At 62.9% G+C, this 57462-nt stretch carries 55 protein-coding genes (2 of these 55 cut by a window edge); 28 read left to right on the top strand and 27 right to left on the bottom strand.

The features are described from left to right. From C7441_RS13200 to C7441_RS13155, 10 genes are all read right to left on the bottom strand, one after another. Positions 1–66, bottom strand: partial view of an NfeD family protein gene (locus C7441_RS13200; protein WP_109613248.1) — the beginning only. Its footprint begins 393 nt before the window's first position; 66 of the gene's 459 nt are visible here — the first part of the coding sequence; the start codon lies at positions 64–66; the stop codon falls past the left edge of the window. A 17-nt stretch (positions 67–83) separates the two neighbouring features. Then, positions 84–1037: an SPFH domain-containing protein gene (locus C7441_RS13195; RefSeq protein WP_019171006.1), complete on the bottom strand. Its 954-nt coding sequence runs from the start codon at positions 1035–1037 to the stop codon at positions 84–86. A 173-nt stretch (positions 1038–1210) separates the two neighbouring features. Next, entirely contained in the window at positions 1211–2248 is a 1038-nt protein-coding gene (gene hemH / locus C7441_RS13190) for a ferrochelatase (RefSeq protein WP_109613247.1), read from the bottom strand. Between the two features lie 152 nt (positions 2249–2400). Further along, complete coding sequence (locus tag C7441_RS13185; protein WP_109613246.1) at positions 2401–4416, bottom strand: 5'-nucleotidase C-terminal domain-containing protein; 2016 nt, start codon at positions 4414–4416, stop codon at positions 2401–2403. Positions 4417–4675: 259 nt separating this feature from the next. After that, complete coding sequence (gene omp10 / locus C7441_RS13180; RefSeq protein ID WP_019171003.1) at positions 4676–5059, bottom strand: outer membrane lipoprotein Omp10; 384 nt, start codon at positions 5057–5059, stop codon at positions 4676–4678. A gap of 101 nt (positions 5060–5160) precedes the next feature. Further along, entirely contained in the window at positions 5161–6606 is a 1446-nt protein-coding gene (locus tag C7441_RS13175) for a homospermidine synthase (protein ID WP_109613245.1), read from the bottom strand. Between the two features lie 107 nt (positions 6607–6713). Next, the gene (locus C7441_RS13170) at positions 6714–7634 is read right to left on the bottom strand and encodes a heme-dependent oxidative N-demethylase family protein (protein WP_170125120.1); all 921 of its coding nucleotides are present in this window, start codon (positions 7632–7634) and stop codon (positions 6714–6716) included. An 84-nt stretch (positions 7635–7718) separates the two neighbouring features. Then, positions 7719–8378: an aminotransferase class IV family protein gene (locus C7441_RS13165; protein ID WP_109613267.1), complete on the bottom strand. Its 660-nt coding sequence runs from the start codon at positions 8376–8378 to the stop codon at positions 7719–7721. Continuing rightward, positions 8327–9472 carry an aminodeoxychorismate synthase component I gene (locus tag C7441_RS13160; protein WP_109613243.1) on the bottom strand — a complete coding sequence of 382 codons (1146 nt, stop codon included), beginning with the start codon at positions 9470–9472 and terminating at the stop codon, positions 8327–8329. Before C7441_RS13160 ends, C7441_RS13165 begins: the two co-directional genes overlap by 52 nt. A gap of 74 nt (positions 9473–9546) precedes the next feature. Beyond that, positions 9547–11382: a M3 family oligoendopeptidase gene (locus tag C7441_RS13155; RefSeq protein WP_109613242.1), complete on the bottom strand. Its 1836-nt coding sequence runs from the start codon at positions 11380–11382 to the stop codon at positions 9547–9549. 149 nt (positions 11383–11531) lie between these two features. Here C7441_RS13155 and C7441_RS13150 point away from each other — a divergent pair, with 149 nt between their 5' ends. Both C7441_RS13150 and C7441_RS13145 read left to right on the top strand, forming a co-directional pair. Continuing rightward, positions 11532–13049, top strand: coding sequence for a sigma-54-dependent transcriptional regulator (locus C7441_RS13150; protein ID WP_109613241.1), 1518 nt, complete (start codon positions 11532–11534; stop codon positions 13047–13049). Positions 13050–13253: 204 nt separating this feature from the next. Beyond that, positions 13254–15095, top strand: a complete 1842-nt coding sequence (locus tag C7441_RS13145) for a peptidoglycan L,D-endopeptidase MepK (protein ID WP_109613240.1) — start codon at positions 13254–13256, stop codon at positions 15093–15095. Positions 15096–15296: 201 nt separating this feature from the next. On the opposite strand, the gene C7441_RS13140 is transcribed toward C7441_RS13145, so the two are convergent. Both C7441_RS13140 and C7441_RS13135 read right to left on the bottom strand, forming a co-directional pair. Continuing rightward, positions 15297–15932: a 2-dehydro-3-deoxy-phosphogluconate aldolase gene (locus C7441_RS13140; protein WP_109613239.1), complete on the bottom strand. Its 636-nt coding sequence runs from the start codon at positions 15930–15932 to the stop codon at positions 15297–15299. Positions 15933–16005: 73 nt separating this feature from the next. Further along, positions 16006–16758, bottom strand: coding sequence for an N-acetylmuramidase family protein (locus C7441_RS13135; protein ID WP_109613238.1), 753 nt, complete (start codon positions 16756–16758; stop codon positions 16006–16008). Positions 16759–16933: 175 nt separating this feature from the next. On the opposite strand from C7441_RS13135, the gene trhO reads away from it, so the two are divergent. The 10 genes from trhO (at position 16934) to C7441_RS13085 (ending at position 25821) form a co-directional block, all read left to right on the top strand. Next, a complete protein-coding gene (gene trhO, locus C7441_RS13130; protein WP_109613237.1) occupies positions 16934–17854 on the top strand; it encodes an oxygen-dependent tRNA uridine(34) hydroxylase TrhO in 921 nt (306 codons plus the stop codon). A gap of 150 nt (positions 17855–18004) precedes the next feature. After that, positions 18005–18736, top strand: coding sequence for a tellurite resistance TerB family protein (locus tag C7441_RS13125; protein WP_109613236.1), 732 nt, complete (start codon positions 18005–18007; stop codon positions 18734–18736). 187 nt (positions 18737–18923) lie between these two features. Then, positions 18924–19679 carry an SDR family oxidoreductase gene (locus C7441_RS13120; protein ID WP_109613235.1) on the top strand — a complete coding sequence of 252 codons (756 nt, stop codon included), beginning with the start codon at positions 18924–18926 and terminating at the stop codon, positions 19677–19679. A gap of 128 nt (positions 19680–19807) precedes the next feature. Next, entirely contained in the window at positions 19808–20641 is an 834-nt protein-coding gene (gene kynA, locus C7441_RS13115) for a tryptophan 2,3-dioxygenase (RefSeq protein WP_026060149.1), read from the top strand. Between the two features lie 57 nt (positions 20642–20698). Beyond that, positions 20699–21841, top strand: coding sequence for an ABC transporter substrate-binding protein (locus tag C7441_RS13110; protein ID WP_109613234.1), 1143 nt, complete (start codon positions 20699–20701; stop codon positions 21839–21841). A gap of 201 nt (positions 21842–22042) precedes the next feature. Continuing rightward, positions 22043–22963, top strand: coding sequence for a branched-chain amino acid ABC transporter permease (locus tag C7441_RS13105; protein ID WP_109613233.1), 921 nt, complete (start codon positions 22043–22045; stop codon positions 22961–22963). A 10-nt stretch (positions 22964–22973) separates the two neighbouring features. Then, positions 22974–23954 (top strand): branched-chain amino acid ABC transporter permease, encoded by a 981-nt coding sequence (locus tag C7441_RS13100; protein ID WP_109613266.1) that lies wholly within the window; start codon positions 22974–22976, stop codon positions 23952–23954. After that, positions 23947–24696 carry an ABC transporter ATP-binding protein gene (locus tag C7441_RS13095; protein ID WP_019170987.1) on the top strand — a complete coding sequence of 250 codons (750 nt, stop codon included), beginning with the start codon at positions 23947–23949 and terminating at the stop codon, positions 24694–24696. The genes C7441_RS13100 and C7441_RS13095 overlap by 8 nt, the downstream gene beginning before the upstream one ends. After that, complete coding sequence (locus C7441_RS13090) at positions 24693–25379, top strand: ABC transporter ATP-binding protein (RefSeq protein ID WP_109613232.1); 687 nt, start codon at positions 24693–24695, stop codon at positions 25377–25379. Before C7441_RS13095 ends, C7441_RS13090 begins: the two co-directional genes overlap by 4 nt. Positions 25380–25410: 31 nt before the next feature. After that, on the top strand, positions 25411–25821 hold the full coding sequence (locus C7441_RS13085) for a RidA family protein (RefSeq protein ID WP_019170985.1): 411 nt from the start codon (positions 25411–25413) through the stop codon (positions 25819–25821). A gap of 59 nt (positions 25822–25880) precedes the next feature. On the opposite strand, the gene C7441_RS13080 is transcribed toward C7441_RS13085, so the two are convergent. Together C7441_RS13080 and C7441_RS13075 are read right to left on the bottom strand one after the other, a co-directional pair. Continuing rightward, on the bottom strand, positions 25881–26897 hold the full coding sequence (locus C7441_RS13080) for a DmpA family aminopeptidase (protein WP_425326586.1): 1017 nt from the start codon (positions 26895–26897) through the stop codon (positions 25881–25883). A 70-nt stretch (positions 26898–26967) separates the two neighbouring features. Then, positions 26968–27813, bottom strand: a complete 846-nt coding sequence (locus C7441_RS13075; protein ID WP_109613230.1) for a D-amino-acid transaminase — start codon at positions 27811–27813, stop codon at positions 26968–26970. 162 nt (positions 27814–27975) lie between these two features. Between C7441_RS13075 and C7441_RS13070 the strand changes: the two genes are divergently transcribed. Further along, positions 27976–28896, top strand: a complete 921-nt coding sequence (locus C7441_RS13070) for a LysR family transcriptional regulator (protein WP_244916140.1) — start codon at positions 27976–27978, stop codon at positions 28894–28896. A 71-nt stretch (positions 28897–28967) separates the two neighbouring features. On the opposite strand, the gene C7441_RS13065 is transcribed toward C7441_RS13070, so the two are convergent. Beyond that, positions 28968–29234 carry a hypothetical protein gene (locus C7441_RS13065; protein ID WP_019170981.1) on the bottom strand — a complete coding sequence of 89 codons (267 nt, stop codon included), beginning with the start codon at positions 29232–29234 and terminating at the stop codon, positions 28968–28970. Between the two features lie 237 nt (positions 29235–29471). Between C7441_RS13065 and C7441_RS13060 the strand changes: the two genes are divergently transcribed. Together C7441_RS13060 and C7441_RS13055 are read left to right on the top strand one after the other, a co-directional pair. Beyond that, on the top strand, positions 29472–30500 hold the full coding sequence (locus C7441_RS13060) for a 2-dehydropantoate 2-reductase (protein ID WP_109613228.1): 1029 nt from the start codon (positions 29472–29474) through the stop codon (positions 30498–30500). A 23-nt stretch (positions 30501–30523) separates the two neighbouring features. Further along, positions 30524–31297: a fumarylacetoacetate hydrolase family protein gene (locus tag C7441_RS13055; RefSeq protein WP_109613227.1), complete on the top strand. Its 774-nt coding sequence runs from the start codon at positions 30524–30526 to the stop codon at positions 31295–31297. Positions 31298–31635: 338 nt separating this feature from the next. Here C7441_RS13055 and sucD (C7441_RS13050) read toward each other — a convergent pair whose 3' ends face one another. From sucD (C7441_RS13050) to C7441_RS23760, 5 genes are all read right to left on the bottom strand, one after another. Continuing rightward, positions 31636–32517, bottom strand: coding sequence for a succinate--CoA ligase subunit alpha (sucD, locus tag C7441_RS13050; RefSeq protein WP_109613265.1), 882 nt, complete (start codon positions 32515–32517; stop codon positions 31636–31638). A gap of 11 nt (positions 32518–32528) precedes the next feature. Further along, entirely contained in the window at positions 32529–33692 is a 1164-nt protein-coding gene (gene sucC / locus C7441_RS13045; RefSeq protein WP_109613264.1) for an ADP-forming succinate--CoA ligase subunit beta, read from the bottom strand. Between the two features lie 110 nt (positions 33693–33802). Beyond that, a complete protein-coding gene (gene frc, locus C7441_RS13040; protein WP_109613226.1) occupies positions 33803–35077 on the bottom strand; it encodes a formyl-CoA transferase in 1275 nt (424 codons plus the stop codon). An 11-nt stretch (positions 35078–35088) separates the two neighbouring features. Next, entirely contained in the window at positions 35089–36834 is a 1746-nt protein-coding gene (oxc, locus tag C7441_RS13035; protein ID WP_109613263.1) for an oxalyl-CoA decarboxylase, read from the bottom strand. Between the two features lie 32 nt (positions 36835–36866). Then, positions 36867–37190: a hypothetical protein gene (locus C7441_RS23760; RefSeq protein ID WP_146201461.1), complete on the bottom strand. Its 324-nt coding sequence runs from the start codon at positions 37188–37190 to the stop codon at positions 36867–36869. A gap of 84 nt (positions 37191–37274) precedes the next feature. On the opposite strand from C7441_RS23760, the gene C7441_RS24490 reads away from it, so the two are divergent. The 13 genes from C7441_RS24490 to C7441_RS12975 all read left to right on the top strand — a co-directional run bounded on the left by C7441_RS24490 (position 37275) and on the right by C7441_RS12975 (position 54238). Continuing rightward, positions 37275–37409: a hypothetical protein gene (locus C7441_RS24490; RefSeq protein WP_019170974.1), complete on the top strand. Its 135-nt coding sequence runs from the start codon at positions 37275–37277 to the stop codon at positions 37407–37409. Positions 37410–37607: 198 nt separating this feature from the next. Further along, the gene (oxlT, locus tag C7441_RS13030; protein ID WP_170125116.1) at positions 37608–38897 is read left to right on the top strand and encodes an oxalate/formate MFS antiporter; all 1290 of its coding nucleotides are present in this window, start codon (positions 37608–37610) and stop codon (positions 38895–38897) included. Positions 38898–39224: 327 nt separating this feature from the next. After that, positions 39225–41351: an acetate--CoA ligase family protein gene (locus C7441_RS13025; RefSeq protein ID WP_109613224.1), complete on the top strand. Its 2127-nt coding sequence runs from the start codon at positions 39225–39227 to the stop codon at positions 41349–41351. A gap of 103 nt (positions 41352–41454) precedes the next feature. Continuing rightward, positions 41455–42654, top strand: coding sequence for an ADP-forming succinate--CoA ligase subunit beta (sucC, locus tag C7441_RS13020; RefSeq protein ID WP_109613223.1), 1200 nt, complete (start codon positions 41455–41457; stop codon positions 42652–42654). Continuing rightward, complete coding sequence (gene sucD / locus C7441_RS13015; protein WP_109613222.1) at positions 42654–43571, top strand: succinate--CoA ligase subunit alpha; 918 nt, start codon at positions 42654–42656, stop codon at positions 43569–43571. The genes sucC (C7441_RS13020) and sucD (C7441_RS13015) overlap by 1 nt, the downstream gene beginning before the upstream one ends. Positions 43572–43837: 266 nt before the next feature. Further along, entirely contained in the window at positions 43838–44572 is a 735-nt protein-coding gene (locus C7441_RS13010) for a GntR family transcriptional regulator (RefSeq protein WP_019170969.1), read from the top strand. A gap of 320 nt (positions 44573–44892) precedes the next feature. After that, complete coding sequence (locus C7441_RS13005) at positions 44893–46176, top strand: MFS transporter (RefSeq protein WP_170125115.1); 1284 nt, start codon at positions 44893–44895, stop codon at positions 46174–46176. After that, a complete protein-coding gene (locus C7441_RS13000; protein ID WP_109613220.1) occupies positions 46173–49949 on the top strand; it encodes a nitrate reductase subunit alpha in 3777 nt (1258 codons plus the stop codon). Before C7441_RS13005 ends, C7441_RS13000 begins: the two co-directional genes overlap by 4 nt. Further along, positions 49949–51481 (top strand): nitrate reductase subunit beta, encoded by a 1533-nt coding sequence (narH, locus tag C7441_RS12995; RefSeq protein WP_109613219.1) that lies wholly within the window; start codon positions 49949–49951, stop codon positions 51479–51481. The genes C7441_RS13000 and narH overlap by 1 nt, the downstream gene beginning before the upstream one ends. Before the next feature lie 11 nt (positions 51482–51492). Further along, on the top strand, positions 51493–52116 hold the full coding sequence (gene narJ / locus C7441_RS12990) for a nitrate reductase molybdenum cofactor assembly chaperone (RefSeq protein ID WP_109613218.1): 624 nt from the start codon (positions 51493–51495) through the stop codon (positions 52114–52116). Positions 52117–52133: 17 nt separating this feature from the next. Beyond that, positions 52134–52850 carry a respiratory nitrate reductase subunit gamma gene (gene narI, locus C7441_RS12985; protein ID WP_109613217.1) on the top strand — a complete coding sequence of 239 codons (717 nt, stop codon included), beginning with the start codon at positions 52134–52136 and terminating at the stop codon, positions 52848–52850. Continuing rightward, positions 52847–53563, top strand: coding sequence for a peptidylprolyl isomerase (locus tag C7441_RS12980; protein WP_109613216.1), 717 nt, complete (start codon positions 52847–52849; stop codon positions 53561–53563). The genes narI and C7441_RS12980 overlap by 4 nt, the downstream gene beginning before the upstream one ends. A gap of 201 nt (positions 53564–53764) precedes the next feature. Then, positions 53765–54238 carry an RrF2 family transcriptional regulator gene (locus tag C7441_RS12975; protein ID WP_109613215.1) on the top strand — a complete coding sequence of 158 codons (474 nt, stop codon included), beginning with the start codon at positions 53765–53767 and terminating at the stop codon, positions 54236–54238. 33 nt (positions 54239–54271) lie between these two features. Here the strand turns inward: C7441_RS12975 and ccoS are convergent, their stop codons facing one another. From ccoS to ccoN, 7 genes are all read right to left on the bottom strand, one after another. Further along, a complete protein-coding gene (gene ccoS / locus C7441_RS12970) occupies positions 54272–54424 on the bottom strand; it encodes a cbb3-type cytochrome oxidase assembly protein CcoS (protein ID WP_019170960.1) in 153 nt (50 codons plus the stop codon). A 91-nt stretch (positions 54425–54515) separates the two neighbouring features. Further along, complete coding sequence (locus C7441_RS12965) at positions 54516–55385, bottom strand: DUF2189 domain-containing protein (RefSeq protein WP_109613214.1); 870 nt, start codon at positions 55383–55385, stop codon at positions 54516–54518. 16 nt (positions 55386–55401) lie between these two features. Further along, entirely contained in the window at positions 55402–55584 is a 183-nt protein-coding gene (locus C7441_RS12960) for a hypothetical protein (RefSeq protein ID WP_086002568.1), read from the bottom strand. After that, a complete protein-coding gene (gene ccoP / locus C7441_RS12955; RefSeq protein WP_109613213.1) occupies positions 55581–56462 on the bottom strand; it encodes a cytochrome-c oxidase, cbb3-type subunit III in 882 nt (293 codons plus the stop codon). The genes C7441_RS12960 and ccoP overlap by 4 nt, the downstream gene beginning before the upstream one ends. After that, entirely contained in the window at positions 56453–56626 is a 174-nt protein-coding gene (locus C7441_RS12950) for a cbb3-type cytochrome c oxidase subunit 3 (RefSeq protein WP_019170957.1), read from the bottom strand. The genes ccoP and C7441_RS12950 overlap by 10 nt, the downstream gene beginning before the upstream one ends. Further along, on the bottom strand, positions 56623–57360 hold the full coding sequence (gene ccoO, locus C7441_RS12945; RefSeq protein ID WP_019170956.1) for a cytochrome-c oxidase, cbb3-type subunit II: 738 nt from the start codon (positions 57358–57360) through the stop codon (positions 56623–56625). The genes C7441_RS12950 and ccoO overlap by 4 nt, the downstream gene beginning before the upstream one ends. Positions 57361–57365: 5 nt before the next feature. Next, positions 57366–57462, bottom strand: partial view of a cytochrome-c oxidase, cbb3-type subunit I gene (gene ccoN / locus C7441_RS12940; protein ID WP_109613212.1) — the end only. Its footprint extends 1559 nt past the window's final position; 97 of the gene's 1656 nt are visible here — the last part of the coding sequence; its start codon lies beyond the right edge, outside the window — the gene reads right to left on this strand; it ends in the stop codon at positions 57366–57368.

Here is a 57462-nt window from a genome sequence, read left to right as displayed (position 1 = left end):
CAGCAGCGCAAAGCCCAGCGCCATCCAGTTCCATGGGCCGAGTTCCTGAATGATGCTCCCGATCATGGCAACCTTTCTTGCCGTCAGCTCTGGTCGGTGCCGCGCGTGATCGGTGGCCGGGCGGAAGAGCGCGGGTGCACTGCGCCGGTCTGCTCGCCGAACACTTCCCTGGCGATGGAGCCGATGCCGCCCAGCGAGCCGATCAGCGAAGAGGCTTCAAGCGGCATCAGCACGATCTTGCTGTTCGTGCCCGAGCCGATCTTCGTCAACGCCTCGGTGTATTTTTGCGCGACGAAATAGTTGATGGCCTGCACGTCGCCCTTGGCAATGGCTTCGGACACGACCTGCGTGGCGCGGGCTTCGGCCTCGGCGGCGCGTTCGCGCGCTTCGGCATCGCGGAAGGCGGCTTCGCGCCGGCCCTCGGCCTCGAGAACCTGCGCCTGCTTGAGCCCCTCCGCTTCAAGGATCTGGGCGCGCTTGTTGCGCTCGGCCATCATCTGGCGAGCCATGGAATCGACCAGATTGGCCGGCGGATTGATGTCCTTGATCTCGACGCGCGTGACCTTGATGCCCCATGGATGGGCGGCCTCGTCCACCACGCGCAGCAGGCGTTCGTTGATGGCATCGCGATTGGAAAGAAGTTCGTCGAGATCCATCGAACCCATGACCGTGCGGATATTGGTCATGGTGAGGTTCAGGATGGCGTTCTGGAGCCCTGCAACCTGATAGGCGGCCTGCGCTGCGTTCAACACCTGATAGAAGGCCACGCCGTCCACGCCGACAATGGCATTGTCGCGGGTAATGACCTCCTGCGTCGGCACGTCGAGCACCTGCTCCATCATGTTCATGCGCGCGCCGATGCGGTCGATGAAGGGGATGATGAGGTTGAGGCCTGGCGTCAGCGACCTCGTGTAGCGGCCGAAGCGCTCCACCGTGTAGTTGAAACCTTGTGGCACGGTCTTGATGCCCGCGAACAGGAACAACAGGACGAGAACGACAAGGATCGGAATAAGCGCGTCGGAACCGGTGAACGGCATTCGGTTTTCCCCTCGAAGACAGGCGTGGCAGCAAGCACGGATGCTTCACATATCCGGTCAATACTTAAGAGGGTTTCACGGCGGTTACAATTGCAACCGCCGCGTCACGCGGTGCCGTCCCCGGAAGTATCGCTTGCCTCTTGCGGCAAGCCTGCGCGGCTTGCGTCTCGCGCTCAGACCCATCCCGCCAATTCACGGCGCGTGATTTCCTCGATCACCGCCATGCCGTCGGCGCTGTCGTTCAGGCAGGGGATATGCGAGAAATTCTTGCCGCCGGCATTGTGGAAGATTTCCGCATTTTCGTCCGCGATCTCCTCCAGCGTCTCCAGGCAGTCCACCGAAAAGCCGGGATTGAAGGCGGCGACCGATTTCACGCCCTCGCGCGCAAGCTTTTCGACGGTCTTGTCGGTGTAGGGCTGCAGCCATTCCTCGCGGCCGAAGCGCGACTGGAAAGTGCTGATCAGCTTCTTGTCGTCCCAGCCAAGGCGCTCGCGCAGCAGGCGCGTGGTTTCCAGGCACTGCTCCGGGTAGGGGTCGCCCTTCTCGGCATAGCTCTTCGGAATGCCGTGATAGGAGGCGATCACCACCTCCGGCTCGAAATCGAGCGTTGCCAGATGGCTGGTGATCGAGTTGGCGAGCGCGTCGATAAAGCTCGGCTCGTTGTAGTAAGCCGGCACCGTGCGCACCGCCGGCATGGCGCGCAGTTTCATCAGCGCCTGGAAAAATGCGTCGCTGGCGGTGGCGGTCGTCGTGGCGGAATATTGCGGATAGAGCGGGAACATCACGATGCGCTCGCACCCCTGGTCCAGCAATTCCCGCAGGGCCTGTTCGGTGGAAGGATTGCCGTAGCGCATGCCCCAGTTCACCACCACGTTGGGAAGGTCAGCAAGCTGCGCGGCAAGCTTCCCGGCCTGCGAGCGCGTAAAGGTGCGCAGCGGCGACTCGTTGCGCTCCATGTTCCAGATCTTGCGGTAGTTTGCGCCGGATTTGGACGGCCGGGTGTTGAGCACGATGCCGTAAAGGATCGGATACCAGATCGGACGCGGCGTCTCGATGACGCGGCGGTCCGACAGGAATTCGCGCAGGTAGCGCCGCATGGGCGCGTATTCGGTGCCATCCGGCGTGCCGAGATTGACCAGAAGAACCCCGACCTTCGGCGTTTTCGCACCCGTGACGGCATTGGCTTCGGCGTTTTCGGCAGTCGGGTTCATTCCAGTATCTCCAAACATGGCCGGAACCTAGTGGCTGACCGGCATAATTCCAATGCAACCTCTGGCCGCAGGTGAAACGGACTTGCCCGACCGGAAAGGAAAGGCCCGCCCGGTGGGTTCCGGACGGGCCCAGAGTCGCGAGTACCGGACGCTCAGTTCGCGGCCGGAATCTTCAGCGTTGTGCCGACCAGCAGGCGGCGCGCCGAATGACGAGGGTTGGCCCTGGCGATCCGGCGCCATTGGCTGCCGTCGCCATAGGCTTTCTCGGCAATGTCCCAGAAGGTGTCGCCGGTTGCGATAACATGGCTTTCGCCGGGCTTCGGGGCAGAGGCGTCCGCTGCAGCTTCGGCAGGCTTGGCTTCGCCGGCATTGGTTTCAGGCGCGGCTTCGGTCGCCGTTGCCGGTGCGCCGGCCTCTCCCTCGACCTTGGGCGCCTGATTGGCGATGTCGCCGGAGGCCTTGGGCATTTCCGGCAGCTTCACGTCCGGTTCCGTGGTGGCCGCGGGGGCAGTCTCGGCCGGCTTGGCTTCCTCCGTGGCGGGAGCTTCGGCCTGCCCTGCCTGCGCCACTTCGGTGATGCGGCCTTCGATCTTGGGCGTATAGGGTCGATGCGCGGAAAGATAGTCAGCCACCGTCTGCTCCAGGCCCGGCCCGTAATCATAGGCGTTCTTGGCCTTCTCGGCGAAGATCTTGTAGCCGTCGCCGCCCTGACGCACATAGTTGTTGGCCGCCACGATGTAGTCCTTGTCGGGATCGATCGGCGCCCAGCTGCCGTTTTCTTCCACCTCGACGGACTTGATGCGGCTCTGCGGCGGGGCAGACTTGTCGAAGGAATATTTCAGGCCGGCGACCTGCGCGAAGCGGCCGGCGGCTTCCTCGAGCTGGCTGACGCCATTCTCAAGCGCGGCGACGAGATCCTTGCCGGAAATCTGGAAGGTGGCGATGGTGTTCTGGAACGGCAGAACGGTCAGCACCTCGCCCATGGTCACCGTGCCGCCGTCGATGGAAGCGCGCACACCACCGCCATTGGTGATGGCGATGGTGACACCCTGGCCTTTGACGCGGTCGAGCACGGCGTCGGAAATGAGGTTGCCCATCTCGCATTCGCGCGCGCGGCAGCTTTCGCGGCTGCCATCGATGGCGGCGGTCGTCTCGCCAACTTCCTTGGCCTTCAGCTCTTCGATGGGCGCGCCCAGCTCCTTGATACGGGCCAGAACGCCTTCGTCTGGCTTGATCTTGGCGTCGAGATAAATCGGGTCGCCGCTGGCTTCCTTGACGACGCCGTTGTCGTCGAACACCACCTTGAACTCGCCGAGATATTTCGAATAGGAGGCCGCCTGCGTCACCGGCACCTTATAGCCGTCCGGATTGTCGATCATCGTCGGATAAGGGCCTTCGGCCTTGGGATCGGTGTTCGACAGCAGCGAATGGGTGTGGCCACCGACCACCACGTCAACGCCTGGAATTTTGGCGATCATCTCCTTGTCGCGCGGATAGCCGACATGGGTGAGCGCGATGATCTTGTTGACGCCTTCGGCCTTCAGTTTCTCGACCTCGGCGGTGATGGTCTTGATGTCGTCCTCGATGGTGATGTTGGGGCCGGGCGAGGCGATCTCCGGCGTCTCGGTGGTCACCGCACCGATGATGCCGATCTTCTGGCCGCCGACCTCGATCACGACGGAAGGCTTGATGCGGTCGCCCACCTTGGCGGCGGCGCTTGCCTGTACATTGGCGCTCAGCACCGGGAACTTGATGACGTCCAGGAAGGGCGCCAGCGCGTCTTCGCCATCGTCGAACTCGTGGTTGCCCACGGTCATGGCGTCGAACTTCATCTGGTTCAGGAACTCGGCTTCGGCCTGGCCCTTATAGGTGGTGTAGAACAGGGAGCCTTGGAAATTGTCGCCGCCATTCAGCAGCAGCACGTTCTCGCCCTCCAGCTTCTTGCGCTCCTGGGCGATGGCGGTGACGAGCCGCGCCGCGCCGCCGATGCATTCGTCCTTGGCCTCTTCTTCGGCGGAGCAGGTCGATTCGTATTTGTTGTTGGATTCGATGCGGCTGTGCCAGTCGTTGATATGCAGGATATGCAGCGTGTAGTCGGCGAAGGAAGCGCCGGTCGAAAGGGCGAATGCCGACGCGGACATTGCAGCGATGGCTGCGAATCTCTTCATGATCTGTCTCCCCGATTGATGCTGGCGATGTAAGGCCCGTCCATGACCGTTTTCTCACGGTTCGGCGGCATGTTCACATCGTGGTATCGGCGATGCAAGCGGATTTGCGCGGGGATGCCCGGGCAGGCACGGGGACGGCCGGGTACGCCGACAAGGCTGGGGAACTGAAAAGGACGAGTGGGCGGGGCCGGAGGCCGTCACCCGCTTTCCTGCAAGCCGGGCGGCCAATTCGCAGGGGCCGCCCGTAAGGGATAATATGTCAGATGCGGCGGGTGAGCACGAATTGCTGGCCGCCGGAGCTGGTGCAGTTGAGCTGGTTGGGGGCCACCAGCGCGCAGTTCACATTGCTGGTGGTCTGGCGGATCAGCGAGCGCATGGTGATCTCGACATTGCGGGCATCAGCCATGCGGTAGCTGCCTTCGGCCAGCTTGTTGCCGGTGTCGAGCGCGTTGGTTGCGAAAATGCCGCCGGAGAACCGCGAGACGGCAACACCGTCGGTGCTCATCCATTCGCCTTCGACGCCTCTCGGGGCCATGTTGACCGGGCCGCCACCGACCATCGGCCCTGCACCCACGCAGCCGGCCAGCGCTGCCGCTGCCGCTGCAACAGCGGCGATCGAAATCAGATTGCGCGCAATCGTCATGGTCTGAAAATCCTCTCCTCAGTCCGCATTCATGTTCATGCAATCGCCCGCTTTTCCGGCGATTGCAAGCAATTGATAAATATGCCTCGGCGCCAAACGGCTCAACGGACCAATATGTTACGGAACTGCCACGGGTCCTGCGGATCTATATCTTCCGGGAACAGGCCGGGGCGTCCCTCCAACGGGGTCCAGTCGGTGTAGAACCCGCTTACCGGACCCAGATAGGGCCGCTGCACCTCAAGGCAACGGCGGTAATCCATGGCATCGGTGTCGACGATGCCGGCCTGTGGATTTTCCAGCGCCCAGACCATGCCGGCAAGCACCGCCGCGGTGACCTGCAGGCCGGTGGCGTTCTGGTAGGGCGCGAGCTTGCGCGCCTCTTCCAGCGAAAGTTGCGAGCCGTACCAGTAGGCGTTCCTGGCGTGGCCGTAGAGCAGCACGCCGAGCTCGTCCTTCCCCTCGACCAGCTCGTCCTCGTCGAGCACATGCTGCACGGGCTGCGCCTTGCCGCCGGCGCCGAACATCTCGTGCATGGAAAGCACCGCGTCGTTGCAGGGATGGTAGGCGTAGTGGCAGGTCGGGCGATAGGCGACGGAGCCGTCGGCTTCGCGCACGGTGAAGAAATCGGCGATCGAGATCGCCTCGTTATGGGTGACGAGGAAGCCGTATTGCGCGCCCGGCGTCGGGCACCAGCTGCGCACGCGCGTATTGGCGCCCGGCTGCTCCAGGAAGATCGCGGCCCTGGAACCGGTCTGCTGCTCGCGGGCGTTCGCGGGCTTCCATTTCTCATGCGTGCCCCAGCCAAGCTCGGCCGGTTGCAGCCCCTCCGCTATGAAGCCCTCCACCGACCAGGTGTTCCAGAACACATTGAGCGGCTTGGGGTTTTTGGTGAGCTGGGTGTCGCGCTCGGCAATATGGATGCCTTTCACACCGGTCTTCCGCATGAGGCGCGCCCAGCCGTCGCGGTCGCTCGCCGCCGGCTCGGTGAATTCGAGGCCGAGATCCCTCGCGAGATTGACCAGCGCCTGCTTGACGAACCACGACACCATGCCCGGATTGGCGCCGCAGCAGGAAACGGCGGTGGTGCCGCCCGGCTGCTCGCGTATCTCGCGCACGACGGTTTCGCGCAGCGCATAATTGGTGCGCGAGGCATTGTCTGCCTGCGTGTCGAAATAGAAGCCGAGCCACGGCTCTACCACCGTGTCGATGTAAAGAACGCCGAGTTCGCGGCACAGGCGCATCAGGTCGAGCGACGAGGTGTCGACCGAGAGGTTGACGCAAAAACCCTGACCGCTGCCCTGCGTGAGAAGCGGGGTCAGCAGTTCGCGGTAGTTTTCCTGCGTCACCGCCTCTTGCAGGAAGGCGATGCCGCGCTCGTCAAGAAGGTGACAATTGTCGTCGCGCGGGTCGATAACGGTCATGCGCGACTTGTCGAACTTGAAATGGCGCTCGATGAGGGGAAGCGTTCCGCGTCCAATCGATCCGAAACCGATCATCACGACAGGGCCGGTTATCTCACCGTGTACGGGCCATTCGCCATTCGCCATTCTTTATCCACTCCATGGGGTCGCGCGGCGGCATGTCATTCGGGCCGGCCGTAAAAACTGCCAGAACACAGTTTGGCGTTACAATAAAGAGGAAATCTGGAGGCGCTTCAGGTGGTCGTCGCCATTTTTCCGAGCACCGCAACCAGCCGGTCACGGTCGGCGGTCAGCCCCTTGTAGTCGAGCTGGGCCAGATCGAGCGCGGCGAGCTGGCTGGCGAAAGAGGCAGCGATGCTCGCGCGGTCGGGATGACGGGACAGCACCGCCAGCGGATCGAGATAGATGCGGATGGTGAAGAGAATGTCGCGCGAATTCGGCAGCCTGCGCAACGTCTGTCGCTCGACGCGGATGAAGGCCTGCGCGGCAAGCTCGTCATCGCTGAATTTCGATGGGCGGTTGGTGGCGCGGTCGATACGCTGTTGCTGAGAGAAGGGCAGGAAGAGGACATTCCCCGCCTGCAGCGACCAGTTGAAGCGTTGCACGGGCTGATCGACCAGCAGGTTGTCGAATATGCGCTGAATCATGCCGGCCGTGCGTGTGCCGGGCCCGAAGGCGGGGACCGGCTCATGAATGTCCTGCAGCGTGTGGCCGAATTTCTCGCCGAGCGACCAGGAGGAGGGAAAGCAGAGCGACCCCGCCACCAGCCGCCAGCCGTCCTTGCTGCCGCGCATCAGGATCAGGTCTTCCGGCACCAGTAGGGAGGCGGTGCGCAACGGCGGCAGCTCGGTTGAATCAGTCGCGACATGGCGGCCCGTGCCCAGAATTTCGATGCCTGTATCGCTGCGCCTGTAGGTTCCGGGAAAACGCCCGGCGAGATAGGGCACCAGCATGTCCAGCACTTCCTGCTGCGCGGCGCGGGTCCCAGCTTCCTCGACGAATACCTTGTCCGGCACTGCCGCATAAAGCCGGTCTTTTTCAGCCAGACAGGTCTCAAGATCGGCGCCGAGTTCTATCCACTCGTTCGGATCGAGTGTTTTCAGCGCGATGGTGAAAGGCTTGGTCGAACCGTCATAGGGCGTATGTCTGGGCATGTCGTTCAAGGCTGCTTGTTCCCCATTTTCCTGGCCTTGGGGTGGAGATAAGCAGCCCCCGACCGGGCGTGCAAGCATGGTTTGCTAGACCAGTCGGGCAGGAATGAGCCCGCGCAGCGAATTGCCGACATGGAGCGCGCGGGCGCTGCGCAGGTCATCCAGGGTCAGCACGGCTTCGGTTGCCTTGCCTGTGTCGAGCAGTTCGGCGCGCAGTACCCCGGCGAGAAGGCCGCAGGCCAGCCTCGGGGTCAGGAACGGATCGCTGCCCATGTCCGCGAAGACGGTGGTGATGGTTCCTTCGCAGACATGACCGGTTTCGTTGAGCAACAGAACCTCGTCCGCGGCCTCGCGTGAAAATTCGGCCCGCGCGGTGTCGTAAACATCTCGTCGTGTCGTCTTGTGGCACAGCAGCGGATCGGCGGAATCGAGCCGTGTGTCCGCGACGGCAAGGGTCCAGACCGTGTCCGGCGGCAAGGGCACGAAAGGCTGGATGGTGACGTTGGCGCGGCCTTCACGGTCGAGCGCCAGCCGCACGCGCAGTGGTGCGTCACCGCCCACGCTGCGCACCATGGCCTGCTCGATGGCGGGGCGCTCAAAAGCAAAGCCAAGCGCGCGCGCCGATGCTTCCAGACGCGCCATATGCCGGACGATGCGCACGAAGCCTTCGGCCGGCTCCCAGCGCAGCGTTTCGATCAGCTCGAAGCCGGCGGTGTTCCCGTCGCAAAGCGGGCTTTCAGGAGACATTCCGCATATTCCTCCTCAGCCGTGGAATCGAAGACGACGCCGCCACCGACATTGTAGACGGCGCTGCCGTCCGGAAAGAGAGAGATAGTGCGGATGGCGACGGAAAACCGCATCGTGCCATTCGGTGCGATCCAGCCGATGGCGCCGCAATAGGCATCGCGTGGCATGCCTTCCAGCTCGCGCAGGATTTCCATCGCGCGAATTTTGGGCGCGCCGGTGATCGAGCCGCAGGGGAAGAGCGCGGCGAAGATGCGCGCGATCGGCAGATCGGGCAGAAGCTTCGCGCGCACGCGGCTCACCATGGTGTGCAGCGTGGGATAGGTTTCGACCTTGAAAAGCTCCGGCACATCCAGCGATCCGACCTCGCTGACGAGCGAGATGTCGTTGCGCAGGAGATCGACGATCATGCGGTTTTCGGCCTGGTTCTTCGGGTCGTTGCGCAGGAATTCGCGCTGCGCCTCGTCTTCCTCAGGCGTGTTGCCGCGCGGGGTGGTGCCTTTCATCGGGTGCGTCTCGATCCAGCCGTCCGCATCGACCTGAAAGAACAGTTCCGGCGAGCGCGACAGCACCACCGGATCGCCAAGCGAAACCAGCGCGCCGTATTTCACCGGCTGGCGTTCGGTCAGCGCGTTGAAGGCGGCAAGCGGGTCGCCCGACCATTGGGCATGGATCGGGAAGGTGAGGTTGCCCTGATAGCAGTCGCCCTGCCGCAGATGCTGGTGCAGGCGTGCGAAACGGCTGGCGTAGTCGGCCTGCGACCATGTCGCACGCGCGTCGAAGATCGGGCCGTTTGTCGGGGTGTCGGCGGGTGCGGGTGCGACGTTGTCGGACGGCGCATCGAATACGCCAAGACAGACCAGCGGCGCGCGCCGCCCGTCAGGCAGGATCGGCCGCAGCTTGGGTTCCAGCAGGTAGCCGGCCTCGTAGGAAAAATAGCCGGCAAGCCATTTCCCCTCCTCATGGGCTGTCTGGATGGCGTCCAGCGCCGGAAAGAAACCTTCCGGCGTATCAGCGGTGATGATCTCGCGCGGCCGGTCGAACAGGAGTTCGTGGCCGGCGCGGTCGTCGCGGAAAAGAACGAAGGGGCTAGGCATGCTGGTCAGTGCCGCTGCGATGGGATTGGCGCTTCACAGTGCAATTGCATCGATTGCCGACCCTCGGGCGTCCCTCAATCCAAGGCTTCCAGTTCATCGATCAGATTGCCGATGACGGCAAGCCCGATCTGCCAGAAGGCGGGATCGGAAGCATCCAGCCCGAATGGCTTCAGCAGTTCGGAATGATGCTTGGTGCCGCCGGCGCGAAGCATGTCGAAATACTTCTCCTGGAAGCCGCGTTCCGCGTTCTGGTAGACCGCGTAGAGCGAGTTCACCAGGCAGTCGCCGAAGGCATAGGCATAAACGTAGAACGGCGAATGGATGAAGTGCGGGATGTAGGTCCAGAAGGTCTCGTAGCCGTCGCGCAGCTTGATTGCCGGCCCCAGGCTCTCGGCCTGTACCTCGAGCCAGAACTGGCCGATGCGATCGGAAGTCAGTTCGCCGTTGCGGCGCTCGGTATGCACCTTGCGCTCGAATTCGTAGAAGGCGATCTGGCGCACGACCGTATTGATCATGTCCTCGACCTTCTGGGCGAGCATGGCCTTGCGCTCGCGCTTGTCGGTGGTGCGCTCCAGAAGCGAGCGGAAGGTGAGCATCTCGCCGAAGACGGACGCCGTTTCGGCAAGCGTCAGCGGCGTGGCGGCCATCAGCGCGCCCTGGTCGCCGGCCAAAACCTGATGCACGCCGTGGCCAAGCTCGTGCGCCAGCGTCATCACGTCGCGCGGCTTGCCCATGTAGTTGAGCAGCACATAGGGATGCACGGAGGGCACGGTGGGGTGCGCGAAAGCGCCCGGCGCCTTGCCGGGACGCACCGGCGCGTCGATCCAGTGGCGGTCGAAGAAGGTGCGCGCGATGTTGGCCATGTCGGGCGAGAACTGCCCATAGGCCGACAGCACGGTGTCTTTCGCCTGTTCCCATCCGATCGTCGCCTGCGGTGTTTCGGGCAGCGGCGCGTTGCGGTCCCAGTGGTTCATGGTTTCCATGCCGAGCCAGCGCGCTTTCATCGCATAGTAGCGGTGCGACAGGCGCGGATAGGCCTCGCGAACGGCAGATGCCAGCGCATCCACGACGCTGCGCTCGACGCGGTTGGCCAGATGGCGGGAGTCGGCGATGTCCTGGAAGCCGCGCCAGCGGTCGGAAATCTCCTTGTCCTTGGCCAGCGTGTTGGTGATCAGCGTGAAGCTGCGCAGGTTCTTCTTGAAGGTGGCGGCCAGCGCTTCCGACGCCTTGCGTCGCACCTCGCCATCGGCGTCCTGAAGCCGGTTCAGCGTCGGCTCCAGCGTCAGTTCCTCGCCATCGACGTCGAAGCGCAGGTCCGACATCGTCTCATCGAACAGGCGGTTCCATGCGCCACGCCCGGTCACCGACTTTTCGTGGAACAGCTGCTCGATGCGATCCTCGAGCTGGTAAGGCTTGTCGAGGCGCAGGTCGATCACCCACGGACGGTAGTGGTCGAACGCCGGGTCGGCATCCAGCGCAGCCATCAGGTCGGCATCCTCGATGAGGTTCAGCTCCAGCGCGAAGAACAGCAGGTGGGAACTGGCATCCGTCAGCTTTTCCTGCACGTCACCATAAAGCTTGGCGCGCTGCGGATCGGCGGTGTCGCCGGCATAGACGAGGCCGGCATAGGAGCCGATGCGGCCGATCAGCTCCTCGATCTGCTCATAGACGCGCAGGGCTTCGCCGAGTTTGCCCTCGGCCTTCTTCCTGGCTTCGGTGGCAAGCGTGCCTTTCCAGCGCTGTTCGAACGCGATGGCGTCGTCGCTTGCCCTTTTCAGGTCGCGCCGCAGTTCCGGCGCGTCCATGGCCGGATAGAGATCGGTCAAATCCCACTCCGGCAGATTGCCCAGATCGGCCGCGCCATGCGCGGAAGCCAGAGGAGCGTTGTTCCGCTCGGGAACTGTGCGCATCGCGTTTCCTTCCGATTTCAAGACAAGGAAAAGGCCGGGAAAATCTTAAGGACTTCATTCACCGGCTTTTTTGAAACCTTATTTAGAACCCTGTGCCAGGATGATCCATACGGCAACAGTTCTCTCTATAGCGATTCTCCCAAGAATTCATGTCAGCTTCCATTCTGATAGTCGATGACGATCCGGTGCAGCGCAGGCTGCTTGAAGCTGCCGTTACCCGGTTCGGCTATCGTGGGGTCAGCGTCGATGGCGGTGAGGCGGCGCTGAAGACGCTCGACGCGCAGGGCGGGGAGATCGCGGCCCTTATCCTCGACCTGTCGATGCCCGGAATGGACGGCAATACCGTGCTGAAGACGATGCGCGAGCGCGGCATCGCGCTACCCGTCATCGTGCAGACCGCGCAGGGCGGTATCGACACCGTGGTGACCGCCATGCGCAATGGCGCTTTCGACTTCGTGGTGAAGCCAGCCTCACCCGAGCGGTTGAAGACGGCTCTCACCAATGCGTTGAAGGTGGAGGCGCAGGCCGGTGCCGCCACGCGCTCGGTGCGTGGCGGCGGCGTGCTCACCTTCAGGGATCTCGTCACGCACAGCCCGGCGATGGAACGGGTGATCCGGCTGGGGCAGAAGGCGGCCGCCTCCAGCATTCCCATCCTGGTCGAAGGCGAATCCGGTGTCGGCAAGGAACTGGTCGCGCGCGCTATCCAGGGGTCGAGCCCGCGCCGGTCGAAGCCCTTCGTCACGGTGAATTGCGGCGCGATCCCCGACAATCTGGTCGAAAGCATCCTGTTCGGGCACGAGAAGGGCTCGTTCACCGGGGCCACCGAAAAGCATACGGGCAAATTCGTGGAAGCGCATACGGGCACGCTTTTCCTGGACGAGATCGGCGACCTGCCGCTCGATGTGCAGGTCAAGCTCCTGCGTGCGGTGCAGGAAGGAGAGGTCGATCCCGTCGGCGGACGAGGAACCGTCAAAGTCGATATTCGCCTTATTTCCGCCACGCATCGAAACCTGCTGGAGCGGGTGAAGGAAGGCGGGTTCCGCGAAGACCTGTTCTACCGGCTCAACGTCTATCCGATCTTCGTGCCGCCGCTGCGCGATCGCCGCGACGACATCCCCCACCTTGTACGGCACTTCATGGCGAAGGTGCCGGCGCAGCCGCGCGGGCGGGTGATGGACATTTCGACGCGAGCGCTTTCCATGCTGCAGGCCTATGACTGGCCGGGCAATATCCGGCAGCTCGAAAACGCCGTCTTCCGCGCCACCGTGCTGTGCGAAGGCGATGTGCTGACGCAGGAGGAATTCCCGCAGATCCGCGCGCAGGTGGAAGGCGTTGTCGTGCTTGAAGAAAATACCGCGGCCGCCGGGCCTCGACCCGAGGAGCCGGCAGCCGCTTCCCGGCCTGCAGAGGCGCGCCGCGACGATCCACCCTCAATGGCGGAGGTCAAGGGCGGGTTCGGATTGGTCAAGGCGCTGGACGCGCGGGGCAATGTGCGTTCCCTGGCCGAGGTGGAACTGGAGATGATCAAGCTCGCCATCGACCACTATAACGGGCAGATGAGCGAGGTTGCGCGCCGGCTGGGCATCGGCCGTTCGACGCTTTACCGCAAGCTCAAGGAGTATGGCATCGACCCCGATACGGGGCGCGTTGAGCGGCTGATTTCGTAGGCTGCAAGCCTCGTGAAACCCGTCAACACTTGGTTTACCATGTCGCGGCGGGTCATTTTTTGCACTGGATATTGCCATGGTCTCACCGCATTTGACCTTCAATAAGCAGTGATTAACCATTAGGATAGATATTCGGGCGATAGCACATCCGTCGCCCGGGGATTCAAATCCGGGGACAAACGGCACTCTGTAGGGCCTTTTGATTTGATTACCATCGAGCGACCCATAAAACGGCGCGATCTCGAACCGAACGGCTGGCGCAAACTGCTGGCTGCCTCGCTGATCGCCTTCGGCTTCCTCACCTTGGCGGCGGCGTCAGCCAGCGCCGAGACGCGGGCCTTGAAGCTCTATTTCGTCCACACGGGCGAAAAGGATGAGATCGTCTACAAGCGCAATGGCCGTTACGATCCGGCCGGCCTGAAGAAGATCAATCACTTCCTGCGCGACTGGCGCCGCAACGAACCCACCAAGATGGATCCCCGGCTTCTGGACCTGATCTGGGAAACCTATCGGGCAACCGGTTCGCGCCAGTACATCAACGTGGTTTCCGCCTATCGCTCGCCGGCGACCAATTCCATGCTGCGCGGCCGCACCAAGGGGGTGGCGAAGTCGAGTCAGCACATGCTTGGCAAGGCGATGGACTTCTACATTCCTGGCGTGCCGCTCAAGAAGCTGCGTGAGATCGGCCTCAAGCTGGAGGCTGGCGGCGTCGGCTATTATCCGACTTCCGGCTCGCCCTTCGTGCATTTCGATGTCGGCAATGTGCGCCACTGGCCGCGCATGAGCCGCAAGGAACTGGTGGCGCTGTTCCCGAACGGCAAGACGCTTCATGTGCCGAGCGACGGCAAGCCTCTCCCCGGTTTCCAGCAGGCGCTCGCAGCTTACGAATCGCGCAAGAGCAGTGGTGAACTCGCCATCGCCATGGCGGGCAGCAGCTCCACCAAGCGCTCCGGCGGTCTGCTTGCCGCCCTCTTTGGCGGTGGCGGCGGTGCCGACGAGGAAGAGGACAACAGTCCAGTCGTGGCTTCGGCCGCACGTGCGCCCGCGCCGAAGGTCACGGTCAAGCCCGCAGAGCCTGCGGCACGGCAGGCTCCCGCTCCCGCGGGCGGTGGCATCCAGATCCTGTCGCCCGACGAGGCCCAGCGCGCCGACATTCCGGGCGTGACCGCGTCGCAGCCTGAACAGCCGGTCCAGACGCCTGAAACCATCATTGCCGCGCTGCCCGCGCGCAGCGTACCGGTGCCGGCGCTTGCGCCGCGGCCGCAGGTGGCCGTGGGTGAGGCGATGGTCGCCTCCGCCGCCGCGCCGGCCAATATTCCCTTCGGCATGGCGCGCGAAGGCGCACAGCCGGAAGCAACGGTGCAGGAAGTTGCCTTCAACGTGCCGCTGCCGACGCACCGGCCCGACTATACGCCGGCCGTTGCCGACGGGCAGAAGCCGCAGGATGCGATTCTGCTTGCATTGGCTGACGAGGCCGACAGCAAGCCGCGCGCGGCGCTGGCTTCGGCCATGGTTCCCCTGCCATCCGGCCGGCCTGCCGTGTCGCAAGCCGATATGGTGGTCGCGGCACTTCCGCAGGTCCGCCCGACGCTGCCTGAACAGCCAGCGATGGAACAGGCGGCCAGTGCCGCGGATGCTGCCGCCGTTGCCGCCGAACTGGAGGCAAGCAAGGCGCGCATGGCGGCACTCACCAACGCGACCGGAATGGCGGCAGAGCGGACGGTGAACGCCGACACTGTGGTTGCGCCGGCTGTCAAGACGACGGCGAAGGCCGCCCGCGCTACGGCGCAGCCTGCCAAGGCCGATCGCAAGCCCGTGACGGTCGCCGCTGCTCCCGAGGCGGCCAACTGGGTGCTGCGCAGCGATTATGTCGCCCAGGCGACAGAAGGCACGAAGGCACCGTCCTTCGCCTACAACGTCGTTCGCACCGCGCCGCGTGAGGTCTATACCGCCGGCTTCCAGCAGGGCAACCAGGTGGCGGACGCCAGCCGCTTCACCGGCAAGGCCGTGCAGTTCCTGTCGGTGGCCCGCTTCGAGACCAACTGACACCGCTCGACCGCTCGACAAAAAAAGCGCCGGACTTGCCGGCGCTTTTTGTTTGTAGCATGGAGCTTGTCGCCGTTTTCGCCCGCTGAAGCGGATAGCGCGCCTATCACGCATTCATGCGCCTGGCTCGTTTACACTCCACATGAACGGAGAGGCGGGGCGATGCCGGTGCATCGCCTCTGCCGATAATCTGTCGGCCTGCTATTTCATCCCGGCTGCTTCGCGAGCGAGCTTTTCAATGCCGGCCCAGTCACCGGCCTTGACCATTGCATCCGGCGCGACCCAGGAGCCGCCGACGCAGATCACGTTGGGCAGGCCGAGATAGTCGCGCGCATTTGCGGTGGTGATGCCGCCCGTCGGGCAAAAGCGTATGCCCGCAAAGGGCGAAGCCAGCGCTTTCAGGAAGGCCGCGCCGCCGGCCTGCTCGGCCGGAAAGAATTTCAGGAAATCGAGCCCGGCTTCGCGCGCCATCATGATCTCGCCGGGCGTGATCGCGCCGGGCAGGAGCGGCACGGGGCTGTCACCCGCCGCCGCCAGCAATTCGCGTGTCACGCCGGGACTGACGATGAATTTCGAGCCGGCGTGCGCCGCCTCCTCGAACTGTCGGGCATCCAGGATCGTGCCTGCGCCGACCACAGCATCCTCGACCTCGCCGATGACGCGGCGGATGGATTCCAGCGCCACGCCCGTTCGCAGGGTGATTTCGATGACCCGCAAGCCACCTTTTGCCAGGGCGCGCGCGAGCGGCACCGCATGGGCGGCCTCCTCGATTTTCAGGACCGGGATGACCGGCTGTCCGTCGAGGAGGGAAAGGAGCTTTTCAGTCTTGCTGGACATCGCGTCTCTCTGCGTTCGGAAAGATTTCAACCGATTTAGCAAACGATGCGCGGCAAGTCACCAAACCATTGCGTCACGATCTTGCGAGCAGCTCTTTCATCCGCCCCCAGAAGCCGGCCGGGCGGCGTGGCTGCGGCGATCTTCCGGGAAGAGCCACGGTAGGCGACGTTTCGCGCATGGACGCTTCGCTTTCCCCTGCCGGGCTTTGCGAGGTGGCGGCGGTTGCGGCCAGCGTCGGCAAGAGCGCGCGATAGCGCTCATAAGCGACGGCGAGTTTGGTGTGATAACCGCTCGCGCGATAGCCGGGGCCGTTGTAGCCGCGGGCGAATGCAGCCCAGTCGTGCGCGCGCAAAGCGGGGGCGAGGCCGGCCTTGTCGATATAGCGCGCCATCAGCCGCACCTGTCCAGCAATGCCGCTGCGCGCCTGCGCCGCCAGCGCCTCGACATCAGCATAACCCAGCCAAACCCAATGTGCGCCCATGACCTGGCCGATGCCCCAGGAAACGGATTCATAGGCCGCCTTTCGGTCGATTTTCTCGGCGCGCGCCAGCATTCGCCAGCGCGCCTCTTGCGTGCGCGGGTTGACCACCGCGCCAGCCGTAGGGGCCGAAAGCCCGAGCGCACGGGCTCTGGCCTGTTTCTCGGCGGAAAGTCGCCGGTCGAAATAGTGCCCCTCGAAGCGGATCAGCGGTTCGTCGCGCCCGTCCAACCGCGCAAACGCTCTTCCGCCGCTTTCGATCTCGGCAATGGCGAGCAACCCTGCGGGATCGAGGCTCAGCTCTCGTGCGGCGGCCATGATTTCGTTGATGGTTTTTTTGTCGAACATGATGCGGCAGTCTCCCTTTCTGATGCGCCGATTGTGAGGGGCTGCGGCAGGCAGGGGATAAAACGGCGGAAAATGGCATCGGGCTTCACGGATTTGCTGTTCGCAACCCCTTGCGGCAGAAGGCTTTTCCAACATGCCTTGAAACCTGGGCCGTCAGGCGTTACTGCCGCTGCCGATGACCCCGTCCAGAAATGATTTCCGAGTTGCCGCGCTCTACCGGTTCTGCCGGCTTGAAGCATTCGAGGAACTGCGCGCGCCATTGGCCGCCTTTTGCTGCTCGCACGGCATCAAGGGCACGCTGCTTCTTGCCCGCGAAGGTATCAACGGCACGGTGGCCGGCAGCGACGAGGCGATTGCCGAGTTGATCGGTTGGCTGGAAGCCGTTCCCGAATTCACCGGGCTGGAAGTGAAGTACAGCCACGCGGCCGAAATGCCGTTCCACCGCATGAAGGTGCGGCTGAAGCGCGAAATCGTGACGATGGGCGTCGAGGGCATCGATCCGCTGGAAGGCACCGGCGCCTATGTCGCGGCGCAGGACTGGAACGCGCTGATCGCCGACCCGGACACCATCATTGTCGATACGCGCAACGACTATGAAGTGGCGATCGGCACGTTCCGCGGTGCGGTCGATCCGAAAACCAGCAGCTTTCGCGAGTTCCCGCAATGGGTGGAAGAGCATCGCGATGAATTGCAGGGCCGCAAGGTGGCGATGTTCTGCACCGGCGGCATCCGCTGCGAAAAGGCGACGGCCTATGTGAAGTCGCTCGGCATCGAGGATGTGTTTCACCTCAAGGGCGGCATCTTGAAATATCTCGAGGACGTGCCTGCCGAAGACAGCCTTTGGGAAGGCGAGTGTTTCGTCTTCGACGAGCGCGTCGCGGTTTCGCATGGGCTGGAGCAGGGCGAAACGACATTGTGCCGGGCCTGCCGGCATCCGCTCACGCCCGAGGAACGAGCCTCGCCGCAGTTCAGCGAGGGCGTTTCCTGCCCCCATTGCCATGAACTTCGCAGCGACGGGGATCGCGCCCGCTATGCCGAGCGCCAGCGCCAGGTGGAGCTTGCCGCACGACGCGGCACGACCCACATCGGAAGCTGACACGGGCGATTTTGTCGGCTCCGAAACGGGACATCCGTCTCGATTACGGCAGAAATGGCCGGCTCGTCATTGTAATGTCGCGATGCGCCGCCTACCTCACGGGCACCGAACCCGCCTGCGTGACCGTGGGCCTATTGAGTGGAGGACTGTATGCTCGACCCCAAGAAGCTGCTTGACGATCTGCTTGGCTCCAATGTGCCAGGCACGAAATCGACGGTGCGCGGTGCGGCTGGCCAGGCAGTGCAGCTTGCCAAGGACAATCCGCTGGCCACCGGTGCGCTGATGGCGGTGTTGCTTGGCACAGGCGCGGGGCGGAAGGTCACCGGCTCTGCCGTAAAGCTCGGCGGCCTCGCCGCGATCGCCGGCCTTGCCTACAAAGCCTATCAGGGCTATCAGGGAGGTGCAAAGCCCGCAGCGCAGACGGCAGCCGAGCCGGAATTGCTGCCGCCGCCGGCCGATACCAGCTTCCATCCTTCGCAGGCGCCGCAAGGCGAGAATGAATTCGCGCTTGCTCTGGTGCGCACCATGATCGCGGCGGCCAAGGCCGACGGCCATGTCGATGAGGAGGAGCGCGGCCGGATCGCGCAAAAGCTGGGCGAGGCGGAAGTCGGCAGCGAGGCTGAGAGCTTCCTGATCGGCGAGCTTTCACGCCCGACGGATCTGGATGCGCTGGTGGCGGCCGCTCACACGGATGCGCAGAAGATGGAGCTTTACACGGCCGCGCGGCTGACCATCGAGCCTGACACGCGCGCCGAGCGCGGCTTTCTCGATATGCTGGCTGGCCGGCTCAAATTGCCCGATGCGCTGGTCGATCACATAGAAGCCACCGTTTCTTCCGTAAAGACGCCGATGGTGATCGAGCCCTCCGCGGCCAGCGCCTGAGGCCGTTAAGGTTTCATTAACCTTTGAAGCGCAGGATTCTAGCTATCGGATCCGCTCTTCTCCTCCCAAGTGTGATCCAGATTAGGGCGGTCGCCAATGACCGCCCTTTTTGTGTGCCGCTTCCTTTCCGCGACTTGCCTCATCAAGCCTCATTTGCCATGCCTTCATTCCAAACGGAGGTTCAGGAATGGCAAACGGCAAGACGGCGGTAGTGACCGGTGCGGGGACCGGTATCGGCAAGGCGGTGGCGGCGGCGCTGCTCAAGGCAGGCTGGAACACGGTATTCGTGGGGCGCCGAAAGAATCTGCTGGACGACGCCATTGCCGCCGTGGGCCCCACCGAGGCGAAGGCGCTCTCGCTTGCCTGCGATATTTCGAAGGCGGATGAGGTGGAGGCGCTGTTTGCCGACGTGGAGAAGGCATTCGGCCGGGTCGACCTGCTCTTCAACAATGCCGGCATGGGTTACAAGTCGACGCTGATCGACGAAATCCCGGTCGAGGTCTGGAACGAGGTGATCGACGTCAATCTCACCGGCTCCTTCCTGTGTGCCCGCGCCGCCTTCGGCGCCATGCGCCGGCAGAACCCGCAGGGCGGGCGCATCATCAACAACGGGTCCGTTTCCGCCTATGCGCCGCGGCCGGGTTCCGTACCCTATACCGCGACCAAGCACGCCATTACCGGCCTGACCAAGACGCTGGCGCTGGATGGGCGGCCCTTCGACATCGCCTGCGGGCAGATCGACATCGGCAATGCGCTTACCGAGATGGCCGTACCGATGACCCAGGGCGTGCCGCAGGCCAACGGCACCATCGCGCCCGAGGCGGTGATGGACGTCGAGCGCGTGGCCGAGGCGGTGCTCTACATGGCCGGACTGCCGCTCGATGCCAATGTCTTGTTCATGACCGTGATGGCGACCAAGATGCCCTATGTCGGCCGGGGTTGACGTGGTGGCTGCCGAGTAAAGCGAGATGTTTTAATCATAAAATTTCATGCTTGAAATGTAGCTAAGGGAGTGCGATCCTCTTTCGGATAATGAGGGAACAGCCGGATCTTCCGGCAGGGATATATCGCATGGCAGAGGCTGAGAACCCGGCTCAAGGCGCCCAGATGGAATTTCGCGGGCGCATGTCCTATGGCGACTACCTCCACCTCGAGAAGGTGCTGGATGCGCAGGAGCCGCTTTCGACGGCGCATGACGAACTCTTGTTCATCATCCAGCATCAGACCTCCGAGCTCTGGATGAAGCTGGCGATCCACGAAATCCGCTCCGCCATCTCGGCGATCCGCGGCGACGATTTGCGACCCGCCTTCAAGATGCTGACGCGCGTGGCGCGCATCTTCGAGCAGCTCAACAATGCCTGGGACGTGCTGCGCACCATGACGCCCAGCGAGTACACCCAGTTTCGCGGCGCGCTCGGCCAGTCGTCCGGCTTCCAGTCCTACCAGTATCGCGCCATCGAGTTCCTGGCCGGAAACCGCAACCTCGCCATGCTGAAGCCGCATGCGCATCGGCCCGAGATCCTCAGCGCGCTGGAGGACATTCTGGCAAGTCCGAGCCTCTATGATGAGGCGATCCGGCTGCTTGCGCGCAATGGCTTCGATGTCGGTGCGGAGGCCGAACGCACGGACTGGCGTGGCGCGCGGCCGGAAAACGAGCAGGTGCTGGCCGCATGGCGCGACATCTATCGCGAGCCGGGCCGTTATTGGGCGCTCTATGAACTGGCCGAGAAACTGGTCGATTTCGAAGATTATTTCCGGCGCTGGCGCTTCAACCACGTCACCACCGTGGAGCGCATCATCGGGCTGAAGCGCGGCACCGGCGGAACTTCCGGTGTTTCCTATCTGCGCAAGATGCTGGAGGTTGAACTGTTTCCGGAACTCTGGAAAGTTCGTACCGAACTATAGCGGGGGGCGGTTCGCGACGTGGGCCGGTTCCAAGGAACAATGGGAGGAAAAACAGTCATGAGAAGAATTCTCACAGCAAGTGTGCTTGGCCTGTCGCTGGCGGTGTCAGGGCTCGTCGCCCATGCCGATCCGATGAAGGTGGGCATGATCACCACGCTTTCGGGCGGTGGCGCGGGTCTCGGCGTCGACGTGCGCGACGGTTTCATGCTGGCGCTCAAGCAGGCCGATGCCAAGGACATCGAAGTCGTCACCGAGGACGACGCGCAGAAGCCCGAGCTGGCCGTGCAGATCGCCGACAAGATGATCCAGAGCGACAAGGTCGATGTGCTGACCGGTATCATCTGGTCGAATCTGGCCATGGCCGTGGTGCCGAACGCGGTTGCGCAGGGCAAGTTCTACCTCTCCACCAATGCCGGCCCTTCGGCGCTGGCGGGCGAGAAGTGCGACAAGAATTATTTCAACGTCGCCTACCAGAACGACAATCTGCACGAGGCGATGGGCAACTACGCCAACACCGCCGGCTACAAGAAGGTGTTCATCATGGCACCGAACTATCCGGCCGGCACGGATTCGCTCACCGGTTTCAAGCGCTACTACAAGGGTGACCTGTCCGGCGAGGTCTACACCAAGGTCGGCCAGACCGACTACGCCGCCGAGATCGCGCAGATCCGCGATTCCGGCGCCGATGCCGTGTTCTTCTTCCTGCCCGGCGGCATGGGCATCGCCTTCATGAAGCAGTATGCGCAGTCCGGCGTCGAAACGCCGGTGATGGGCCCCGGCTTCTCCTTCGACCAGGACGTTCTGGGCGCCATCGGCGATGCCGCGCTCGGCGTGAAGAACTCCTCGCACTGGTCGAAGGACCTCGACAACGCGGCCAACAAAAGGTTCGTGGAAGGGTTCCAGGCCGAATATGGCCGCCTGCCGTCGCTCTATGCCGCGCAGGGCTATGACACCGCCAACCTGCTGGTCGCGGCCGCTGCCAAGGCCAGTGTGAAGGATGCCGATGCCTTCCGCGCGGCGCTGAAGGAAGCGCAATTCGATTCTGTGCGCGGCAAGTTCAAGTTCAACACGAACAACCATCCGATCCAGGACATCTACGTCCGCGAGGTCATCAAGGAAGGCGACGTGCTGACCAACAAGATCGTGGCCACCAGCTTCACCGACCATGAGGACGCTTACGCCAAGGACTGCAAGATGTAAGGAGGGGCGCTGGCTCCTGAATATCTTACCCCTCTCCGTCTCGGCCTGGCTCTCCCAGTTATAGCGAGCCAGGCGCGCCGCTGCGTTTCCTCGCCCCTGCGAAGTGGGGAAGAAGGTGTCGAGCGCAGCGGGACGGAGAGGGCGAATAAATCAAGAAAGCGAAGCAATTTCGCTTCCACCCGACCGATGGAAACCTGACCCTTGTCCACCGCGCTCCTGATCGAGCAACTTCTCAACGGGCTGCAGTTCGGCGTCATGCTGTTCCTGATGGCGGCCGGACTGACGCTGATTTTCGGCGTCATGGGCCTCATCAATCTGGCGCATGGCTCGCTCTACATGGTCGGCGCCTTCGCCTGCGCGGCCGTTGCGGCCGCCACCGGTTCCTTCTGGCTCGGCCTTGCCGCCAGCCTCGCGGCGGCTGCTGCGGCGGGGGCGCTGGTGGAGATCGTGGTGATCCGCAGGCTCTACGAGCGCGACCATCTCGACCAGGTGCTTGCGACCTTCGCGCTCATCCTGATCTTTTCGGAAGGCACGCGCTGGCTGTTCGGCTCCTTCCCGCTCTATCTCGACATTCCTTCGGCGTTGTCGGGCGCGGTGGAACTGCCCGGCGGCGCGCGCTATCCGCTCTATCGTCTGGCCATCATCGGCGTGGGCATCGTCGTGGCCGCCGGCCTCTATATGCTGATTTCCAAGACGCGGCTCGGTATGCGTATCCGTGCCGGTGAGTCCGACCGCGAGATGATCGGCGCGCTTGGCGTTGACATCCGCACGCTCTACACCGTCGTTTTTGCCCTGGGCGCAGCCCTCGCCGGGCTTGCCGGGGCGCTGGTCGGCGCGCTGCAATCCGTGCAGGTGGGCATGGGCGAGCCGGTGCTGATCCTGGCCTTCGTCGTCATCGTCATTGGCGGCATCGGCTCCATCAAGGGCGCTCTGATCGGCGCGATACTGGTGGGACTGGTCGACACACTCGGCCGTTTCCTGCTGCCGAAACTGTTCGTCGCTTTCATGGGACCGTCGCAGGGCACCACGATGGGCGCGGCGATTGCTTCCATGCTGATCTATGTGGTCATGGCCTTCATCCTCGCCTTCCGGCCACGCGGCCTGTTCTCGGCCAATGCGTGATGGGGTCGGCATGACACGCGAAACCGCAATCGGCCTCTTTCTCGTTGCCGTGCTTCTGGCGTTTCCGCTGGTGGCCTCGGCGATGGGCGAGCCATTCTACATAACGCTTGCCACGCGTATGGCCGTGCTGGCGCTTGCGGCTGTCGGGCTCAATGTCGCGCTTGGGCTCGGCGGGCTGGTTTCCTTCGGCCACGCCGCTTTCTTCGGCATCGGCGGTTATGTGGCCGGCATTCTTGCCAGCCACGCATTCAACCAGGAGCCGATCTTCTCGACGCCGTTCGCGTTCATGGGCAGCGACCGGATGCCGGTGGTCTGGCTGTTCGCAATGCTGGTCAGCGCGTTGGTGGCGCTGCCCATCGGCGCGATCAGCCTGCGCACCTCGGGCGTCTATTTCATCATGATCACGCTCGCGTTCGCGCAGATGATCTACTATTTCGCCATGTCCTGGCCGGCTTATGGCGGCGAGGACGGACTGTCGATCCTGTCGCGCAACACGTTTCCGGGCCTTAATACGGCCAACCCGCTCAGCCTGTTCGCTGTCTGCTACGGGCTGCTGCTGGTTGCCCTACTGGTCTTTGCGGTGCTGCGCGATTCCCGCTTCGGCGCAGCACTTCTGGCCAGCCGGCAGAATGCGACGCGGCTTGCGGCCGTCGGCATCGCGCCCTTTCCGGTGCGGCTTGCGGCCTTCGTGATTTCGGCGGCCATCACCGGGCTTGCCGGCGCGCTCTACGCCGACCTCAACCGTTTCGTCAGCCCATCCATGCTGTCGTGGCAGATGTCGGGCGAGCTTATCGTGCTGGTCATCCTCGGCGGCACGGGGCGGCTGTTCGGACCGGTGGCGGGCGCCATGCTGTTCGTCATGATCGAATTCGTCCTCGGCGGCATCACCGAGCGGTGGCAGTTCTTCCTCGGCCTTATCCTGCTCGGTGTGGTGCTGTTCGCGCGTGGCGGTCTGGTCGGTGTCCTTGCAGGAAAGGTGCGCCATGGCTGAGCCCGTCCTTTCCATCCGTGACCTGCGCAAGACTTTTGGCGCGCTGAAGGCGACCGATGGCGTAAGCCTTGATCTCAGGCCCGGCGAAATCCATGCGCTGATCGGCCCCAATGGTGCCGGCAAATCCACGCTGATCCACCAGATCGCCGGTTCGCTTCGGCCGGACAGCGGCAGCATCCGTTTTCTTGGACAGGATGTCGGCGAACTCGGCGTGGCAGCGCGGGCGCGGATGGGCCTTGGCCGCAGCTTCCAGATTTCGTCGCTGGCGCTTGAGTTTTCGGCGCTGCGCAATGTCATGCTGGCCGTGCAGTCGCGGCAGGCGTCGAGCTTCCGCTTCCTGAAGGGCGTGATGCGCGACCGCTCGCTGACCGAACCCGCTATGGCCGCCCTGGAGCGCACCGGGCTTGCCCCACGCGCACATGTGCCGGCGGCCGAACTGTCACATGGCGAGCGCCGCCAGCTCGAAATCGCCATCGCGCTGGCGCTTGGTCCCAAAACCTTCCTGCTGGACGAGCCGATGGCCGGCATGGGGCCGGAAGGATCGCGCGCGCTCACTGCATTCCTCGACGGCTTGCGGCAGGAAGCGCCGATCCTGCTGGTCGAGCATGACATGGATGCCGTATTCGCTCTGGCTGACCGCATCTCCGTGCTGGTTTATGGCCGTATCATCGCCAGCGGCACGGTGGACGAAATCCGCAGCCATCCGGACGTGCGTCGTGCCTATCTCGGAGAAACGGCATGAGCCTTCTTGAGATTGGCGGGCTGGAAAGCTTTTATGGCGCTTCGCAGGCGCTGTTCGGGGTCGAGCTTGCCGTGGAACAAGGCGAGGTCGTGGCGCTCATGGGCCGCAACGGCATGGGCAAGACCACCACCATCCGTTCCATCCTCGGATTGATGCGGCCGCGGGCCGGCACCATTCGTCTGGGGGACAGGGAGGTTACGGGCATGCAGCCGCATCGCATCGCCCGCCTCGGCATCGGACTGGTTCCGGAAGGCCGCCGCTGCTTTCCCAACCTCACCGTTCAGGAAAACCTCGTCGCCGCCGCACGGCCCGGCGTCTGGACGCTCGCGCGCGTCAACGACCTGTTCCCTCGGCTGGCGGAGCGCCGCGACCAGTATGCCAACACGCTGTCGGGCGGTGAACAGCAGATGCTGGCCGTCGGCCGCGCGCTGATGACCAACCCGAAGCTGCTTATCCTTGATGAGGCCACCGAGGGTTTGGCGCCGGTCATCCGGCAGGATATCTGGGCGGCGATACGCCGCCTCAAGGCAGAGGGGCAGTCGATCCTTGTCGTGGACAAGACACTGGCCGAACTGATGCCGGTCGCCGACCGCTGCTTCGTTCTGGAAAAGGGGCGCACGGTCTTTTCCGGCGCTCCGGCAATGCTGACGGCCGAACTGCAGGACCGTTATCTCGGCGTCTGACGCTGGAAATCGTAGAATTGGAGACGACCCCATGACCACCGAATCCATCCATGAAGTGCTGCATCCGGCGAACTGGAAAGCGGCCAAGGGCTATGCAAATGGCATGCTTGCGGACGGCCGCGTCGTCTATCTCGGCGGACAGATCGGCTGGAATGGCGATCAGGTGTTCGAGGAGAAGGGTCTGGTGGGCCAGACACGGCAGACGCTTCAGAACATCGTCGACGTCTTGAAGGAAGCCGGTGGCCGTCCGGAGCATATCGTCAAGCTCACCTGGTACATCATCGACAAGCAGGACTATCTCGCCAATGTGCGCGAGATCGGCGCAGCTTACCGCGAGGTTCTGGGCAAGCATTTCCCGGCGATGGCGATGGTGCAGGTCGTGGCGCTGATGGAAGATGATGCCAAGGTCGAGATCGAGGCGACGGCGGTGCTGCCGCGCTGATTGACGCCTGACATTTGCAAAACGGCATTCGCGGCGGGCATGTCCCGCCGCTCCTCTTTTCAGCGCAGCCAGTCGGCCAGCGAAGGTCGGAAATTTCCGGCACGGCCGCGCATGGCTTCCGCCGCGCACATGGAGTTCAGCACGGCTTCCTGCGTGGCTTCGGTGGCGGCGCGGAACAGCTTGTCGATGCGGTTCTCGTTCAGCGCTCGCATCGAGATGAGATCGCTCTTCTCGTCGTGGTCGATGGTCGTACCGGTGGTGAAGCCGATGGCGATGTCGCCGCTGCCATGACCCCAGAAGGCGCCCAGCCGCGCGAGCCCGGCGCCGCAACGGCGCGTGACACGTTTCAACTGGCGATGCTCCAGCGGGATGTCGGTCGCGAGGATGATGATGACCGAGCCCTTTTCCGCCTCCCTGGCGGACTTCGGAGAGGGGCGACGGCCGTCCGGCAGCACGAGATCGCCGGCGCGGCCGAAATTGGAAAGCACCAGCGTGCCCAGATGGAAGGTCTGGCCATCGAGTTCCAGCTGGCGCGAGGATGAACCTATGCCGCCCTTGAAGCCGAAGCAGGTCATGCCCGTGCCAGCGCCGACATTGCCCTGTTCGACCGCGCCATCGTGTGCGTTCGCCAGCGCCTGCCGCGCATGTTCCTCGGTGACGGCCATAGCTTGAATATCGTTCAGTGGCCCGTCATTGCACTCACACACAACGGGGTTCACGGTTGCGGTCTGGCGGCCGATGTCGGGATTGGCGGCGATTGCCTCGCGGATCAGCGCGTTGGCGCAGGTGCCGACGCCGAAAGTGTTGGTGAGCAGGATCGGCGTTTCCAGCGTGCCGAGTTCGTCGATCTGCACAACCCCCGTGCTCTTGCCGAAGCCGTTGATCACGTCGCTCGCGGCCAGCACCTTGTTGCGGTAGGGGTTTCCGGCATGCGGCCGCACGGCGGTAACGCCGGTGTTGATGTCGCCCTCGCGGATCGTGTGATGGCCGACGCGCACGCTGGGCACATCGGTGATCGCATTCTTTTCGCCAGTGGGAAGAATTCCGCAGACGATACCCAAATCCCGTGCGTTCACCGCTACAACCCCGATCCGTTCCCGTGAATGCGGCAGGATTATCCAACCCTGCCGCGAAAAGCCACTATGTCTAGGCGCGCGCCAGATCGAGATAGATGCCTTGCAGGCGGCGGGTGATCGGCCCGGGCTTGCCGTCGCCGATGGTGCGGTCGCCGATCCGGATGACGGGCGTGACGAGGCTCGACGCGCTGGTCAGAAAAGCCTCCTGCGCGGCGGCCGCTTCTTCTACCGTGAACAGCCGCTCCTCAAGCGTGAGATTTTCTTCCTCGATGATTTTCATCACCGCCCGTCGTGTGCAGCCCGGCAGCACAGCGTGCGAATTGGGCCGGGTGACGATGACATTGTCGCCGGTGAGGATGAAAGCGGTGGACGAGGCGCCTTCGGTCACGAAGCCGTCTTCCACCAGCCATGCTTCGTGGAAGCCGTTGGCCTTGACTGCCTTCTTGGCCAGAACCTGGCCGAGCAGCATGACGGTCTTGATGTCGCGACGCGCCCAGCGATTGTCCGGCACGATATCCACGGCCACGCCGTTCTTCACCGAATTGGCGTTCACGAGGTTCTTGTTCTGGGTGAAGGCAATGAAGTTCGGCTTCATGTCCTCGCCATAGCCGAAGTCGCGGTCGGCCTCGCCGCGCGTGACTTGAAGGTAGATGACGCCCTCGGTGAGCCCGTTGCGGTCGCGCAGTTCCTGCTGGACCTTGACAATCTCGTCGACCGGCAGAGGCATCGGAATGGAGATTTCCTTCAGCGAGCGTTCGAGGCGCGCGAGATGGAGGTCGTTGTCGATCAGCTTGCCGTCGATAACGGCCGTAACTTCATAAATCCCGTCGCCAAAGAGAAAGCCACGGTCGAACACGGAAACCCTGGCCTCCTCTTCCGCGACATATTCGCCGTTGATGTAGATGGTCCTGCTCACAACTCTCGCCTTTGAAAAATGCTGACGGCGGACGCTAGGAGATCGTCCCGATCTCGTCCAATGCATTGTTTTCCAAGGCTCATGCAGATTTTGCATGACATTGGCGGCAGGGAAGCGCACAGACAGAAACAGATCGGGCGAGAAGCGCATGGAGGACATTCCGTGGAACTGAAATGGCTCGAGGATTTCACCTGTTTGGCAACAACACTGAGCTTTTCCAGAGCCGCGGAGGAGCGGCGCATCACGCAATCGGCGTTCAGCCGACGCATCAAGCAACTCGAAGCCTGGCTTGGGGTCACGCTCGTCAGCCGCGCCACGTTTCCGGCGGAACTGACGAAGGAGGGCAGGGCCTTCCTGCCGGTGGCGCGGGAGACTATCCGCAATTTCTACGCCACGCGTGAGGCGTTGCAGCCGCTGAAAGGCGTGCAGGAACCGGTTGTCACCTTCTCGGCGCTGCACACGCTGACGGTCGTGTTCTTTCCCGAGTGGCTGAAGCGCATGCGCCGGCGTTTCGGCGATGTGCGCACGCGGATGAGCCCGGACAAGGGCGGTATCGAAGAAAATATCGGCACGCTGGTGGAAGACGAGGCGGATTTCCTGCTCACCTATGCGCATTCGTCTGTGCCGTTCCTTCTGGAAAGCACAAGCTTTCCGCATCTGGTGCTCGGCACCGAGCGTCTGCTGCCGGTAAGCAGCCCGGCGCCCGAGGGGCCGTTGCTCGATCACGCCATAGGCGAGGGAACGCCTTTACCTTATCTCGATTACGGCGATTTTTCCTTTTTTGGGCTCGCATTGACGAAACTGTTCGCGAGCCGCCCGCGCTTTCAGCGCAAGGTGGTGCATGAAAACACGATCTCGATCGGGCTTAAGAGCATGGCGCTTGCCGGCTGGGGCGTGACCTGGCTGCCCGAAGGATTGATCCGCGAGGAACTCGATACCGGCACACTGGTGCGCGCATCCGACGATCGTTCATGGGATATCGAAGTGGAGGTGCGCATCTATCGGCACGCCGCTCAAGGCCGTGCCATCGTGGATGATTTCTGGCAGGCGGTGCGTGACGATCTCGAAGGCAGGCCGCTATAGGGCGCGCCGTGCAACCATCCTGAGAGCCGCGGTTTGCCGGCGACCTATGGCGACATTGGCCGTCGGATGGCTCAGTGTGGACGGGGTGGACGAATGCGAGGGTCGGGGTGCCCCATTGCCTCCGGTCGCGCCTGCCTGCGCTGCCGGATCACCGCGCGCACCAGCGCTCCGGGGCTGCGGAAACCGGCCTCGTAAGCCGCCAGAAGTTGTAAGGCTATATCTTCGATTTCTGCTTTTTCGGTCGCGGAAAGCTCCCGCACCGCGATCTTGAGCGCTGTGTCGAGCACCGCCAGATCAACCGGAGAATAAATTCCCGATCTGAGGAAGAGATCCCGCATCTGACCCTCCATCGATCGAAGTTAACAGCAGCTTCGCTGGCGGTACAATAGTCCACTTGTATTTTCCTGCGATGACATGATGCGATGTACGATGACGACCGCAAAGTACGGGATCGGATGCCGGTCCTGCGCGCAGTCGTCGCAGGCAAGCGTTGGAAGCGGGGATTGACAGCGGAAGACTTTCTGGAATTATGTATACCAACAACGGATAAATCAACGACTGCCAGGGAGGAAACGATGAAGATCTGCATTTATGGCGCAGGCGCGATCGGCGGCTTTATGGCGGTCATGCTCAAACGCGGCGGGGTCGATGTCTCGCTGGTGGCGCGCGGACCGCATTTGAAGGCCATTCAGGAGAACGGACTCAAGCTCCTCATGGGCGAGGAGGAAATCGTCGAGCGCATGCCGGCGACGAACGATCCGCGCGAACTGGGCGAGCAGGATTATGTGATCGTGGCGCTGAAGGCGCACCAGGCCTGGGAATCGGCGGAAAACATGGTTCCGCTTCTGGGCAAGGACACCGCCGTGGTGACGGCGCAGAACGGCGTGCCCTGGTGGTATTTCTACGGACTGGACGCCTCTCTTGCCGATCACCGGCTGCAAAGCGTCGATCCCGGCAATCGTCAGTGGAATATCATCGGGCCGCAGCGCATCATCGGCGCGACCGTCTATCCGGCAACCGAAATCATCGAGCCGGGTGTGGTCAAGCACATCTATGGCAACCAGTTTGGGCTGGGCGAACCGGACCGCAGCGAAAGCGAGCGGCTGCGCAAGCTGGCGGCGGCCCTCGACGCAGGCGGCCTGAAGACGCGCTTCTACGACGACATCCGCAACGATATCTGGATCAAGCTTTGGGGCAATCTCTGCTTCAACCCGATCTCGGCACTGACCGGCGCGACGCTGGACGTGATCGCCACCGAGCCGGGAACGCGGGGACTGGCGCGCAACATGATGATCGAGGCGCAGGCGATCGCCGAAAAGTTCGGCGCGACCTTCCGTGTGGATGTCGAGCGGCGCATCAACGGCGCGGCAGGTGTCGGCGCGCATCGCACCTCGATGCTGCAGGACGTCGACAAGGGCCGTCCGATCGAGCTCGATGCGCTGCTGACGGCGGTGCAGGAAATGGGCCGGCTTGCAGACATCGACACGCCCTTCATCGACAGCGTGCTGGCGTTGGCCCAGCAGATGGCGCGGGTGCGCGGGCTTTATCCGACATTCCCCGAAACCGCTCAGGCCACGCCGGCCGAGCCGGCGACGGCATCCTGATGGCAGCGAAGGGGAGAGACAAGATGCAGCATTGGGTACGCTTTCTGGACAATGAGGAAGAGCACTTCGGCCAGCTCGACGGCCAGGAAATCATCGTGCATCGCGGTTCGATGTTCGACGCGCCCGAGCCGACCGGAACACGCAGGCCACTCGACGCGGTCGAAATCCTGTCGCCCTCGCGACCGTCCAAGGTGATTGCGCTGTGGAACAATTTCCATGAACTGGCGGCCAAGCTGAACGTGCCGGAGCCGCCCGAGCCGCTTTATCTGCTCAAGGCGATTTCCAGCGTGGCGGCCCCCGGCGCCACGATCCGCCGGCCAGCCTCCTATGAGGAGCGCGTGGTTTATGAGGGCGAACTCGGTATCGTCATCGGGCGACCCGTCGCCAACGCTTCGGAAGAAGAGGCGGCGGAAGCGATCTTCGGATATACCTGCGTCAACGATCTCACCGCCGGGGACATCATCAACCGCGACAAGACCTTTGCCCAATGGGCGCGGGCCAAGAGCTTCGACGGCTTTTGCCCGTTCGGCCCGGCGATTGCCACCGGTATCGATCCCAACGCGCTCAGTGTGCGCACGATCCTCAACGGTGCCGAACGGCAGAACTACCGGCTCGATGACATGATCTTTCCGCCCGCGAGGCTGGTTAGCGCATTGTCGCGCGACATGACCCTGCTGCCGGGCGATCTCATCTGCTGCGGTACGTCCCTGGGCGTCGGCTCGATCAAGGACGCGACCAACACGGTCGAAGTGGTGATCGACGGCATCGGTACGCTGTCCAACACTTTTGTCCAGTAATCCCTGTCCCCGCATCCTCCCAAATGCAAAGCAGCCGTTCCCGTTAAGGAGCGGCTGTTTTGCCTGAAGACAGAGCATGAGCCCAAACCGAAGGATCGCGCCTGCAAAACCGGGCGCCGATTTTCGGAAAAAGATCATGCTTAAACCCTGGTGACGATCGGAAAACGTCGTCGGACTCTGAGGCGGCTCAGGGCTGGATGGAAGCGGCTTTCACCTGAATGGAGATGACGTTTCCATGGATCGTCATCATCTTCCGGCTTTTGTTCCTGAAGAAAGATCCCGAAAAGTCAAAAACCTTTCGGGATCATGCTTTCCCTGAAACGACGCTGGAAGCTGGATCAGGCGGCCTTGAGTTGCAGCGCCTTACGCATCGTCTCGCCGACCAGATGCGGACTGGAGGCAATAATGGCTCCGGCCGCGGCAAGCGCGTCGATCTTGCTTTGCGCATCGCCAACGCCCTTCTGGAAGGCGCCGGCATGGCCCATGCGCCGCTCGGCGGGAGCGTGGCGGCCGACGACCAGTGCCACGACCGGGATGTCCGGTCGGGTCTCGGCGACGAATTCGGCCAGTTCCTGCTCCTCGGCGCCGCCGATCTCGCCGATCACCACCACGCCCCCGGTGTCGGGGTCGCGCAGGAAAAGCTCGAAACAGTCGCGCATGGAAAGGCCATGGATGGCGTCGCCGCCGATGCCTACCGTGGTGGACTGGCCAAGGCCGGCGCGGCTCAACTGCGCCGTCACCTCACTGGTCAGCGAAGCAGAGCGCGAGATGACGCCGATTTCGCCCTTACGCTCGCTGCCGGTCGCCATCACGCCGATCTTGCACAGGCCAGGCGCCAGGATGCCCTGCGAATTGGGGCCGACAAGCACGGTGCGGCTGCCTTTCAGGCAGTCGCGCACGCGCAGCATGTCCTGCACCGGCACGCGTTCGGTCAGCGCCACGACCAGAGGCATTTCGGCCTCGATCGCTTCGATCATCGCGTCGGCTGCCGTTGGCGGCGGCACGAAGATCATGCTGGCATTTGCGCCGGTCACGGTTATGGCCTCGGCCACGGTGTCGAATACGGGCAGGTTGAGGTGGTGACTGCCGCCTTTGCCCAGACGTACGCCACCGACGACATTGGTGCCATATTCCATCATCGCCGCCGAATAATGGGTGCCGGCCCAGCCGGTCATGCCTTGGCAGATCACGCGGGTATTGTGGTCGACGAGGATCGCCATGATGTCCTCCCTCAGGCGTTCGCGGCGGCAACGGCGCGGGTGGCGGCCGTCCACATGTCGGGACAGTCGATCACCTTGCAGCCGAAATTGTCGAAGCGGAAACGGGCATATTCGGCATTGTTGCCGTCCAACCGCACGACTGTGGGGCAGGAGCGGCCGGTGCGCCGCATGGCCACCCCGAGCCCGTCGGCGATGATGTCGCATGGCTGCATTCCGCCGCCATGCACGTTCACCAGAATGGAACGCACCGCCGGGTTGTTGAGCAGGAGCGTGAAGCCGAAGGCCACGTCCAGGCTGGTGGCGGTGGTGCGTATATCCATGAAATTGGCAGGCCGGCCGTTGGCGGCGCGCACCATGTCGAGGGTGGCGAGGCCAAGGCCTGCGCCGTTGACGACAAGACCGACATTGCCGTCCATGCGCACATAGTTCAGGTTGCGCCGCTGCGCGACGATCTCGATCTCGTCGCCATCCTCGTCGGCAAGGGCGGCAAGGTCGGGGTGGCGGAACAGTGCGTTGTCATCGAGGATGATCTTGGCGTCCAGCGCGACGAACTCGTCGCGCGCCGTGACGGCGAGGGGGTTGATTTCGATCAGGGTGGCGTCGAGTTCGGTGAAGGCGCGACGCAGCCGTTCGAGCAAGTCCGCGAAGCGGTGCGCAAGCTCCGCGCCCAGTCCGATGCGCATGGCCAGCTCGAGTGCCTGCTTGCGATCCAGTTCCCGGCCTGCGCCCAACGGCAGGCTTTCCAGCCGCGCTTCCCCGCGCAAAAGCCTGTCTTCGATATTGTCGCTGCCTTCGGCCCCGGCCAGCACGACGACCTCGCCGGTGACAGCGTCGATCGAAAGCGACAGATAGAGATTGCGTGAGGACTGGATCGCTTCCTCGACCAGAACCTGCCTGACCTGCCGGCCCTGCGGCCCGGTCTGTGCGGTGGCAAGCCTGCTGCCAAGAAGGGCGCCTGCGGCCTGCGCGGCTTCTTCCGCGCCGGCCACCAGGCGAACGCCGCCTGCCAATCCACGGCCGCCGGCCTGGATCTGCGCCTTCACCGCGAGGTGGCTGGAACCGAGGCCACGGGCCGTGGCAAGCGCGTCCTCGCTGGTCAACGCCACCTGTCCCTTCGGCACGGCTATGCCATAGCCAGCCAGTTGCGCCTTGGCCTGAAACTCCTGGAGCTTCATGGTCGCCACCTCCCTCGCAGGCGCCGGCTACTGCCTGGCCGCCGAAAATTGCTATCGGATCGGGTGACGGCGGCGCCCGTTGGGGCGCCGCCGGGAGCTTTTTGAGCGGTTTATTCCGCAGCGATCGAAACGACTTCGCCGATCGCGCCGCTGGCACCGATTTCGTCGATGCGCCGGTCGTCAAAGCCGAGCACATCGCGCAGGATTTCCTGCGTGTGCTCGCCCAGAAGCGGCGAACGCATCACCTCGGTGGGGCTGTCGGAGAGCTTGATCGGGTTGCCGACCGACAGATACTTGCCGCGCACCGGGTGATCGACCTCGACGATGGTGCCGGTGGCGCGCAACGACTGGTCCTCGGCCAGTTCCTTCATCGACAGGATCGGCCCGCAGGGGATGTCCTTCGCATTGAGGATGTCCATGACCTCGAACTTGGTCTTGGTCATGGTCCATTGCTCGATGCGCCCGAATATCTCGGTCAGACGCGGCAGGCGTGTGGCCGGCTTGGCGTAGTCGGGATGGGTCTTCCATTCCGGTTCGCCGATGACGTCGCAGATCGCCTCCCACACCGGAGCCTGGGTGATGAAGTAGATGTAGGCGTTGGGGTCGGTTTCCCAGCCCTTGCACTTCAGGATGCGCCCTGGCTGGCCGCCGCCGGAATCGTTGCCTGCGCGCGGCACCGCATCACCAAATGGAATGCCTTCGCCGAACTGGCTGTATTCCTTGAGCGGGCCGTGCTCGAGACGCTGCTGGTCGCGCAGCTTGACACGGCAGAGATTCAGCACGCCGTCCTGCATGGCCGCCGAGACCTTCTGGCCGCGGCCCGTCTTTGTGCGCTGGAACAGGGCGGTGACGATGCCGAGGCACAGGTGCAGGCCGGTGCCGGAATCGCCGATCTGCGCGCCGGTGACCAGTGGCAGCTCGCCGAGGAAGCCGGTGGTGGAAGCCGCGCCACCCGTGCACTGGGCGACGTTTTCATAGACCTTGCAGTCCTGATACGGGCCGGGGCCGAACCCCTTGATCGAAGCGACGATCATAGCGGGGTTCAGTTCCTGGATGCGCTCCCAGGTGAAGCCCATGCGGTCGAGCGCGCCGGGGGCGAAGTTCTCCACCATCACGTCGCATTTGCGGATGAGCTCTTCAAGCACCTCCTTGCCGCTCTTGTTCTTGGTGTCGAGCGTGATGGACCGCTTGTTGTGGTTCAGCATCGTGAAATAGAGGCTGTCGGCATTGGGCACGTCGCAGAGCTGGCCACGCGTGATGTCACCGACGCCGGGTCGCTCGACCTTGATGACGTCAGCGCCGAACCAGGCCAGCAACTGCGTGCAGGTCGGTCCTGACTGGACGTGGGTGAAATCGAGGATACGGACGCCTTCTAGCGCTTTCATGAGTGTTCTCCCTAGTTCTTCCGGACCGTGCTTTGCGGATTGAGGTTGCCGATGCGGCCGCTTTCGGTGCCCGCTGCCGGGTCGATCACAGCGTTGATGAGGGTAGGCTTGCCCGAATCCATGGCTTCGCTGACTGCGCGATAGAGTTCGTCGGGCGTCGTCACATGCACGCCGACGCCGCCGAAGGCCTCCATCATCTTGTCGTAACGGGCATTCTCGACGAAGACGGTGGTCGCCACATCCTCGCCGCCGGACGGATTGACGTCGGTGCCGCGATAGATGCCGTTGTTGTTGAAGATGACGACGCAGACCGGCAAATTGTAGCGGCAGATGGTTTCCACCTCCATGCCGGAGAAGCCGAAGGCGGAGTCGCCTTCCACCGCAAGCACCGGCTTGCCGGTCTCGATAGCGGCGGCGATGGCGAAGCCCATGCCGATACCCATCACGCCCCAGGTGCCGACATCGAGCCGCTTGCGCGGCTGATACATGTCGATGACGCCGCGGGCGAGGTCGAGCGTGTTGGCGCCTTCGTTGACGAGGATGGCGTCTGGCCGCTCCTTGATGACTGTGCGCAACGCGCCGAGCGCGCCGTGGAAGTCCATCGGCGTCGAGTTCTTCTTCAGCCGCGAGGCCATCTTGCCGATATTCTCGTCTTTCTTGGCATTGATGGCGGCGAGCCAATCCGCCGGCGGCTGGGTCCAGTTCTTGCCCAGGGCATCGCGCAAGGCGGATATGCACGAGCCGATGTCGCCCACCACCGGTGCGACGATCTCGACGTTCGAATCCATCTCCTTGGGCTCGATGTCGATCTGGATGAACTTCTTGGAGTGCGGTTCGCCCCAGCTCTTGCCCTTGCCGTGCGACAACAGCCAGTTGAGGCGCGCGCCGACCAGCACCACCACGTCGGATTCCTTCAATACCGTGGAACGCGCGGCACCCGCGGACAGGGGATGGGTGTCGGGCAGCAGGCCCTTGGCCATGCTCATCTGCAGGAACGGAATACCGCTGGTCTCGACGAAGTCGCGGATTTCGTCGTCGGCCTGAGCGTAGGCCGCACCCTTGCCGAAGATCACCAGCGGCTTCCTGGCGCCCTTAAGCACCTCGATGGCACGCTGTACGGCCGAAGGCGCGGGAAGCTGCGCCGGCGCCGGATCGATGACCTTGACCAGAGACTTGCGGCCGGCCTCGGCATCCATCACCTGCGGGAAAAGCTTCGCCGGCAGGTCGAGATAGACGCCGCCGGGGCGGCCGGACACGGCGGCGCGAATGGCGCGCGCAATGCCGATGCCGATGTCCTCGGCATGCAACACGCGGAATGCCGCCTTGCACAGCGGCTTGGCGATGGCAAGCTGGTCCATCTCCTCATAGTCGCCCTGCTGCAGATCAACGATCTCACGCTCCGACGAGCCCGAGATCAGGATCATAGGGAAGCAGTTGGTGGTGGCGTTGGCAAGCGCGGTCAGGCCATTGAGGAAACCCGGCGCCGAAACCGTGAGGCAGATGCCCGGCTTCTTGGTCAGGAACCCGGCGATGGCTGCCGCATTGCCGGCATGCTGCTCGTGCCTGAAGGAGATGACGCGTATGCCTTCGGCCTGCGCCATGCGCCCGAAATCCGTGATCGGAATGCCGGGCACGCCATAGATGGTGTTGAGGCCGTTGAGTTTGAGTGCGTCGATTATGAGGTGAAAGCCGTCCGTCAGTTCCCGTTCGGGCTCCTGCCTGGACGTGGCCTCCTCGACTTTTGCGACGATAGTCATTTGTGCCAATTCCTCCTGAAGCATGCCGTTTTTTATAATTTTGGAATTATCTGGCGTGGTTCGCCCCGGTCGAAGCCGCCCGTCTCGTCACACCGCCAGTTTCCCGGTCCTTTTGCGCGGCGGGTCGGTTCCCGCTCGGTGCCGCAGCCTTTTTGGTTGCGCGGCGAACTTTGCGAAGCTCTCTCCCTTGCCGCCGGACTTCCAGGCAAGCTGGCATAATAAATACCAGAAGTCAAATGCCGGCGGCTCGATCGGAAGAGGTTGGAGCGAAGCCGCGATATTCCCTGCAATGCTTGGTTTTCGCAGAAGCACGCTTCCAGCGTGATTGCGGTATGCAAGAAGCGCGCAGCAGCCATGCAGGCGCGCTCCTTGAGTATTGGAATCTGGTATGCCAGATAAGCGTCAAATTTCAACAACAAAACAATAAAAGGAGTTCAGGCATGTCGATCCAGACGATCACCACGAGCAATGTTCGCAAGGGCAACAAGGGCATCATCGAGACCGTGCTCGCTTTCCTCGACAAGGTTGCCGAGCGCAATGCGCGCAACAAGAACTACGAGCCTTTCGGCCTGTAAAACCAGCGAATATCTGGAATTGAGCATGAACGGCCGCCGGGAGTGATCCCGGCGGCCGTTGCGTTTTGATGCGCCGACTTTCACCTTTGCCGGCTGACGAAATGAATCCTCCCTCTTGCCAAGTGGTATAATAGATACCAGTATGGCCCTCCAACGCGCGGCACCAAGCCAACAAAAAGCGTAGGAAAGGGGAAGGAAATGACCCAGACAATGCAGGCAGATTCTAGAATGCCGCTTGTCAGCGATCGATACAGGTGGGGCCAGATCGCGATAGGCGTTGTGTGCATGGTTATGATTGCCAACCTCCAGTATGGTTGGACGTTTTTCGTTCCGGAAATCAACAAAGAGTTCGGTTGGGGAAGGTCTGAGATTCAGTGGGCCTTCACGCTTTTCGTTTTGTTCGAGACCTGGCTGGTGCCGGTCGAGGGCTGGTTCGTGGATAAATACGGACCCAAGGTTGTCATTATATTCGGTGGCGTGCTGTGCGCCCTCGGATGGGTAGTCAATTCCATGGCCGACACCATGTTCCTGCTGATCGTGGGGCAGGTTCTGGCCGGTATCGGTGCGGGCGCGGTCTACGGTACATGCGTGGCCAATGCGCTCAAGTGGTTCCCGGACCGTCGCGGTCTGGCCTCCGGTCTCACGGCGGCGGGCTTCGGTGCGGGTTCGGCGCTGACGGTGTGGCCGATCCAGGCGACGATCGCCAATTTCGGCTTCCAGAATGCGTTCCTGTATTTTGGTCTCGGTCAGGGCATCATCATCATCATTCTGGCGTTCTTCCTGTTCGCGCCGGAAGAGGGGCAGGTTCCCGAGCCGGTGAACAAGGGGCCGATCCTGCAGTCGCGCCGTCAGTTCACCCCTTCGGAAGTGCTCAAGCACCCGATCTTCTGGCTCATGTATGTCATGTTCGTGGCAGTCGGCGCCGGTGGTCTGGTGGTTACGGCGAACCTTGCGCCTATGGCGAAGGACCTCGGCGTGGCCGACATCCCGATGTGGCTCGGCATTCCGGCCCTGACGCTCGCGGCCACCATCGACCGCGTGCTGAACGGTGTCACCAGGCCGATCTGCGGCTGGATTTCCGACAAGATCGGGCGCGAGAACACGATGTTCATCTGCTTCGCGCTCGAGGCGATAGGCATCTATCTGCTCTATCTCTACGCCCATGTTCCGGCGATGTTCGTGCTGCTCAGCGGTGTCGTGTTCTTTGCCTGGGGCGAGATCTATTCGCTCTTCCCATCCACCTGCACCGACACGTTCGGCTCCAAATACGCTGCGACCAACTCCGGCCTGCTCTATACGGCCAAGGGTACCGCCGCGCTGCTGGTCCCGTCGGGTACGGCGCTTGCCGCGAGCGGCAACTGGGACAACGTCTTCATCATCGGCGTCGTTCTCAATGCGGTTGCGGCGGTCCTGGCGATCGCCGTGCTCAAGCCCTGGCGTGCGGGTATTATCCGCAGGTCCGAGGCGGCGGACTTGCAGGCCGCCTGAATGCATGCGCCCGGGCCGGAGCAACCGCTCCGGCCCGGGCATTTTTCGTGAAATTCAGCGGCGGGCGTCTGCTTGCCGGATCGGGGCGGCGCAAAGCCGTCCTCATTGCCGATGGCCCCGGCACCCGGATGGGTGCCTGGACCGGAAACTGTCGAAAGACCGTCACTGGTCAAGTCCGGCCCGGCACCTTCATCAGCCGCGCGTTTTGTCGGTAACGGGCTTGACAGTGACTGGTCTGGTATACAAAATGCCAATTAGACGCCCGAGCAGAGATCGTGGCGCGAACCGATAAAGGCACCGGGTGCCGATACCGCCAAGGAGGAGAGCATGCTTGAGAAAACCGCTATTCGAGGCGTTCTGGAGAAGGTTAAGGCGGAAGGCCGGCAGGCGCTGACGGCGCCGGAAGGCAAGCTGCTCTGCGACGCTTACGGCATTGCCGTGCCGCAGGAAGGCGTCGCCGGCAGCGCGGACGAGGCTGCAAGCCTTGCCTCCGGCATGGGCTTCCCCGTCGTCATGAAAATCGTCTCGCCGGACATTCTGCATAAGACCGAGGCCGGCGGCGTCATCGTCGGCGTGAAGTCGGCAGAGGAAGCGAAGGCGGCATATGACAAGATCGTCGCCAACGCCAAGGCCTACAAGGCTGATGCCGAGATCGCCGGCGTGCAGGTGCAGCAGATGCTGGCCGGTGGACAGGAAGTCATCATCGGCGCCGTCACCGACGGCAGTTTCGGCAAGCTGGTGGCCTTCGGCCTCGGCGGCGTGCTGGTCGAGGTGTTGAAGGACATCACCTTCCGTCTGGCCCCGGTCACGCGCGACGACGCGCTGTCCATGCTCGACGGTATCCAGGCCGCCGAAATGCTCAAGGGCGTTCGCGGCGGCGATCCCGTCAATCGCGATGCGCTGGCCGACATGATCGTGCGCGTCTCCAATCTGGTGAACGACTATCCCGAGATCGTCGAACTCGACCTCAATCCCGTCTTCGCCACCAAGGATGGTGCGATTGCCGCGGACGTGCGCATCGTGGTCGACTATGACCAGCCTGCTCCACGCCCGCGTCCGAGCCAGGAAGAGATCGTCACGGCGATGAACCGTATCATGCGGCCGAAGGCCGTGGCCGTGATCGGCGCTTCCGCCGAAGACGGCAAGATCGGCAATTCGGTGATGAAGAACCTCATCAACGGCGGCTACAAGGGCGAGATTTATCCGATCCATCCCAAGGCCGACGAGATCCTCGGCTACAAGGCGTATCGCAGCGTCAGGGATGTGCCCGGCGAAATCGACACGGCGATCTTCGCCATTCCCGCCAAGCTGGTGGCCGGCGCGCTGACCGAGTGCGGCGAGAAGAAAATCCCCGGAGCGGTGCTTATTCCGTCCGGTTTTGCGGAAGCCGGTGCGCCGGAACTGCAGGAAGAGATCGTCAAGATCGGGCAGAAGTACAATATTCGTCTGATGGGGCCGAACATTTACGGCTTCTACTACACGCCGTCGAACCTGTGCGCGACCTTCTGCACCGCCTATGACGTGAAAGGCTCGGCCGCGCTGTCGTCGCAATCAGGCGGCATCGGCATGGCCATCATCGGCTTCTCGCGTTCGGCCAAGATGGGCGTGTCGGCGATCGTCGGCCTTGGCAACAAGTCCGACATCGATGAGGACGACCTGCTCGCCTTCTTCGAGCAGGACGACAACACCCGCATCATCGCCCAGCACTGCGAGGACCTGAAGGACGGGCGTGCCTTCGCCGAAGCGGCAAAGCGCGTGTCCAAGAAGAAGCCGATCGTCGTGCTGAAGGCGGGCCGCACTTCCGCCGGCGCCAAGGCCGCATCCTCCCACACCGGGGCGCTGGCGGGCAACGACAAGATCTATGACGACGTGTTCAAGCAGTCCGGCGTCATTCGGGCCAGGTCGTTGCGGCAGTTGCTCGAGTTCGCGCGCGGCGTGCCGATCCTGCCCACGCCCAAGGGCGAGAACGTGCTTATCATCACCGGTGCCGGTGGCTCGGGCGTGCTCTTGTCGGACTCCTGCGTGGACAACGACCTCAAGCTGATGAGCATGCCGGACGATCTTGACGCGGCGTTCCGCAAGTTCATCCCGCCCTTCGGCGCGGCCGGCAACCCGGTGGACATCACCGGCGGTGAGCCGCCCCAGACCTACAAGAACACCGTGCGCCTGGGACTGGAGGATGACCGTATCCACTCGCTGATCCTCGGCTACTGGCACACGATCGTGACGCCGCCGATGGTCTTCGCCAAGCTGATGGTGGAAGTGAAGGAAGAGATGGCCGCCAAGGGTATCGAAAAGCCCATGGTCGCCTCGCTTGCCGGCGACGTGGAGGTCGAGGAAGCTGCCGAATATCTCTACCAGAACGGCATTCCGGCCTATGCCTACTCGACCGAACTGCCGGTCGAGGTGCTCGGCGCCAAGTACAAGTGGGCGCGCGGCGCGGGTCTGCTCTGATCTAAGCTGATCTGAACCCGGACTGATTTCGCATCCTGAACCCCGGCGCATCGCGCGCCGGGGCCACCCGAAATTTGCTCGAATTTTGCAGGGGTTTTCCGCGATGAATATCCATGAATACCAGGCCAAGGAGGTGTTGCGCTCCTTCGGCGTGCCGGTGCCGCAGGGCTTCCCGGCCATGACCATTGAAGAGGCGGCCGAGGCAGCCGGCAGGCTTCCCGGACCGGTCTATGTCGTCAAGGCGCAGATCCATGCCGGTGGACGCGGCAAGGGCAAGTTCAAGGAGCTTGCCGCCGACGCCAAGGGCGGCGTGCGCCTGGCCAAGTCCTTTGTCGACATTCGCGCCGACGCGGCCGAAATGCTCGGCAATACGCTGGTGACGTTGCAGACCGGCGCCGCCGGCAAGCAGGTCAACCGCCTCTATGTCGAAGATGGTTCGGAGATCGAGAAGGAGTTCTATCTCTCCCTTCTTATTGACCGGGCGACCAGCCGTGTCTCTTTCGTGGTGTCGACCGAAGGCGGCATGGACATCGAACAGGTGGCACATGACACGCCTGAGAAGATCGTCACCTTCTCGGTCGATCCGGCCACCGGCATCATGCCGCATCACGGTCGCCGGGTCGCCAAGGCGCTCGGGCTGGAAGGAGAGCTTGCCAAGCAGGCGCATGCGCTGACGCAAAAGCTCTATACGGCATTCATCGCCAAGGACATGGAGATGCTGGAGATCAATCCGCTGATCGTGTCGCGCGGCGGAGCACTCAAGTGCCTGGACGCCAAGCTTGGTTTCGATTCCAACGCACTTGCCCGTCATCCCGACATCGCCGCCATGCGCGACGAGACGGAAGAGGACGCCAAGGAGATCGAGGCCTCCAAATACGATCTTTCCTATATCGCGCTCGACGGCTCCATCGGCTGCATGGTCAACGGCGCCGGACTGGCGATGGCCACCATGGACATCATCAAGTTCTATGGCGCAGAGCCCGCCAACTTCCTCGATGTGGGTGGCGGCGCGACGGCCGAGAAGGTGACGGCCGCCTTCAAGATCATCACCTCCGATCCGAATGTGAAGGGCATTCTGGTCAACATCTTCGGCGGCATCATGCGCTGCGACGTCATCGCCGAGGGCGTGATCGCAGCGGTGAAGGAGGTGGGCCTGAAAGTGCCGCTCGTGGTGCGGCTGGAAGGCACCAATGTGGAACTGGGCAAGAAGATCATCGGGGAGAGCGGCCTGAACGTGATTGCCGCCGACGACCTCGATGACGCGGCCCGCAAGATCGTCAAGGCGGTAGGAGGAGGCCACTAATGTCCATTCTGATCGACAGGAACACGCGTGTTCTGTGCCAGGGTTTCACCGGCAAGACCGCCACCTTCCACAGCGAACAGGCGGCGGCCTATGGCACCAGGCTGGTCGGCGGCGTTTCGCCGGGCAAGGGCGGGGCCACGCATCTCGACCTTCCGGTGTTCGACACGGTGGCCGAAGCGCGCGATGCGACAGGGGCGGATGCCTCCATGATCTACGTGCCGCCCTTCGGCGCGGCCGATGCGATCTGCGAGGCGATCGATGCCGAAATCCCGCTGATCGTGTGTATCACCGAGGGCATTCCGGTGCTCGACATGCAGCGCGTCAAGCGTGCGCTCGTCGGCTCGAAATCGCGGCTGGTGGGGCCGAACTGTCCCGGCATCATTACCGCCGGTGAATGCAAGATCGGCATCATGCCGGGATCGATCTTCCGTCAGGGCTCGGTCGGCATCGTCTCGCGCTCGGGCACGCTCACCTATGAGGCGGTGTTCCAGACCTCGCAGCAGGGGCTCGGCCAGACGACCGCCGTGGGCATTGGCGGCGACCCGATCAAGGGCACTGAATTCATCGACGTGCTGGAACTCTTCCTCGCCGACCCGTCTACCGAGTCGATCATCATGATCGGCGAGATCGGCGGCAGCGCCGAAGAAGAAGCCGCCCAATTCCTGGCCGACGAAGCCAAGCGCGGGCGTTCCAAGCCGACGGTCGGCTTCGTTGCGGGCCGCACTGCCCCTCCGGGCCGGCGCATGGGCCATGCGGGCGCCATCATCTCCGGCGGCAAGGGCGGCGCGGAGGACAAGGTGGCCGCGATGGAGGCTGCCGGCATCCGCGTTTCGCCCACGCCCGCCAGCCTTGGTTCGACGCTGGTGGAATTGCTGGGTGGTCTGCGTGGCGGCCAGCGCATGGCGGCCAACGGCTGAAGGTTGCGTTTACAGTCTCCCCCCGTCGAGGGCAAAGCTCGGGACGGAGGGAGACGAACCATTGTTTCTTCCCGGCAATATGCTTGCAATTGCACGACCGGTGCGTTCATTGAGCGCACAATCCAGCCAGAGCGCCGGAATCCGGAAAAGGGGCCGTCCAGTTCGTCAGCGCCTGTTCTCAAGGCTCGGGCGGGTTTCGCTTTCAGGCTGAAAAGTGCTACAAGAACAATGGCATTACTTATTCCATAACATGGAGATCACCTCTCGTGGCTTCTAGAACTCAGATACGCTGGCCGCTTGCTGACGCAACCACTCCCGAGCTTGTTCTTGAACCTTTCAATTCGGAACCGACCTTCAAGACGCGTATCTACGCAACACTGAAGCATGCGATCGCGAATATGGAAATCTATCGCACCAGCGAGGACACCTGGCTGGACGAGCGCCAGCTTGCCGAAAAGCTGGGCGTGAGCCGTACGCCGATCCGCGAAGCCATCGCCATGCTGGAGCAGCAGGGTTTTGTGAAGTCGATCCCGCGCCGCGGCGTGATGGTGTTGCGCAAGACCAAGCGCGAGGTCATCGAGATGATCCAGGTCTGGGCGGCACTGGAAGGCATGGCGGCACGCCTGGTTTCGCTCAACGCCAGCGGCAAGGACATTGCCCGGCTGCGCAAACTCTTCGAGGAGTTCAACGACAGCCACAAGCCCTCCGACTATGTAGGCGAATATTCGACGGCCAACCTCACCTTCCACCAGACGCTGATCGAGATGACGGGATCGAGCGTGCTGCGGAGCATGACCGAGGACATCCTGCTCCACGTGCGCGGCATCCGGCAGATCACGATCGGCCGCGACGACCGTGCCTCGCAGTCGATCAAGGACCATCTGGCCATTATCGACGCGCTGGAACGGCGCGATACCGAGCTTGCCGAAAAGCTCAGCCGCGACCATACGCTTGGCCTCGCGGTCTATGTGGAGAAGCACAGCGAAGGCATCTTCGACTGAGCCTGGACCGACGCCGAATAACGTCAAATCATGTTTTGCGCCATGCGGACCGGCTGCATGGTGAGACCCGAGACTATATCTTCGGCTTTGGTCGCTGTCTTCGTGGCAGCCAAGGCGGTCTAATTTGCGCATAACCTGAAGATTTCCGTCCTCGGGTGAACGACATACTCTCCAAATTCTTTGAAACACGGGATGGCCGGAGCTTTATGAAGCTCTATGTCAGCATGATGGGTGCGCCGGCGACGTGGTAATTGAAGGGAACATTTGACACGCCGGAGGCTGGCAGGAACTAGCCTGGCCCGCACCCAATGGGGGTCGTGATGTCGAATGCTCGAAGAATTGTCGTACTGCTGGTTACGACCTGGGCCTTCATGATCTGTTTCGCGGTCTGGATGATGTTCGGCGTCATCGGCATCCCGATCCGCGAGGAGTTGGAACTCGACGCCACCCAGTTCGGTCTGCTGACGGCAACGCCGGTGCTCACCGGCTCGCTGTTTCGCCTGCCGCTCGGCATCTGGACCGACCGCATCGGCGGCCGCATCCTGATGACCCTGCTGCTCGTCATTTGCGCGATCCCGCTCTACATCGCCGCTTATGCGACGGCGCTGTGGCAGTTCCTGCTGCTTGGCCTGGCGCTTGGTCTGGTCGGCGCATCCTTTGCGGTGGGGACGCCCTATGTGGCACGGTTTTTCCCCGCCAGCCAACGCGGCTTCGCCATGGGCGTGTTCGGAGCGGGAACGGCAGGCGCGGCTCTGAATATGTTCGTCGCGCCCTCGATCATGGAGGTCTATGGCTGGCAGGCGGTACCGCGCGCCTATGCGGTGGCGCTGGTGGCGAGCGCCGTGCTGTTCTGGTTCTTGTCAGCGCCCGATCCGGGAGCCGGGAAAAGCGGGGCGTCCCTGGGCGCACAGCTTGCGGTGATGAGGGATCGCCGTGTCTGGAAATACTGCCAGTATTATTCGATCGTGTTCGGGGGCTTCACGGCCCTGTCGATCTGGATGCCGCAATATTTTGTCAGCGAATATGGTTTCGCCGTCGCGCAAGCCGCTTTGCTCGCAGCCTGTTTTTCGCTGCCGGGCGGGTTGTTGCGCGCGGTTGGCGGCCTGCTTTCCGATCGCTTCGGCGCGCATAGTGTGACCTGGTGGGTCTTGTGGACGGCGTGGATCGCGCTGTTTCTCCTGTCCTATCCGCACACGGATTTCTCGATCCGCACCATCGATGGTTCGCGCGATTTCACCATCGCCCTGTCGCCCTGGATGTTCACGCCGCTGCTGTTCGTCGTCGGCGTGGCCTTCGCCTTCGGAATGGCCTCGACCTTCAAATATATCGGCGACGACTTTCCCGAGAATATGGGCGTGGTGAGCGGCCTTGTCGGCATGGTCGGCGGTCTGGGCGGCTTCCTGTTGCCCATCATGTTCGGCGGCCTGCGGGACTGGCTTGGCTTCAATTCGAGCTGCTTCATGCTGCTCTACGGCATCGTCTCGGTGTCGCTGTTCCTGAGCTATCTGACCGAGGTCCGCCGCGCGCCCGTCATGGGGCACAAGCTGGATGGACTGGAACCATTCCCGCCACAGCAACCGACGCGGAAGGAGGAAGCCATATGAGCCATTTCCTGGAGCGCCTCACCTATCTCAGCCGGCAGCGAGAGCCGTTTGCCGACGGGCTTGGCGAAATGCGCGACGAGGATCGCGGGTGGGAAGAAAGCTATCGGCAGCGCTGGCAGCACGACAAGATCGTGCGCTCCACGCATGGCGTGAACTGCACCGGTTCCTGCTCCTGGAAAATCTATGTCAAGAGCGGCGTCGTCACCTGGGAAACGCAGCAGACCGATTATCCGCGCACGCGCTCAGGCATGCCCAATCACGAGCCGCGCGGCTGCTCGCGCGGAGCTTCCTATAGCTGGTATCTCTACAGCGCCAGCCGCATCAAATATCCGATGGTGCGCGGACGGCTGATCAAGGCCTGGCGCGAGGCGCGCAAGACGCATGAGCCCGTCGAAGCCTGGGCCGCAATCGTCGGCAATGCCGAAACCGCGAAAAGCTACAAATCCATGCGCGGCCATGGCGGCTTCGTGCGCTCGAACTGGGCCGAGGTGAGCGAGATCATCGCGGCCGCCAACATTCACACCATCAAGACCTTCGGGCCCGACCGCGTCATCGGCTTCTCGCCGATCCCGGCCATGTCGATGGTGTCCTATGCCTCCGGCGCGCGCTATCTCAGCCTCATCGGCGGAACGCTCCTGTCTTTCTACGACTGGTATTGCGACCTGCCGCCATCGAGCCCGCAGACCTGGGGCGAGCAGACCGATGTGCCGGAATCGGCCGACTGGTACAATTCCGGCTACATCATCGCCTGGGGCTCCAATGTGCCGCAGACGCGCACGCCCGACGCGCATTTCTTCGTCGAGGCGCGTTACAACGGCACCAATGTGGTGGCCGTCACGCCCGATTATGCCGAGGTGGCGAAGCTCTCCGATCTGTGGCTACATCCCAAGCAGGGCACGGATGCGGCGCTGGCCATGGCGATGGGCCATGTGATCCTCAAGGAGTTCTTCCTTGATCGCAAGACGCCCTATTTCGAGGATTATTGCCGTCGCTACACCGACATGCCGATGCTGGTGCGGCTCAGGCAGGATGGCGGCCGCTTCGTGCCGGATCGCTATGTGCGCCAGAGCGACCTTGCGGCGACGCCAAGGTCGCGTCGCAAGGCGCCGAAACCGGATCGCGCCGCATGGAAAACAGTGGCGGTGGCGGAGGAAAGCGGCGACCTCGTGGTACCGCAAGGCTCGATCGGCTATCGTTGGCCGGCCGATGGTGAGCCGGCGGGCCGCTGGAACCTCGAAGAGAAAGATGGCGAAACCGGCAAGGACGTGCGGCTGGCGCTGAGCCTTGCCGAGCGGCGCGACGAGGTCGTTTCAGTGGCCTTTCCCTATTTCGGCGGCAAGGCCAGCGAGCACTTCACCGCCAATGCGCAGGGCGGCGACGTGCTGTTGCGCAACGTGCCGGTGCGGCGCATCAAGCTCGCCGACGGCGAAGCCCATGTCGCCACGGTCTTCGACCTGCTTTGCGCCAATTACGGCCTGGACCGGGGTCTCGGCGGCGACTGCGCCGCAAGCTATGATGACAACGTGCCCTACACCCCGGCATGGCAGCAGGAGATCACCGGCGTGCCGGCCGAGCATGCCATCACGGTTGCACGCGGCTTCGCCAACAATGCCGAGAAGACCAAAGGCCGCTCCATGGTCATCATCGGCGCGGGCATGAACCACTGGTATCATCAGGATATGGGCTATCGCGCGATCATCAACATGCTGATGATGTGCGGTACGGTCGGCGTCTCCGGCGGCGGCTGGGCGCATTATGTCGGGCAGGAGAAGCTCAGGCCGCAGACCGGCTGGACCATGCTTACCTTCGCGCTCGATTGGGCGCGGCCGCCGCGCCATATGAACGGCACCTCCTTCTTCTACGCCCATTCCGACCAGTGGCGTTATGAGAAGCTGGACGTCGCCGAGCTGCTTTCGCCGCTGGCCGATCCGGCGTCGTATAGCGGCAGCATGATCGATCTCAATGTGCGCGCCGAGCGCATGGGCTGGCTGCCTTCGGCACCGCAGCTCGGCGTCAATCCGCTGACACTCGCGGCTCAAGCCGACAAGGCCGGTGTCGAGGTGAAGGAGCATGTCGTGGCCGGCTTGAAGTCGGGTGCGTTGTCCATGGCCTGCGAGGATCCGGACAATCCGCAGAATTTTCCGCGCAACCTGTTCATCTGGCGCTCCAACCTGTTCGGCTCGTCCGGTAAAGGGCACGAATATTTCCTGCGGCATTTCCTCGGCACGCGGCATGGCTTGCAGGGCAAGGACCTTGGCGAGGAAGGCCGTGAAAAACCGCATGAGGTCGCGTGGCGCGACCCTGCTCCCGAAGGCAAGCTCGACCTCGTCACTACGCTCGACTTCCGCATGTCCACGAGTTGCCTCTATTCCGACATCGTCCTGCCGACCGCCACCTGGTACGAGAAGAACGACCTCAACACGTCCGACATGCATCCCTTCATCCATCCGCTATCCACGGCGGTGGACCCGGTGTGGGAGGCGAAAAGCGATTGGGAAACCTACAAGCTCATCGCGCGGAAGTTCTCGGAGCTGGCGGCCGGTCATCTCGGGGTGGAAAAGGACGTGGTGCTGACGCCGATCCAGCACGACACGCCGGGCGAACTGGCGCAGCCCTTCGACGTCAAGGACTGGAAGAAGGGCGAATGCGATCTGGTGCCGGGCATCACCGGCCAGCAGATCACGGTGGTCGAGCGCGACTATCCCAACACTTACCGGCGTTTCACAGCGCTGGGGCCGATTGCCGACAAGCTGGGCAATGGCGGCAAGGGCATCGCCTGGCCGACGGCCGAGGAGGTCGCCGGTCTCGGCAAGCTCAACTATCGTGTCGAGGACGGTGGCCCGACCGCTGGACGTCCGCGCATCGACAGCGACATCGACGCCGCCGAGGTGATTCTCTACCTCGCGCCGGAGACGAATGGCGAGGTCGCCGTCAAGGCATGGCGGGCACTCGGCAAGGTCACGGGGCGCGACCATATCCACCTGGCAGAAACGCGCGAGGACGAAAAAATCCGTTTCCGCGACATCCAGGCACAGCCACGCAAGATCATCTCGTCGCCGACATGGTCGGGTATCGAGAGCGAGCATGTCAGCTACACGGCCGGCTATACGAATGTGAACGAACTAATCCCGTGGCGCACCATAACCGGCCGCCAGCAATTCTATCAGGACCATCGCTGGCTCCGCGATTTCGGAGAAGGTTTCGCCGTCTACCGGCCACCCATCGACACGCGCTCGCGGGCGGGCATGAGCGGCACGCGCTCCAATGGCGAAAAGGAGATCGTGCTCAACTTCATCACGCCGCACCAGAAATGGGGCATCCACTCGACCTACACCGACAATCTGCTGATGCTGACGCTGTCGCGCGGCGGGCCGATCGTGTGGATCTCGGAAAAGGATGCCCGGAAGGCCGGCATCGTGGACAACGACTGGATCGAACTTTTCAACCTGAACGGGGCGATTGCCGCGCGCGCGGTGGTGAGCCAGCGCGTACAGGAAGGCATGTGCATGATGTATCATGCGCAGGAGAAGATCGTGAACGTGCCGGGTTCCGAAATCACCGGCTTGCGTGGGGGCATCCACAATTCGGTGACACGCGCGGTTCTCAAGCCGACCCATATGGTTGGCGGCTACGCCCATCTCTCCTACGGTTTCAACTACTACGGCACCGTCGGGTCCAACCGCGACGAGTTCGTCATCGTGCGCAAACTCAGCCATGTCGACTGGCTCGACGCCAGCCATTCGATCCAAACCGCGCAGAGAAAGGTCCGCTGATGAAAATCCGTGCCCAGATCGCGATGGTGATGAACCTCGACAAATGCATCGGCTGCCACACCTGCTCGGTGACCTGCAAGCAGGTCTGGACCTCCCGGCAGGGCATGGAATATGCCTGGTTCAACAATGTCGAGACCAAGCCCGGCATAGGCTACCCCAAGGACTGGGAAAACCAGGAGCGCTGGCAGGGCGGCTGGAAGCGCAGGAAGAACGGCAAGATCGTGCCGAAACAGGGTGGGCGGCTGTCGATCCTCGCGAAGATCTTCGCCAACCCGCATCTGCCCGAGATCGACGACTATTACGAGCCCTTCACCTTCGATTACGAACATCTGCAGCAGGCGGCCGAAGCGCAGACCACCCCGGTGGCGCGGCCGCTTTCGCTGCTCACCGGCCAGCCGATGGACAAGATCGAATGGGGGCCGAACTGGGAGGAAATCCTTGGCGGTGAGTTCGACAAGCGCAGCCAGGACTACAATTTCGAGGCGGTGCAGAAGGACATCTATGGCCAGTTCGAAAACACCTTCATGATGTATCTGCCGAGGCTGTGCGAGCACTGCCTCAATCCGGCCTGCGTCGCCTCCTGCCCGTCGGGCTCGATCTACAAGCGCGAGGAAGACGGCATCGTGCTCATCGACCAGGACAAATGCCGTGGCTGGCGCATGTGCGTATCCGGCTGTCCCTACAAGAAGATCTATTACAACTGGAGCTCGGGCAAGGCGGAGAAGTGCATCTTCTGCTATCCGCGCATCGAGGCCGGCCAGCCGACCGTATGCTCCGAAACCTGTGTCGGCCGTATCCGTTATCTTGGCGTGCTGCTCTACGATGCCGACGGCATCGAGCAGGCGGCTTCGGTGGAGGACGAAAAAGACCTTTACGAGGCGCAGCTTCGGCTGTTTCTCGATCCCGATGACCCGGCCGTGCAGGCGCAGGCGCGAGCCGATGGCGTGTCGGAGGATTGGCTCGAGGCGGCGAAGCATTCGCCTGCCTACAAAATGGCGGTGGACTGGAAGATCGCCTTCCCGCTGCATCCCGAATACCGCACGCTGCCGATGGTGTGGTATGTGCCGCCGCTGTCGCCCATCCAGTCGCACGCCAATGCCGGCGCCATCGATACGGTAGGCGAATTGCCTGACGTGCGTTCGTTGCGCATTCCGGTGCGCTACCTCGCCAATCTGCTCACCGCCGGTGCGGAAGAGCCTATCGTCACCGCGCTGGAACGGCTGTTTGCGATGCGCATCCATTACCGCCAGCGCCAGCTTGGCGAGGCAGATGGACAGGAAGTGCTGGTTCAGGCGGGACTGAGCCGCGCGCAGGTCGAAGACATGCATCGCTACCTGTCTATCGCCAACTACGAGGATCGTTTCGTCATTCCGACCAGCCATCGCGAAGAGGCCGAGGACGTGTATGGGCTGAAAGGAGCCTGTGGCTTTTCCTTCGGGAACGGCTGCGACCACGGTCCTTCGCCGTCGAGCCTGTTCGGCGGCAGGATGGGTGAGCGCAAGATCGCTCCGATGCGGCCGCTGGACAATTGACGGAGACACCAATGAACCTTCTTTTCAAGGCATTCAGCGCGCTGCTTTCCTATCCGACCGCGGAGATGCGCGAGGCGCTGCCGGAGATCGCCGAGGTGGTCCGCGGTTCGGAACTGGTTGCGCCGCGCGAGCGTGAAGCGCTGCTCGACCTGATCGCCGAGATCGGCCGTGACGACCAGCTTGCGGCGGAGGAACGCTATGTCGACCTGTTCGACCGGGGCAGGGCGCTTTCGCTGCATCTGTTCGAGCATCTGCATGGCGAAAGCCGTGATCGTGGTTCGGCCATGGTCGAATTGAAGCAGCTCTATGCGGGCGCCGGCTATGGGCTGACGGCCAATGAGTTGCCGGATTACCTGCCGGTGGTGCTCGAATATCTCAGCCTGCGTGATCTGGGGGAAGCGCGCGAGATGCTTGCGGACTGCGCCCATATCCTGAAATCGATCGCCCGCTCGCTGATCGGGCGCGAGAGCCGCTATGCGGCGGTGCCGCAGGCGCTGCTGGTGATCGCGGGGCAAAAAGCGGTCGATGCATCGGCGATCCCGCCGGTCAGGGAACACCATCAGACCCTCGACCGCGACTGGTTCGAGCAACCGGCTTTCGGCGAAGCTGCGGACGCTGGCCGCACGGCACGATAGGGAGGAAGGAAACGCTTATGTCCAATTCCTATATGAATACGCTTCTCTTCGGTATTTATCCCTATGTCTGCCTCGTCGTGCTGCTGATGGGCAGCCTGATCCGTTTCGACCGCGAGCCCTACACGTGGAAAAGCGATTCCTCGCAGATGCTCCGCGCCGGCTCGCTGCGGATCGGCTCCAACCTGTTTCACTATGGCGTGCTGGTCGTCATTCTGGGCCATTTCGTCGGCTTTCTTGCACCACACTGGCTGGTTGCCCCCTTTTTGTCCCCGACCATGCATCAGTTGCTCGCCATGGTCGTCGGCGGCATTGCCGGCCTTGTCGCCATCATCGGCCTGTCGATGCTGATCTGGCGGCGGCTCGGTGATCCGCGCATCCGGGCCAATAGCCGCAAATGGGACATTGCCGTGGTGGTGATGCTGTGGTTCCAGCTTGCGCTCGGCCTGCTCACCGTGCCGCTTTCGGCATTCCATATGGATGGCGTGCTGTTCGAGACGCTGACCACCTATGTCAAAGGAATCGTGACGCTCGACGGCAGCGTCGCGGTGCTGATGACCGACGTGCCGCTGACCTACAAGCTGCATATCCTGCTCGGTTTCACCATATTCCTGATCTCGCCGTTCACCCGCATGATCCACATCTGGAGCGGCGCGGGGGTATTGGCCTATCTCGTCCGACCCTATCAGATCGTGCGCACGCGCAAGAAGGTGGTGAAGGAGCCGGCCCGCTCATGACGGTCTCGGTCAACGGGGTGGAACTGGCGGCTGATGATGCTTCGGCTGAATTCGCTGCCGTGCGCGAACTGTTGCGCCAGCGGGCGGTGGCGGCCGGGTTGCTGGCCAGGGGCGAAACCGATGACGAAGCCATCGGTTTCGCTATCGAACGGTTGCTTGCCGAGGAGGTGCAGGTGCCGACTCCGACGCTGGACGAATGCGCGCGCTACTATGATATGCACCGCAGCGATTTCACCAGCGGTGATCTCGTCCATGCGCGGCATATCCTGTTTCAGGTGACGCCCGCTGTCCACCTACCCGAGATACGCGCCCGCGCGGAACAGGCCCTGAATGAGCTGTTGGCGGAACCCCAGCGTTTCGCGGCACTTGCCGCGGAACTGTCGAACTGCCCCTCAAGCCGGCAGGGGGGCAATCTTGGCCAGATCGGGCGTGGCGACACGGTTTCGGAATTCGAGGCGGCACTGTTCCGGCTCGGCGCGTCCGGCGTGCTGCCCGAACTGGTCAGGACACGCTATGGCTTCCACATCGTCGCGGTGGACAAGTCCATACCGGGCACGATCCTGCCGTTCGAAACAGTGCGCGAGCAGATCGCGACGATGCTGCGTGCCCAAGTGGAAGAAAACGCGCTCCGGCAATATGTTGCCATCCTGGCAGGTCAGGCCGAGCTTGTCGGCGTCGAACTCGACGCGGCCACTTCGCCGCTGGTGCAGTAACCGCAAGAGCCGAACTCCATGCGGGTTCGGGTGCACGGGCGGGGAGGGAGCTGGCGCTGGCTTTGTTGGACAGCGTGGAAAGATTCATTTACTATCCATCATATCGTGGCTGCAGACATGGCGCCAGATGGGAGCAGTCAATCCCGCCAATGCCGTGTTGCGAACATATCTATCGGCCGGATGCCGGTAGCGGATCATCATATGCGACTGACCACATTCTCGGATTATGCGCTGCGCGTGCTGATGTATGCCGCAGCCGCAGGTGACCGGCTCATCACCATCGAGGAAACCTCCAGAGCCTACAATATCTCGCGCGCCCATCTCATGAAGGTCGTCAATATCCTGACGCGCACCGGATTTATCCGGGCCGTGAGGGGCAGGTCCGGCGGCTTCGCGCTTGCCCGGCCGCCCGAAGAGATCAATCTCGGCGCGGTCATCCGCGCAACCGAGCCCGATTTTGCGCTGGTCGAGTGTTTCGCGACCGGCAACCAGTGCATCATCACCAGACGCTGCCAGTTGCCGAAAGTCCTGAACGAAGCCCTCGGCGCGTTCGTGAGCACGCTCGATCGATACACGCTGGCGGATTTGCGGCTTTCGGAGAGCGATTTCCTGCCGTCGAGCGCGCCGACCAAGGAAACGCGCGGTCCTCACTTGCCTGCTTCGCCCCAGAGGTAACAGGCTCAATCGCGCGGATGGCGCGCGTTCACCTTATTCCGGGCGATCCTCGTCATCGAGGATGATGCGTGCGCCGGCACCGTCGAGGTCCTGATACTGGCCGCTCTTGAGCGACCAGAGAAATGCCACCAGGCCGATGGCGCCCAGTATGAGCGAAATGGGTATCAGGTATTCGAGCGCTGTCATTTCGTGACCTGTATCACGCAAGGATTTGGATCGACCGGACCCGGTGCGCCTGAATTGGTGACAGGTGCCGCGGTGCCCGATGCGCTACCGCTCATGACGGAACTTCCCGCAATTCCGCCGGACTGTCGGGCTCTTCCTTTTCACCGAGATCGACCGCCGGCCGCATCGCCGTATAAGCATGCCACGTCGCATGGCCGAGCACTGGAAAGACCACGATGAGGCCAAGCAATCCCGTCACCACGCTAAGGCCGAACAGGACCACGACGATGGCGCCCCAGCATAGCATGACCGGCCTGTTGTTCCAGACGGTGGCCATGCTCTCTCCCATCGCCGTCAGTGCATCTGTCCGGCGATCAAGCAGCATCGGGACGGAAAAAACGCTGATTGCAAAGGCAAAAGCCGCAAACAGCCCGCCGATCAGGCTGCCGACGATGATAAGGCCCAGCCCGCGCGGCGTGCCGATCAGGATCGGCATGATGTCGTGAACGCCGGGGAAGGGCAGGAGCCCGAAGAAAAGCGCATAGAGAAGGACCGCCGCGCGCATCCACAACATGGCGAGCATGCACAGGAGCACGCCGACGAACAGGATCTGCCCGCCCGAGCGCGACCGGACGAAGATCATCCGTCCAAGCGTCACCGGTGTGCCTTGTTCGAGACGGCGGCTCTTCTCATACAGGCCAACTGCGATCAGCGGGCCTGCCACCAGAAAGCCCGACAGCGCGGGCAACAGGATGTAGTCGCGACCGAACCGGAAGAGGCCGCCAATGATGACGATGGAAATTACGAACACGAGCACGCCATAAAGCAGGCTCAGGCCCGGACGTGTCGTGAAATCCCGCCAGCCAGCCTTGAGCCACGAGAAGGCTGCCGCCGTCGGCATATGGCGGCGCCAGTCCGTACGTGTCGCCCCGACAGCGGGAACGACTGGCGGAAGCATGTCGATATTGCGCGTCGCTGCCATTGCTTTTCACTTCCCTTCAGCAGGATGATTGTGCCGCGCGAAATTGTCCATTCTGTCCCGGAGCCTTCGCGTGGGGAACGCAGTCCGGCTGCGACAGCAGGGAATTCCAGAGCAGATGCACATTCGCGCCTACAAAAACGCTCACGCCCACCAGAACCCACAGGCCGAGCAGCAGGCGTTGTTTCGTCCTGGCCGTCATGGCGCGCTCTTCGGCAGGTCGAGGACATAGAGCGTCAGGATCTTGCGGTCGGTTTCGCTCAGTCGTTTTTCCCAGGTGGGCATATGCCCCTCGCGGCCGCCATACACCGTCCGATAGACCGACGCCTCGTCGCCCCCGTAAATCCAGAACCGATCGGTGAGATCGGGCGCTCCCAGTTCGGTGTTGCCCCGGGCGTCTTCGCCATGACAGGAACTGCAATTGTCCGCGAAGACCTGTTGCCCGGCCTTAGCCCTCTCGGCTTGAGGGCCATTCGCCACCTCGGGCTGCGAGAGCGAGCGCACATAGGCCACCGCATCGAGTATTGCCGGTTGCTCCAGCATCTGGTCGCGCCCGAAGGCGGGCATCTGCGAGGTGCGCGTCTCGGGATGTTCGGAATTGATGCCCACGCGGATCGTCTCAAGCACCGCCTCGGGCGTTCCGCCCCACAACCATGCAGTGTCGACGAGATCGGGGAAGCCGGGTCCGCCGGTGGCGCGAAGGCCGTGGCAGACGGCGCAATTGTCGCCGAAGAGCGCGCGACCCGTCTGGCGTACGTCCCGCATCAGTTCATCGTCGGCGAGGATCGTCGACATGTCTTCCGTGTCGATGCGCGTCGTCCAGGCGGCACGGTTGGCAGCACCCGCCTCCAGATGGGCCGCCACGTCCTGGCGGACATCGTCGCCCAGCAGCCCCTTGCTATAGGTCGTGCCCAGCGGCCATGCCGGCATCAGAATCCAGTAGCCAAGCGAGAACAGGAATGTTCCCGCCAGGAACAGCCATACCGCCTTCGGCACCGCCGTGTTCAGTTCCTTGATGCCGTTCCATTCGTGCCCGGTCGTTGCATGGCCGGTATAGGGATCGCGTTCGTTCACGCCCATGGCCCGTTCTCATCATCCATGATGCTGTTTGCGGCATGGTCGAAGCGTTTCTTGCTGCCAGGCCAGAATGTGTAGACGATGACGCCGATAGCCATCGCGATCAGGTAGAAGAGCCCCCACGACTTGGCGAAGGCCACGAGTGTGTCGTGCTCAAATCCGTTCATTGGGCTTGCGCCTGTGCTTGTTGCGGTTCGTGGGCTGCGTCGGTCAGCTTTCCGAGGATTTGCAGATAGGCGACCAGCGCATCCATTTCGGTCACGCTGCCGGGATTGCTGTCGAATGCGCGTATGGTGGTTTCCTCGCCATAGCGGGTCTTGACCCCGTCTGCCTGCGGGCTCTCCGGCACAGCCTGGCCAAAGGCATCGCTGACGGCATTCCGGATCATGTCGTCGGTGTAGGGCACCCCGACCTTCCTGAGCGCGGCAAGATGTTGTGGCAGGTCGTCGATGCGAAGCGTGGTCTGCTTGAGGAAGCGGTAGGCCGGCATCACCGATTCCGGCACGACATCGCGCGGATTGTCGAGGTGCGCGACATGCCACTCATCGGAGTATTTGCCGCCCAGGCGTGCGAGGTCGGGTCCGGTGCGCTTCGAACCCCACAGCATCGGGTGGTCGTATTGTGATTCAACGGCCAGCGAGTATGGCCCATATCGCTCGACCTCGTCGCGCAGCGTGCGGATCATCTGCGAATGGCAGGCATAGCATCCCTCGCGGATGTAGATATTGCGCCCGGCCACCTCCAGCGGTGTGTACACGCGCATGTTCGGCGCTTTCTCGACCGTCTGGTCGATGGTGAACAGAGGCGCGATCTCGACCAGTCCGCCGATACTCGCCACGACGATGATCGCAATGGTGAGACCGATGCTGTGGCGTTCAAGCTTATAGTGCGTCCCGAACATTGCGTTTATTCTCCGGCCTGCATGGCGCCACCGCTCGACGGGGCGGCAAACGGCTGATCTGCTGAGGCGCGCAAGCTCGATCGCGCCGTGCGGATGGTCATC

The sequence above is a fragment of the Pseudaminobacter salicylatoxidans genome, from assembly GCF_003148475.1.
GTDB lineage: Bacteria > Pseudomonadota > Alphaproteobacteria > Rhizobiales > Rhizobiaceae > Pseudaminobacter > Pseudaminobacter salicylatoxidans.
Note: the sequence above shows the minus strand (reverse complement) of the source record. Positions and strands in the feature narration are given on the sequence as shown.

Bases quoted from the DNA above. Each gene is read 5' to 3' on its own strand.
- trhO (WP_109613237.1), top strand. From the start codon at position 16,934: ATGACCCCGTCCAGAAATGATTTCCGAGTTGCCGCGCTCTACCGGTTC.
- sucD (WP_109613222.1), top strand. From the start codon at position 42,654: ATGTCCATTCTGATCGACAGGAACACGCGTGTTCTGTGCCAGGGTTTC.
- C7441_RS13160 (WP_109613243.1), bottom strand. From the start codon at position 9,472: ATGCCTAGCCCCTTCGTTCTTTTCCGCGACGACCGCGCCGGCCACGAA.
- frc (WP_109613226.1), bottom strand. From the start codon at position 35,077: ATGAAAGCGCTAGAAGGCGTCCGTATCCTCGATTTCACCCACGTCCAG.
- hemH (WP_109613247.1), bottom strand. From the start codon at position 2,248: ATGAACCCGACTGCCGAAAACGCCGAAGCCAATGCCGTCACGGGTGCG.
- C7441_RS12965 (WP_109613214.1), bottom strand. From the start codon at position 55,385: ATGGCAGCGACGCGCAATATCGACATGCTTCCGCCAGTCGTTCCCGCT.
- narH (WP_109613219.1), top strand. From the start codon at position 49,949: ATGAAAATCCGTGCCCAGATCGCGATGGTGATGAACCTCGACAAATGC.
- sucC (WP_109613264.1), bottom strand. From the start codon at position 33,692: ATGAAGCTCCAGGAGTTTCAGGCCAAGGCGCAACTGGCTGGCTATGGC.
- C7441_RS12975 (WP_109613215.1), top strand. From the start codon at position 53,765: ATGCGACTGACCACATTCTCGGATTATGCGCTGCGCGTGCTGATGTAT.
- C7441_RS13155 (WP_109613242.1), bottom strand. From the start codon at position 11,382: ATGCGCACAGTTCCCGAGCGGAACAACGCTCCTCTGGCTTCCGCGCAT.
- C7441_RS13140 (WP_109613239.1), bottom strand. From the start codon at position 15,932: ATGTCCAGCAAGACTGAAAAGCTCCTTTCCCTCCTCGACGGACAGCCG.
- C7441_RS12960 (WP_086002568.1), bottom strand. From the start codon at position 55,584: ATGACGGCCAGGACGAAACAACGCCTGCTGCTCGGCCTGTGGGTTCTG.
- C7441_RS13090 (WP_109613232.1), top strand. From the start codon at position 24,693: ATGAGCCTTCTTGAGATTGGCGGGCTGGAAAGCTTTTATGGCGCTTCG.
- C7441_RS13055 (WP_109613227.1), top strand. From the start codon at position 30,524: ATGCAGCATTGGGTACGCTTTCTGGACAATGAGGAAGAGCACTTCGGC.
- C7441_RS13185 (WP_109613246.1), bottom strand. From the start codon at position 4,416: ATGAAGAGATTCGCAGCCATCGCTGCAATGTCCGCGTCGGCATTCGCC.
- C7441_RS13175 (WP_109613245.1), bottom strand. From the start codon at position 6,606: ATGGCGAATGGCGAATGGCCCGTACACGGTGAGATAACCGGCCCTGTC.
- C7441_RS13195 (WP_019171006.1), bottom strand. From the start codon at position 1,037: ATGCCGTTCACCGGTTCCGACGCGCTTATTCCGATCCTTGTCGTTCTC.
- narJ (WP_109613218.1), top strand. From the start codon at position 51,493: ATGAACCTTCTTTTCAAGGCATTCAGCGCGCTGCTTTCCTATCCGACC.
- C7441_RS13170 (WP_170125120.1), bottom strand. From the start codon at position 7,634: ATGCCCAGACATACGCCCTATGACGGTTCGACCAAGCCTTTCACCATC.
- ccoO (WP_019170956.1), bottom strand. From the start codon at position 57,360: ATGTTCGGGACGCACTATAAGCTTGAACGCCACAGCATCGGTCTCACC.
- oxlT (WP_170125116.1), top strand. From the start codon at position 37,608: ATGACCCAGACAATGCAGGCAGATTCTAGAATGCCGCTTGTCAGCGAT.
- C7441_RS13150 (WP_109613241.1), top strand. From the start codon at position 11,532: ATGTCAGCTTCCATTCTGATAGTCGATGACGATCCGGTGCAGCGCAGG.
- C7441_RS13095 (WP_019170987.1), top strand. From the start codon at position 23,947: ATGGCTGAGCCCGTCCTTTCCATCCGTGACCTGCGCAAGACTTTTGGC.
- C7441_RS13135 (WP_109613238.1), bottom strand. From the start codon at position 16,758: ATGTTCGACAAAAAAACCATCAACGAAATCATGGCCGCCGCACGAGAG.
- C7441_RS13005 (WP_170125115.1), top strand. From the start codon at position 44,893: ATGTCGAATGCTCGAAGAATTGTCGTACTGCTGGTTACGACCTGGGCC.
- sucC (WP_109613223.1), top strand. From the start codon at position 41,455: ATGAATATCCATGAATACCAGGCCAAGGAGGTGTTGCGCTCCTTCGGC.
- C7441_RS13085 (WP_019170985.1), top strand. From the start codon at position 25,411: ATGACCACCGAATCCATCCATGAAGTGCTGCATCCGGCGAACTGGAAA.
- C7441_RS12980 (WP_109613216.1), top strand. From the start codon at position 52,847: ATGACGGTCTCGGTCAACGGGGTGGAACTGGCGGCTGATGATGCTTCG.
- C7441_RS24490 (WP_019170974.1), top strand. From the start codon at position 37,275: ATGTCGATCCAGACGATCACCACGAGCAATGTTCGCAAGGGCAACAAG.
- C7441_RS13120 (WP_109613235.1), top strand. From the start codon at position 18,924: ATGGCAAACGGCAAGACGGCGGTAGTGACCGGTGCGGGGACCGGTATC.
- C7441_RS13025 (WP_109613224.1), top strand. From the start codon at position 39,225: ATGCTTGAGAAAACCGCTATTCGAGGCGTTCTGGAGAAGGTTAAGGCG.
- C7441_RS13065 (WP_019170981.1), bottom strand. From the start codon at position 29,234: ATGCGGGATCTCTTCCTCAGATCGGGAATTTATTCTCCGGTTGATCTG.
- kynA (WP_026060149.1), top strand. From the start codon at position 19,808: ATGGCAGAGGCTGAGAACCCGGCTCAAGGCGCCCAGATGGAATTTCGC.
- sucD (WP_109613265.1), bottom strand. From the start codon at position 32,517: ATGGCGATCCTCGTCGACCACAATACCCGCGTGATCTGCCAAGGCATG.
- ccoS (WP_019170960.1), bottom strand. From the start codon at position 54,424: ATGACAGCGCTCGAATACCTGATACCCATTTCGCTCATACTGGGCGCC.
- C7441_RS13060 (WP_109613228.1), top strand. From the start codon at position 29,472: ATGAAGATCTGCATTTATGGCGCAGGCGCGATCGGCGGCTTTATGGCG.
- narI (WP_109613217.1), top strand. From the start codon at position 52,134: ATGTCCAATTCCTATATGAATACGCTTCTCTTCGGTATTTATCCCTAT.
- C7441_RS13125 (WP_109613236.1), top strand. From the start codon at position 18,005: ATGCTCGACCCCAAGAAGCTGCTTGACGATCTGCTTGGCTCCAATGTG.
- oxc (WP_109613263.1), bottom strand. From the start codon at position 36,834: ATGACTATCGTCGCAAAAGTCGAGGAGGCCACGTCCAGGCAGGAGCCC.
- omp10 (WP_019171003.1), bottom strand. From the start codon at position 5,059: ATGACGATTGCGCGCAATCTGATTTCGATCGCCGCTGTTGCAGCGGCA.
- C7441_RS12950 (WP_019170957.1), bottom strand. From the start codon at position 56,626: ATGAACGGATTTGAGCACGACACACTCGTGGCCTTCGCCAAGTCGTGG.
- C7441_RS13000 (WP_109613220.1), top strand. From the start codon at position 46,173: ATGAGCCATTTCCTGGAGCGCCTCACCTATCTCAGCCGGCAGCGAGAG.
- C7441_RS23760 (WP_146201461.1), bottom strand. From the start codon at position 37,190: ATGGCTGCTGCGCGCTTCTTGCATACCGCAATCACGCTGGAAGCGTGC.
- C7441_RS13100 (WP_109613266.1), top strand. From the start codon at position 22,974: ATGACACGCGAAACCGCAATCGGCCTCTTTCTCGTTGCCGTGCTTCTG.
- ccoP (WP_109613213.1), bottom strand. From the start codon at position 56,462: ATGGGCGTGAACGAACGCGATCCCTATACCGGCCATGCAACGACCGGG.
- C7441_RS13165 (WP_109613267.1), bottom strand. From the start codon at position 8,378: ATGTCTCCTGAAAGCCCGCTTTGCGACGGGAACACCGCCGGCTTCGAG.
- C7441_RS13110 (WP_109613234.1), top strand. From the start codon at position 20,699: ATGAGAAGAATTCTCACAGCAAGTGTGCTTGGCCTGTCGCTGGCGGTG.